This window comes from Arthrobacter silviterrae, from assembly GCF_011045165.1.
GTDB classification, from domain to species: domain Bacteria; phylum Actinomycetota; class Actinomycetes; order Actinomycetales; family Micrococcaceae; genus Specibacter; species Specibacter silviterrae.
This window is the reverse complement of record NZ_JAAKZI010000031.1, coordinates 1-54,085: the sequence shown is the minus strand read 5'-3', so window position 1 is coordinate 54,085 and position 54,085 is coordinate 1. Positions and strand designations below refer to the sequence as shown.

Below are 54,085 nucleotides of genomic sequence, written 5' to 3'. Positions count from 1 at the left end.
GCCCGGGGGGGGGGCCCGCCCCCCCGGCTGAATGGGTGGAGCCACTTGTTTGGCCTCCTTTTAGAGCACCTTGGCCAAAAACGCCTTGGTCCGATCGCGCTGCGGGTTGCCCAGCACAGCGGCTGGGCTGCCGGATTCAACAATGACACCGGCGTCGAAGAAGTGGACGGTGTCCGCCACTTCGCGGGCAAATCCCATCTCATGCGTCACCACCACCATGGTCATCCCCTGGCGAGCCAGCTCCTTCATGGCTTCCAGGACCTCGTCAACAAGTTCCGGGTCCAGGGCGCTCGTGGGCTCGTCGAAGAGCATGATCTCCGGATCCATGGCCAGGGCCCGGGCGATCGCCACGCGCTGCTGCTGGCCGCCGGAGAGCTGGTGCGGTCGCTTGTGCGCATGCTGCGCCAGGCCCACCCGGGCCAGTTCCTCGCGCGCCCTGGCCTTGGCTGCAGACTTGCCCATGCCGCGTACCTGGACCAGGGCGCAGGCCACGTTCTCCTCGGCGCTGAGGTGGCCGAAAAGGTTGAAGCGCTGGAATACCATGCCGATCCTGGACCGGAACCGGGCAAACTGCTTCGTGTTCCATTCGTGGTAGCGGCCGCCCTTGTATTCGTACCCCACATGGCGGTCCTCCACCAGTAGCGTCCCGTCGTCGTAGGACTCCAGGGCATTGAGGCAGCGCAGGAACGTGGACTTGCCGGAGCCGGAGGGCCCCACGATGCAGCTGACCTCCCCGGCCCGGACTGTGAAGTCCACACCGGCCAGCACCAGGTGGTCGCCGTAGGACTTGGTCACCCCGCGCGCTTCTACGTGTAATTTTTCGCTCATGACAGGTCCTTCCCGGCCTTGATGGAATCGTCTGCCGTCAGCGTGGCGGGCACGGGGCCCGCCGCAGGCGACGCGGATCGTTTGAGCAGGGCCCGCTGCACCAGTCCGGGCCGCCGCACAAGGCGCACCGCCTCGGCACCATAACGGGCCTCCAGCTTGGACTGGAAGAACGTGGCAATGGCCGTCATGGCCATGTACCAGAGCGAGGCCACGATCAGCAGTTCCATGATCAAGTTGTTTTGCTTGTAAATCTGGCTCGCATTGGTCATCAGGTCGTTGCCCGCCACCACGTAAACGAGTGAGGTGGTTTTCAGCATGGAAATGAATTCGTTGCCCGTGGGCGGGATGATGATGCGCATGGCCTGGGGCAGGACGATGACCCGCATGCGCTTCACCGGAGTCATGCCCAAGGCGTAGGCTGCTTCCGTCTGGCCCTTGTCCACAGCCTGGATGCCGGCCCGGACCGTCTCGGCAAAGTAGGCGGCAAGGTTTAGGCCAAGGCCCAGCAGAGCGGAGTTGAAACCCGTCATCACATCATTGGTGTTCCACCACATGCCAATGTTCGTGAAGGGAATCTGGAGGACCAGCCGGGGAAACAGGAACGCCAGATTGTACCAAAAGATGAGCTGGACCAGCACCGGAGTGCCCCTGAAGAACCAAATGTAAAGCGTGGACAGCCAGTTCAGCACCGGGTTGAGGGAGAGCTTCATGATGGCCAGCACGATTCCCAGCACCAGGCCCAGGATGGTGGCCAGTACGGAGACGGTGAGTGTGATCCAGATGCCGTCGATGATCTTCGGAAAGAAGAGATACTCGGCCACCTTGTCCCAGCGGATGTTGGGGTTGGTGGCGAGTGTGGACAGAAGCCAGGCGAACACGGCAAGGGCCAGGGCCCCGACAATCCAGCGGTCTCGATGTTTGAGTGCGACGACGGGCACCGGGGTCCCCTCTGGTCCGCTCAGTTGCCTGGGCCGGGTGGGCTTAGCCACGGGAGTGCCTATTTGCCGTCATTGACGGCGGCCGTGCCAACCGTCATCTTGGAGACGTTCCAGGCATCGAGGATCTTGGCATAGCTGCCGTCGTCGATCAATGCCTGCAGCGCCTTGTGGACCGTATCAACCAGTTCCTTGTTTTCCGGTTTCATGGCAATGCCCCACGGGCTTTCGCCGCCCTTGATGGACACGGCATCAAGCGCACCGCCGGATGTCTGCGCGCGGTAGGCGGCCACGGGGTAGTCGTTGATACCTGCGTCGGCGCGGCCGTTGCGGACCTGGAGGATGGCTTCCTGGTCGCCGGCGAACTTCAGGATGTTCACGCCCTTGCTGCCTGCGGCCTTGCAGGCAGCGTCGAAGGATTCGGCCAGGCTCAGGGAGGAGCCGTTGTCCACGACGGCGATCGACTTGCCGCAGGCGGTGGACGGGTCGCCCATGCCTGCGGGGTTGCCGGCCTTGACCACCCAGCCGTTGCCTGAGCGGACGTAGTCCACGAATGTCACTGTCTTGCGGCGTTCGGCGTTGTCCGTCATGGACGACATGATCCAGTCATAGCGTCCCGTGGTGATGCCGGGGATTTGTGAATTGAAGTCCTCGTTGTTGATGGACAGGGGCACGCCCAATTTGTTGGCGATGGCCCGGCCGATCGAGGGATCCACGCCAATGAGTGTTTTACCATCGGTGGCGAACATTTCCATGGGCGGGTAGCCCTCGGATGTTGTCATCTTGATGCCCGCGCCCTGGATGGCTGCCGGCAGGGCGGCCGTCAGCTTGGGATCGGCCTTGATCCCGTCGATCACGCTTTTGGCCAGGTCCTCGGACGGCGCCGGAGTGGCAGCGAAAGTAGCGCCGGCACTGTGTGCTGTCGGGCCGGCGTCGGCGAGGCTCTGACCGCCGCAGCCGGTCATGGCCAGGACGGCCAGCAGTGCGGTTGAGGCCAGCGCGCCGGTGCGCAGGCCCTTGGCGGGGATGCCGGACATGAATGTTTTCATGGTTGTTCTCCTTTGTGGTTGGGGCAGGGAATGGGTTGGGGCAGGAATGGGATGGGGAAATTTGTGCCTCGGGGGGCTTTTGCCTACAGCGTGCGGCGGTAGCGCACCACGCCGCCCACCGTGGTGGACTGCACGGGAATGTCGCGAAGCCCGGAGGTGGGCGCGGTGAAGGGATCTTCGACCAGGGCGGTGAAGTCAGCCAGCATGCCAGGGCGCAGCCGCCCCTTGTGTGCTTCCTCGCCGGACGCGTAGGCGGCACCGGCTGTAAAGGCACCCACGGCCTCGGCCACCGTGACGCATTCGCCCGGCTGCCAGCCGCCGTCGGGCTGGTGGTTTCCGTTTTGCCGGGTGACGGCGGCATGGATGCCGAACATCGGGTCGGGATGCTCCACCGGCGCATCGGAACCAAACGCGGGGACGGCGCCGGCGTCAAGCAGCGAACGCCAGGCGTAGGAGGCCAGGTCACGCCCAGCCAGGAGAGTCGAGGCCAGCGGGATGTCCGTGGTGCAGTGGGTGGGCTGCATGGAGGGGACCACGCCGAGCCGGGCCATGCGGCCGATGTCGCCCGGGCGCAGGTGCTGGGCGTGTTCGATCCGGTGCCGCAGCCTGGAGGCGGGGCGCGTCAGGCTGGCCGGGGGGTCCAGGGGATGGCGTGCCAGATCGGCATAGGCGTCCAGCACCAGCTCGTTGGCACGGTCGCCGATCGCATGGGTGGCGACGGCAATGCCGGCCCCCGCCGCGCGGCGCACCAGTTCACGCAGCTCCCCGTAGGGGATCACCTCGATCCCCCTGTTGCCGTCCTCGCCGGGGAACGGGGCGGTCATGTGGCAGCTGTGGGAGCCCAGGGCACCGTCGGAGAACAGCTTGACGGGGCCGGTGCGGAGCCATGCGTCGCCGTCGCCCGTGGCCCTGCCCTCGTCGATCGCCTGGTCCAGGGCCGTCATCGGGATCGCCTTGTGCACGCGGATTTGCAGCTGCCCGGACTCGCGCATGTCGGCATAGGCGGCGCGAGCATCCTCGCCGTCGAAGTCGTGGACGCCCGTCAGGCCCGCTGCCAGGAGGCGGTGCTGTGCGGTCAGCAGCTGGGCCCGAAGGTCTCCGGCTTCGGCACTGTGCATGATGTCCGCCAGCTTGTCCCCGGCCGCTTCGCGCAGGATGCCGGTGGGTTCGCCGTGGGCGTCGCGCACGATCTCCCCGCCCACGGGATCAGGGGTGGAGCGGTCAATGCCGACGGCGGCGAGGGCGGCGGAGTTGGCCCAGATGGTGTGCCCGTCAATGCTGGGAAGGGCTGCCGGACGGCCGGCGGTGACGGCGTCGAGCTCGCGGCGGTTCGGCTGGACCGGAGCGGCCCAGGCGTTGAAGTCCCAGCGCCCGCCGAAGACCCAGGAACCTGCCGGGACCCCGTCGCTGTAAACGCGCACCCGTTCCAGTGCTTCTTCGAGACTGCCGGTGCCGCGCAGGTCCAGGGCCGCGATTTCGCGGGCCAGGTTGGCCGTGTGAATGTGCGCGTCGGTCAGCCCGGGAATGACAGTGGCGCCGTCGAGGTCAACGATTTCCACGGGGCCCGACGCATGGGCGGACAGCTCCTCTCGCCGGCCGAGCGCCACGATCCGCTCGCCGCGGGTCAGCACGGCCTGCACCTGGGGCTCCGGGGCCCAGAGGGTGTGAAACCGTGCGTTGACAAAGAGCCGTTGTTCAAGCATTCCTAATCCTTTGTATTGCAGTGCGAGGTGAACGTGCGGCACAACGGGCGCCTTTGTGGGGTGGGTTGCAGCGACCTAATCAACAGTAAAAGAAAAACGGCCGCATATGATGTGAACCACAAGGACCGTTCACGTGACTCACTTCAAGGAAAACTTATGCTCAATCTGGTTCACCTACGCACGCTCGTTGAAGTCGTCAGGCTCGGCTCCTTCACGGCCGCCGGGAACCGGCTCGGTTACACGGCCTCAGCCGTGTCCCAGCAAATGTCGGCACTGGAGAAGGCAAGCAACGTCCGCTTGTTTGTGCGCAGCGCACGCAGCGTCCACCCGACCCAGGCCGCCCACGCCATGGGCCAGCAGGCGTTGAAGCTGCTCCGCGACGCGGACAACCTGCTGGCAGCCGGCAAGGCGGCGGGCGGCGGCGCCGTGCGCGAATTGCGCGTTGGCGCATTTCCTTCGGTGGCCATGTTTGTGGTGTCACAGATCGTGAAATTGCCGCATTGGCGTGATCCCTGCGTCCAGGTGAACATCTCGATCGGCGAGCCCAGCGCCGTCGTCCCGGGCCTTCGTGTTGGCGGCGAGCTCGACGTCGGAATTGTCTACCATGTCGGGGAGTCCGGGCTGGCCCTGCCGCAGGGCGTGAGCCGGCACTGGCTGGGCGAGGACCCGTACAAGGTGGTGGTGCCGGCCGGCTGGGGCTTCCAGCCGGGCTCGCGCCTGGGCGTGGAAGAACTGTATGACGTCCCGTGGATCCTGCATGTGCGCGGGTCCAGCGACGCGAACATCTTTGACTTCGTCCTGGCCAATGCGGGGCTGCATCCCCGGGTGGTGGCGTCCAGCGACGACTTCAACGTGACGTTGCGCATGGTGGCCGCGGGGCATGGCGTGGCCATGGTGCCAGAGCTGGCCATGGCCGAGTGTCCGGACGGTGCCGTGGTGGTGGAGGTTCCAGAGCTTGCGCTCACCCGCAAGCTCATGGCGCTGTGTGCCGAGGACGCGCCCATGGACCTGGCGGAGGAATTCGTCGAGGCACTGCGAAACGCTGATGAATTCCGCAGGATTGAGGGCGGATCTTGAAATGCCAATTGACTGCCGCATGTCCACCAACGGCGAGGCGGGAAAGCTGCGTAGTTTGAGGAAATCCCGGGGCACGCCAGGCGCAAGCTCTGCCTGAGCGGCCCGCCGGTCACTGTCGGGGCGAACGTGTCGATGGGTGCCGCCGCTGGAAATGACGACGACGGCGGCCGGGAACCCTGGTTGCCCGGCGGAAGTCGGGACCGGGGTCACTTCCGGCCGGGACGCTGCCGGCGGCACGATGGATCCCATCAGAGGGCAAGCTACCCACAAGGGAGAACATCATGGACATCACCGCACCGAGCCCGGCACCGACGGCATCCGCGGGCAGGCGCACTCGTCGCCAGCTCGAATCCGTGGCGGGCAGCTGGCCGATCGGAGTGAAGATCACGGCAAGCGCCGTCGTCATCGGCGCCTTTGCGGCGCAATTGGTCAATCGCTCCCTGCTCGATATGAGCCAGGGGTACGTCAGCGTGTTTCAGGAGGTGCCGAGCAATCCCGGGGCCGCGAATGTGTCAGTCATTGCCGGCATGTTCGCGCCGGCGCTCCTCCTCGGTTCCGTCCTGATTTGGTTCCGGCTGAGCAGGGAACGAAGCCGCGTTGCCGCTTGGATCAGCCTGATCAGCGGCGTGCTGGCGTTCACCTGCCTGCCCCTGATGATGGGCTTCTCGGTGTCGGCATTCGCACTCGCCCAGGCACACCTGGGGACACAGGCAGCTGCAGATGCACTCTCTGGCTACGCCGGCCCGCCTGCCGTACTGCTGTTCATTGTCTTCAACAATGCGTCAATGCTCACCATTTTTGCGGCGGCCTGGGCGTTGTGGCGGTCGCATTCAGTGTCTCGGGCGGCTGTCGTCCTGCTTGCGCTGTTCATGGTGGGCGACATCGTTGGGGTTCTCCCGTTCGATGCGCACTATATTGGCCTGGCGGCGGCCGTCCTGATGGCAGTCTCGTTCTTCACGGCCCCCGCGCCGTTCCGCGCCAAGGGCACCGAGACTATCATCGAGCCATGATGGTCAGGACCTCCCGATGAGGCTTCGGCGCGGCACCCCGGCCGCTGTCGCAACGGCACTCGCCGTTCTGGCAGCGACCGAGGTGGCCCTTTTCGTCGTGCTGGTCGGGGCGGATGGGCGCGAGTGGCTCGCCTTGGCGACCGGGAACGGGCTGACCACCGCCGCCATCGCAATACCGTACGCCGCCGTCGGCGCCATTGTCCTCCGCCGGGATGAACGGCACGCGCTGGGCTGGATCTTCGTAGCGCTGGGCCAGTTGACGGCCGCAGCAACCCTGTCCGGGGTTTGGATGGACCGTGGGCTTGCGCCGCACGGACTGGCTGTCGCCCTCTCGGCATACCTCTGGGTGCCCGCGTTGCTGTTGGAGATCTCCGCCCTAACCCTTTATTTCCCGGATGGCCGGCTGCCGTCGGACCGGTGGCGGCCCGTTGCGTGGGTCGCCTGGTCGGTGGTGGGCGTCGGCAGCGCGGGGAGGGTGCTCATCGGGCCGCCCTTGGAAGAATCGGATGCCGCGGTGCACAATCCGGTGGCCATTTCCAGCATCGACCCGGCACTGTCCCTGTCCATTTTCATTGGGCTGATCATTCTCGCCGTCGCGTGCTTCGTCGCGGGGTTTGTCGGCGTCACCATTCGCACTGTGCGGGGTCCGCGAAGCAGGCGCGCCCCGCTGTGGTGGATGTCCGGCGCATTTGCCGCGACGGTGGTCGGCGGACTGCTGGGCCCAATCCCGAACTTGGTGGGGTCGCTCGCCATCCCCCTCGGCCTGGGCATCGCAACACTGCGGTACGGCCTGTACGACGGCGACCGCTGGCGTGGGCGCACCGCGATCCACGGCATCGCGGCAGTAACCGTCATCGTGGCGGTCGCTGTGCCAATCGGAATCTTTGCCGCCCAACTCGCCGGTGGAACTGCGGGTGCGGTGCTGGCCGCCGTCGTGGTTGGCCTGGGATTCGCACCGGCACAACAATGGTCGCGCAGGGTTGTCGACCGCCTGTTCTACGGCGATCGGATGCAGCCGTATGCGGCACTGTCCAGGCTTGGCCAGCGCCTGGAAAATGCACTGTCTCCGGAGGAGGTGCTGCCCGCGCTGGTGACCACGGTGGGCAGGTCCCTGCATTTGCCGTACGCGGCCCTCACGCTGGCCGGAGACGACGAACCTGCGGCAATGTTTGGACGGCGCGGGGCACACACCGAGTGTCTGGCGCTGGTGCATGGAGGCAAACGCGTGGGTGAGCTGGAAGTCGGTGTCCCGCCCGGGCAGCGTGTCCTCGATGCCGGCGACCAGGCCCTCCTGAGGGACCTGGCGGCACAATCCGGGGCCGCTGTTGGCGCGGTCCTCTTGAACCGCGAACTGGTCAGGTCGCGTGAGCAGCTGGTGATGGCCCGTGAGGAAGAACGGCGGCGCATCCGGCGGGACCTGCACGATGGGCTGGGACCAACGCTCGCCGGGGTGGCACTGGGACTCGACGCGGCGCACCGTGCCGCCGTGCGTTCCGGCCTGGCTGACGGGCTGGGCCTTGACGCCATCCACAGCGACGTGGAGCAGGGGCTCGATGACCTCAAGCGTGTAGTGGCCAGGCTCCGCCCGGCCGCGCTTGACGACATCGGGCTCATTGAATCGCTGCGCGACTACGCGTCGGTCCTGACCGGGTCCGGGCGCATCCTAGTCGCCGTCGACTGCCCGGAATCGCTGCCGGAGCTGCCGGCCGCCGTTGAGGCAGCAGCCTATTTTGTGGCGCGGGAAGCCATGAACAACGCCGCACGGCACTCGCAGGGCAGCCGCTGCCTCGTCAGCGTGGGTTTCGCCGACGGGCTGGACGTTCGGGTCACGGATGACGGCCGCGGAATCGGAGTGGCGGGTTCGGGCGTAGGCGTTGGCGGCCCGGGGGTAGGTCTTGGATCGATGGCGGAGCGGGCGGGTGAGCTGGGCGGCAACTGCACGATTGAACCACTCGCTGCCGGCGGCACCTGCGTGCACGCCCGGATTCCGGTGCACTCATGAGCGGACCAATCCATGTGGTCATTGTGGACGACCATCCGGTTTATCGGAGGGGCCTTGCTGCCGCGCTTGCGGACGACGCCGGCATCGAGCTGGTAGGTGAAGCCGGAACCGGCGAGGAAGCTTGCGAGCTGGTTGACGGGCTGGAGCGTGTGGAGGTGGTGCTCATGGACCTGCACATGGAGGGCATGGGCGGGATAGTTGCGACGGCGGCCCTGCACAAGTCGCATCCGGATGTTGCCGTGCTGGTGCTGACCATGTCATCGTCCGACGAGAGCGTCGACGCCGCGCTGCGGGCCGGTGCGCGTGGTTATCTTGTCAAGGGCGCGAACCAGGAGAGGATCATCTCGGCCGTCCGTTCGGTGGCCGCCGGTGAACTGGTTGTTGGCGCCGATGTTGCCCGCCGGGTCTCATCGACGCTGTCCGCCCTGCCGTTGCATGTTGGGGCATTCCCTGCGCTGACTGGCCGGGAGCGCGAAGTTCTGGAGCTGATGGCGCAGGGCTTCAACAACGACCGCATAGCCAGACACCTGTTCCTCTCGGAAAAGACGGTCCGCAACCACGCCTCGGTGATCTTCACAAAACTGGGAACCGGCAGCCGCGCTGAAGCGGTGGCCCGGGCGAGGGACGAAGGATTCGGGGTCTAACCCCCGATGCGCCGAGCATTTAGGAAGTGTGGTCTGTTCGCGGGCATTACGTCCCAGGCGCCGGCCGTGAGGCTGCTCACCGGTTATTGGAGTCGCCACCAGTTCCACTGCAGTGCGCGTAAATATCAATGAATGCCTGGACTTTATGGGACGCGAATAACGTCGTCAAGCTCTGGCGCAAGGCCCTCGTCACGAGGTCGGTTCTTGCCTCGTTCAGTCCGAACAACACCGTTCACATACGCCAGAAACGAACGAGGAATGATGAAAATGGAGGCCCATTGTGGAGAGTTTGTGGAGAGTTAAGTTGAAATGGCCCCGATTCGGGGCCATTCACACTTCCAAGAACCGCTAGATTCCGGGGTTTTTGGGCCCCCTGTCGGATTCGAACCGACGACCCCCGCTTTATGCTCAGGGGCCCTTTTTGACTTGCCAAAAGTCGGTCTTGTCCTTTGCTAGCGCGAAGGACACGGAACAATGGATGGTACTGAACAGGTGGCAGTTGTCACCCAATTTAATGAGTAATTAATGAGTCGGTTGCATCCATCTACGGTTGGGGACCATTGAGTTCTCTGCCCAAAACATTCGATTTCACATCCGGGACAAGGCGCATCGGGGAATTCACTTTTTCACACGCCACCGCCACCCTGCCTGGCGCTTCCTTCGTCTGACCTGACAAAGTGGAAGATCCTGGCTGCTATACCAAGCGGCCAGGTCTTAGCGTGGTATTTATTCCGCCTTCTGAATCGCCCCCATACCGAAGGATGGATGCTAAGTCATCGCCGTCAAGGATCACTTGAGGCCATTTGCCGTGCGCCGCGACATGGCAATCTGGATCAGATACATCCCTTGGCATGACGAAGACGCGTACCCGGCAAGTGTTACGGGGCATCGGGCGCCCGCGCGAGGGCGCTCCCGACACTCAAGAACTCCCAGCACACGTCATTTCCCGTGCCTGCGGTCAATCTCCTCTGGACGAAGTGGTCCTCTGCGATGGTGCCGAGCTCCCGTTCCAAACGATCGAGAAGCCCCCCAGCCAATTACTGGGAAATCCGACTCCAGAAGTGCGGAAAGCGAGCTGCAGTAATGCTTGTAGGCGCATTTTCGGAAGAGAGGGATTGTCGGGCGAACCGAAGAATTCCGTTCTCACTCGAGGAGCATCAGGTTATCAGCCCGCCCATAGGGGCCGGCTATCGTCCACGGACAGCAGACTTAGCGATTCACGACCGCCAACCCCATGAATGCAAGTTGCCTTGACAATACAACTAGCCGAGCAGCCTGCTACCGCGGCGGGCAGCCCGCCACGGTGTCTGCGAGGATTTCCAGCACGTGCCGGTAGTCTTCACCTGTGGCCCGCGTCATGCCAAGTTCGCATGTGCGGTTGCAGGATGCATGCGCGACGGCGCCCATGGCTGCTACCTCAGCCGCCTGTACCGCCGTGGCTGAGGCGGTCAGCTCCGGGTGCAGCATGCCGCGGTCCCCGGCAAAGCCGCAGCAGCCCCAATTCCCGGGCACCTGCACGGAGTCCGCCGCAGCCTCCGCCACCTGGACCAGGGCAGGGTTGAGCCCCATGCGGACCGAGGAGCACGCGGGGTGCAGCGCCAGCGACGGAACCCGTTCCCAGTCCCCGTCCAGCAGCGGTAGCAGTTTCTCGGCAGTGAACGCCACGGCATCCACCACCTGCAGGGGCCGCTGGCCCGGCGCCAGCACCTCGCTCTCAATCGTGTGCAGCAGCCCCTCGGTGCAGCTGGAGGCATCGCAAATGACCTCGAGTGTCCCGTCCCGTGTGGCCTCGCGCAGCAGCGCCAGCGTGCGGGCGTGCATTTGGGCCAGCCCGGCAGCCATCCCCTTCGAGGACCACGGCGTCCCGCAGCACGCATCGGAGATGCCCTCCGGGACCAGCAGTTCCACCCCGGCCGCGGCACACAGTTGCTCAAAACTCGCCTGCACGCCTGGCGAACCCTCCCCGGCGGGCCCGAACATCACGTTCACGCACGCGGGGAAATACACGGCCGTCGGCTCCCCCAAAGGTGCGGGCCGGCGTCGGGCCTTCCCTCCCGCGGGCAGCTCAGGGGAATAGAGGGGCAGCGTGTCCTCGCCGAGCACCTTGCGTGCCACCCTATTAACAGGAAGCAAGACGCCGGCCGGCACCTTCGCGGCAACGCCCAGTGCCAGCCCGGCCCCCTGGGTGACGGCACCCCAGTGCCTTGCGGCCGTGCCCCACACGGCATTTTCAATCCTGCCGGCATCGCGTTCGCGCAGGTGCTTGACTAGGGTGCCGGTGTTGATGTCCACGGGGCAGGCGGTTTGGCACATGCCGTCCACGGCGCAGGTGTCCACGCCGGCGTAGTCATAGTCCTTGGCGAGCTCCTGCGCCAATGCCGTATTCCCTTCGAGGCGGGCCGCCTCCATGTCCCGCAGCGTCACGATGCGCTGGCGAGGGGTCAGCGTCAGGTTCTTGCTGGGGCACACCGGCTCGCAGTAGCCGCAGGAGACGCAGCGGTCGACGTCCGGATCAACCGCGGGCGGTGCAGCCTTTATATGGCGCAAGTGCGCCAGAGGGTCTTCGTCAAGGATGACGCCCGGGTTCAGCATGCCGGCGGGGTCGCACAACTCCTTGATGCGGCGCATCACCGCGTACAGCTCGTCGCCGTACTGGCGGCGCACAAAGGGTGCCATGACGCGCCCGGTGCCGTGTTCGGCCTTGAGAGAGCCGCCCTCGCCGAGCACAACGTCCACCATGTCCTCGGTGAAGGCCGAATAGCGGTCCAGCTCATCCCTGCTGGCGAACTTGTCTGTCAGCATGAAGTGGATGTTGCCGTCTTTCGCATGCCCAAAAATGACGGAATTGGCATAGCCGTACTTATTAAAGAGCGTGGTCAGCTCCAGGCAGGTCCGGGCCAGTGCGGGGACGGGAACCACCACATCCTCTAGCAGCGCGGTGGTGCCCTGCGGGCGGGCCCCGGCCACCGAGGTGTAGAGCCCCTTGCGCAGGTGCCACAGCCCGGCCCGGACCGTGGCGTCCGAGCTGAACTCGGTAGGCCCGTCCAGGCCCAGTGTGCCGGCAAGCGAAACAGCCCTGTCGGTGACGACTGCCAAGTTGTCCAGGTCATCACTGTGGTATTCCACCAGCAGGGCCGCATGCTGCTCCACGGTCAGTGTGCGCACCACGCCGGGCACCTGCGTGAGCCCCTGCCCCACCTTGAGGGAAAGAGAGTCCATGAGTTCAATGGTTGCGGCTCCGCTGTCGACCAGGGCAGACAGGGCCGTGTTGGCGGCCTCCAGGTTCTTGAACACCAGCAGGCCGGAGGTGGCGTGGGCCAGCCGCGGCACCGTCCGGAACACGGCCTCGGCCACGAACCCCAGGGTGCCTTCGCTGCCGATGACCAGATGGGCCAGGATGTCCACGGGGTCCTCGAAGTCCAGCAGCGAGTTCAGCCCGTAGCCCATGGTGTTCTTCATGGAGAACTGCTGCTCAATCGTGGCACGGGAGGCCGGATTGCTGCGGACCCGCCCGGCCAGCTCACCCAGACCCCTGAAAAGCTCGGGTTCCTGCGTGCGCAACTGCACGGAGGCGTCGGGGGCGCCCGTGTCGATGATGGTCCCGCTAGGCAGCACCAGGGTCAGCGATTCCAGCGTCCGGTACGCGTTGTCGGTGGTTCCGCAGGCCATGCCGGAGGAGTTGTTGGCGACCACCCCGCCAATGGTGCAGGCCGCTTCGCTGGCCGGGTCGGGCCCGAACTTGCGGCCAATGCCCAGCAGCCGCGCATTCAGTTCCCGCACCGTGACCCCCGGCTGCACGCGGACCCGCGCTCCGCCGTCGAGCACGTCAATGGCGCGGAAGTTCTTGCGCACATCCACCAGCAGTCCGTCGCTGACGCCCTGGCCGCTGAGGCTAGTGCCGCCGGAGCGCAGCGTCAGCGGCAGCCCGCGGGCGGCGCTGACGCGCATCAGCGCAGCCACTTCAGCAGCGTTGGCGGGAACGGCGACGGCCTGCGGGATCAGCAGGAAGTGGGAGGCATCATGGGCGTTGGCATGCCGGTCAAGGGCGCCCGTGCGGGTCTGCCCTGGATGTCCCATGGCGGAACGGACGTGGTCCATGACCAATATTGGTTCCTGCACTGACCGGCGGCTCTTCGAAGCCATACCAAGCTCCCTTCCCTTGTGGCGAATATCCATACGCTCACCTCTGCTCCATCAGATGACTTGGGCCCTAATGTGTTGCTGTCTGGGCCCGGCCGGGCTCCTTGGTCGCCGCCGAATCATCCGGTCGGGGAACGCCTGATGAAGCGGCAACCGGAGAATTCCGGCCAGAATGCGTTTAAGAAGGTCACCCGGCACGAATGCCAGATCGACCATGACTGCCGCTTCGATCGAGAGTTTCCGCTTACTCCTTACCCAATGACGCCTGCAACATGAATAGCCGCTGTGCCCGCCGCTGCCGCCGTGGACCATGCCGCAATGGTTGGCAGCCTCCGTCACAGCAGAAATTTCGCCACTGCTCCGGCCACCAGCCCCGTTACCCCCCCGTTATGCGCTCCAAGTAGTCGATATCGGCTTGACCAAAGACTTCAGGGTCGCCGGTAAAGTGGGCGTTGATCACAGGCACCATGCGCTTGGCGCTGAATAACTCGCCGACCTGGATTTGCACTTTCAGAGCCTCAGCTCGGGCGTCCCTAATCAGCTACCCATGCCGAACCTGTCCTTTTACTCTCGTCTAGCCCGCATTATTCATAGTGGTTGGGGTTCTCCAGCGACGGCGAGAATTGATCCTGGCTAAGTCAGCCACCGTCAGCTTCGTGAGGCAAAGCCTCGTAAGAATCGCCCAACAATCGTTAGATGGGTGCCTTGATCCAAGACCAGTATTCCCTCGTTGCCTCCGGATGTTCGGCCAAACCAAGTCCCCTCCAACCAAGCCCCTCCATCAAAAGTGGACTCTTATGCGGCCTGCGTGACAGCCCTTGAAAGGTTCACCCTCAGGTAACGTAAACGGCGCTTCAGGCAGGGGACATCAACGCGTCGCGGTAGGCCACGCAGGCCCAGATCGGATCAGTACATGGCCCAATGCCTCAACCTTTCCCAGCATCATGACGCCAGCAAGCCGTGGGCGCTCGGGATGCTAAACCGCTTCCAGGATGCTGACGTAGTTGGCGATTCCCACTCCACCCATGTTCTGGACGGCGGCGCGCCTGGCCCGGGGCAGCTGCATGTCTCCTGCCGTCCCGGTCAGCTGCATCGCGGCCAGCACGTGCTGGGACACGCCCGTTGCCCCGACGGGATGGCCCTTGGCCTTGAGACCGCCGGAAACGTTGATCGGCAGCTTCCCGTCCCTGAACACCCAGCCCTCATCAACGGCGCGCGCGCCGTGCCCGGGTTCGGCCAGCCCCATGGCCTCGTACATGAGCAGTTCGGCAATCGTGAAGCAGTCATGCACCTCGGCAAAATCCAGTTCGCCAAGGGTCGTTCCGGCCATGGCAAGGGCCCGCTCGAATGATGCCCTGACACCGGCAAAGGCTGTCGGGTCGCGGCGCTCGGCGGGCATGAAGTCATTTGCCTGCCCAAAACCTGCCAGACGAACAGGCCCCGTCACCGAGCCGGTCGGTGCCACAGACAGTACCATGGCGGCCGCGCCGTCGGACACGGGGGAACAATCCGTGCGGCGAAGCGGCGCGGCGACCAAGGGGTTGCGTTCCGAGACGGTGCGGCAGAACTCCTCCCCCAGGTCCTTGCGCAATTGCGCGTACGGATTGTCCACGCCGTTTCGGTGGTTCTTTGCCGCAATGGAACCCAGCACGTCCCCTACGGGTCCATAACGTTGTTCGTAGTGCTTGGCGACGTCGGCAAAAAGACCGGTGAACCCCGTCGTCGAGGATTTGCCTGCCATGTCGTAGTCCGCTCCCAGGAGGGCGCCACCCACCACATCGGCACCGGCATGTGTCATCTTTTCGGCGCCGACGACCAACACCGTCGTGGCCGTACCGGCCAGCAGGGCCTTTGCGCCTTGCTGCATGGCGGCCGATCCCGAGGTGCACGCATTCTCCACCCGTGTGGCGGGTACGTTCGCCAGTTGCTCCGAGACCTGCAGGGCCAGCGAGGAAGGAAATGCCAGGGGCATCATTCCGGCGTTGAACTGTCCGACGTAAATCTCGTCGATCTGCGCCGGTTCTATGCCCGCGTTGTCAATGGCCTCACGGGAGACCTGGACGATCAGGGATTCCAGGGTCTCGTCGCCCAGCTTGCCGAACTGGCTGTGTCCCCAGCCCGTCAAGAGCACATCCTTGCCAAATTGTGAATACAGGCTCATGCAAAATTCGCTTTCTAAATAGGTCTGTTCCGGGGGACGCGGCAGGGCAATCCCGGATACATGGCTGCGACCGCAGCGGGCGCAGCCATGTGTTGGTGCTATCAGACGGACAGCGCCGCCGGTATCTTCAGCTCTGGTTCCGTCGAGGCAATGACGTCCTCGATGTCAACCCCGTCTGCCAGCTCCACGAGCACCAGGCCATCGGGTGTCACGTCAATCACCGCAAGATTGGTGATGATGCGGTCCACCACGCCCTGGCCCGTCAGCGGCAGCGAACAGCTTTTCACGATCTTCGGCGAGCCGTCCTTGGCCGTGTGGTCCATCAGGACAATGACCCGCCCGGCCCCGTGGACCAGGTCCATGGCACCGCCGGGCCCCTTGATCATCTTCCCGGGAATGGTCCAGTTGGCTAGGTCGCCTGCGGCCGAGACCTGCATGGCGCCCAGGATGGCCGCGTCTATCTTGCCCCCGCGAATCATGGCGAAACTGGTGGTCGAGTCAAAGAACGACGCCCCCGGGTTGACCGTCACGGTTTCCTTGCCGGCATTGATCAGGTCCGGGTCCACGTCTTCGTCATAGGGATAAGGTCCGACGCCGAGAATCCCGTTTTCGGATTGCAGCACCACTGTGAGTTCTTCCGGGATGTAATTGGGTACCAGCGTGGGAACTCCGATGCCCAGGTTGACGTAATCGCCGTCGTTGAGTTCAAGGGCGGCCCGGGCGGCCATTTCTTCTCTGGTCAGAGCCATGTCAGTGCCCCTCTCTGGCGGTCACCGTGCGCTTTTCGATGCGCTTTTCAATGTCTTTTCCGACGTGCACAATCCGATGCACATAGACTCCCGGCAAGTGGACCATGTCCGGGTCGATGCTGCCGGCTTCCACGAGTTCCTCCACCTGGGCGATGCAGACCTTCCCGGCCATGGCTGCCGGTGGTGAGAATTGACGTGCCGCCTTGTTGAAGACCAGATTTCCGTGCTTGTCGCCCTTGGCCGCATGAATCAGGGCATAGTCAGTAACGATGGACTCCTCCAGCACGTACTCTGCGTTCTTCCCGCGCGGCGCAAACTCACGCACATCCTTGGCCGCCGATGCCTGCACAACGTTCCCCTCGGCGTCGTACTTCTGCGGCAAACCGCCGGTGGCCACCTGGGTGCCCACGCCGGAGCGGGTGTAGAACGCGGCGATCCCGGACCCGCCCGCCCGCAGCTTCTCGGCCAGGGTTCCCTGAGGGGTAAGTTCCAGTTCCAGTTCGCCGTTGAGGTAGCGCCGGGCGAACTCCTTGTTCTCACCGACGTAGGAGGAGGTCATCTTGCGGATCCGGCCGGCGTCCAGGAGGAGCCCCAGACCCCAGCCGTCAACACCGCAATTGTTGGAAACAACGCTGAGGTCCCCCGCGCCTTGGTCCAGCAATGCCTGGATGAGGGCTATGGGGTTGCCGGAGAGCCCGAACCCGCCCACGGACAGTGACGCCCCATGCGGGATGTCGGCCACGGCGGCGGCCGCGTCGGGATAGCTCTTGTCGATGCCCGCCATTAGAAACCGACCTGGTCCGCACCCTTGAGCTGCAGCATTTCGCGGGCCTCGTCCGGTGTGGCGATGTCAAAGTTCAGCGCTTCCAGGATGGTCCTCACACGGGTGACCTGCTCGGCATTGGACTGCGCCAGCTTGCCGGGCCCAATCCACAGCGAGTCCTCCAGGCCGACGCGGACGTGGGATCCCGTGGCGGCACCGATGGTGGCCAGCGGCATCTGGTTCTTGCCGGCCCCAAGGATGGACCACTCATAGGCGTCGCCGAAGAGACGGTCTGCGGTGCGGCGCATGTGCATGAGATCTTCCGCGTGTGCCCCAATGCCGCCCAACAGGCCGAAGACGGATTGGATGAACAGGGGTCCTCGCGCCAGTCCGCGTGCATGGAAGTGGGCAAGGTTGTTCAGGTGTGAGATGTCGTAGCATTCGAACTCAAACCTGGTGCCGTTCGCATTGCCGGTTTCGAGGATCTTCTGGATGTCGGCGAAGGTGTTCTTGAACACCAGGTCACGGGACTTCTCCAGCCCTTCGCGCTCCCACTCATGCTCAAAGGTGTTGAAGCGGTCCAGCATCGGGTACAGGCCAAAGTTCATCGAGCCCATGTTCAACGAGGCCAGCTCGGGCTTGAACACGGCTGCCGGCTGCATCCTTTCCTCAACGCTCATGTGTGGGGAGCCGCCTGTGGTCAGGTTGATGACGGCGTTGGTGTTTGCCTTCAGCTTGGCCAGGATCGGTTCAAAGTGCTTGGGGTCCTGTGACGGCCGGCCGTCCTTGGGATCCCGGGCGTGCATGTGGACAATGGCGGCACCGGCCTCGGCCGCTCCGATCGCCGCATCGGCGATTTCCTCCGGCGACACCGGCAGGTGGGGCGACATGGACGGGGTGTGGATGGAACCGGTCACCGCGCTTGTGATGATTACTTTTCTCTTGGCCATGGTCAATCGGCTCCTTTGCTTGGAATGTTGTAGTTACTTAATGGCCTGCGGGTTCAGAGGTGCGCCCACGGCGCCCGGGATGACCAGGGGCGGGCCCACGAACAGGAATTCGTAGCGGCCGTCCGCGGCACATTCAGCTGCCAGGGAATCCAGCTCCCAGATCTCCCCCACCAGCAGGCCCATGGAGACGATCAGGATCAGGTGCAGCGGCTGGAAGGAGGCTTCCAGTTCGTTGGGTCGCACTTCTGCACCCCACGTGTCGGTGGCGATGGCGGCCACCTTCTTTTCGTGGAACCAGCTGGCGGTACGCAGTGAGAGGCCGGGTGCATCGCCGCCGGAATAGCCGTCCCACTGGGGCAGGTCGCGGCGTGCAGCCATGTCGCCGGTGCGGATCAAGACGACATCGCCGGGCTCAATCGTGACGTTGTGGAAGGTGCAGGCCTCGTCCAGGTCTTCCGGGGTGATGGCTTCCCCGGGGCTCAGGTGGCTCTTGCCCTTGACGGCGGGAAGGTCCAGCAGGACGCCGCGCGAGACCACGGTGGGCATGTTTTCCACGCCGCCGCGCTTGGCACCCTGGGCCGTAACTTCACTGGCGCTGAAGCCGTTGTACATCTTTCCGTTGCGGAAGACGTGCCCCAGGGCGTCCCATTGGGTGCCTCCCTGCAGGAACATAAAGATGCTGTCGTCGGCAAATCCGAAACCGAGGGAGTCGCCTTCGAAAATCTGGGCACCGTTGACGTGGTCGGTTCCCGTGGCCGTCATTTGGTGGATCGGGTTGACGCGGCCAAGGTTGCCGGTCTGCGGTCCGTCCGCGTCGATCGGCAGCTGCAGTGAGACGGCCTTGCCGCTGCGGACGAGGCTGGCTGCCTTTTGGATGACCTCGGGGGTGATGTAGTTCAGGGTGCCCCGCTGGTCATCGGTTCCCCAGCGGCCCCAGTTGCTGCACGACTCGTAGAGGGACTCGAACAATTCGACGGTGATTTCCCGGCTGGTGGTGCTCTCGGTGGTCATGGGTGTGTCCTTTCAAGAATTGGTATATCGATGATGGAAGTTTGGGCTGCTCAGACGTTGGCGCCGTTGGTCTCGCGGGCTTCCGAGGGCTGAACGACTGTGTCCTCGATCTGGACAAGTGACTTGTTCTTGGTTTCGAAGCCGACAAAGACAAACATGGCGGCGCAGAGCAGGTACCACGCGGCAAAGTAGGCGAATCCGGGAACCAGGTTGGTTTCGGTGAGTGCCGGCTTGACCAGGTTTACCGAGCCAAGCATCAGGCCCAGGCCCAGCGGACCGATGACCTTGCCAATGCCGCCAATGCCGTAGGCGAATCCCATGCCTGTCGTGCGGAGGTGGCTCGGCCAGACCTCAGCAGAGTACGGGCCCACGATTGCGAAGCCGCCTTCACCGAAGAAGTAGATGGCGATGAGCAACACGAAGAAGATGGAAACGCCCATGAAGGTCATGTCGTTGGCCAATGCGGCCACAATCAGGAGAACGGCGGCACCGGTGCCGGCAATCCCGCCGGTTGCGCGGCGTCCGATGCGTTCGGACAGGTACGACAGCACCAGCCGCCCAGCAAGCGCGCCCAGCGTCACCGCAATCATGTACTGGGCGGACTGGGCCGGGCTGATGCCGACGACCAGGATGAGCAGTGTCGGCGTCCACAGGGCCAGACCGTAATAGCCGGTCTGCGCACCGAGGTTCGAGAGAACCGAGGCCCAAAAGCTTCGCGGATACGCAAGCAACTCGCGGAAGCTTGCCTTCTTGTTCTCCAGCAGCTGCTCCGGCACCTCCGGAGAGAGCGTCCCGGGATCCACCTTCAGCGCCCATGCAATGGAGCGCCGGGCACCTTCCACGTCACCTTGGCGGGCACGGAAGACGGGAGATTCCGGAATGGAAATACGCATGAAGAACACGGTGCAACCAAGGGCTGCCGAGACCCAGAGGACGCCACGCCAACCAATGGCACCGGAAAGCGTCCACACCAGGACCGAGCCCAGCAGGAAGCCAAGTGGGACGGCGGAGGTGACAAGCCCGGAGACACGGCCGCGCTTGGACGTGGGCATGAATTCCTGCACGAGCGGAAGGTCCACGACGTAGAGGCCGCCACCGCCGAAGCCCACCACGACGCGGAAGAGGACAAGGTAGGCGTAGCCAATGGTGGGGCTCGCCGGCGTCAGCGCAAGGGCCGCTGTGGCAAGGGTGAAGACCGCGATGGTTATGAGGAACACCTTTCGGCGTCCCAATTTGTCTGCGGGTCGGCCAAAGTAGATGGCACCGAATATGGCGCCCAGTCCGGACGACAGCAGGATGACCGACGACTGGACCATGGTCAGATGCCAGGGACCGGCGACAAACGTCAGGATGAATCCGATGAGAAAGAAGTCCAGGAATTCCAGGCAGATCGCCCAGGCCGCGACAACGGCAAGCCGGATCTGATGTCCGGTAAGCCGGGTCTGCTGGTCAAGAACGTCGAACATTGATGCACCACCTTCAAGTTTCAATGGCTCTGGCGTCCTTGCCTCGGCACTTATGCAAAGCTATCGTGGAACGCAGCGCCATCTCGCCCTCCAATTGGAGAAATTTTAACCGAAGCTCTTCGTCAATTGAATGAAGACGAGCACGTTTGTCGAACGCACCATCGCCGGTGCCACAGCAGAAAGGACGGTGCAGCCAATGGACGCTGGTGTCCATATTTCCGAATTGCCCAATATCTTGGATCCGGACATCTTCTCGGTCGAATTGATTCCCAGCGGAACCGCCCAACGGGTGGAGTCCGTAGGACTGCTGGAGCTCGAAGGCGCCGGCTCCAACGATGTTGTGCTGCTGGTGGTGCCCGGCAGCCTAGGCGACTTGCTGCCATTGCTGGCAATCGCAGCCGACCAGGGCGCCAAGCTGGTCATTACGGATCCAGTTCCGGACGAGGACCGGACACAGCTGCTCCAATCTGCCCGAACCCACGGCCTGGCCGTCGTCTGGCGCCGCCCTGGAATTCCCTGGCTGGCGGTTGCCGATATTCTGCGGAACGTTTTTCGAGACGCAGAAGTCGACAACGTCATCGAGTCCTCCGGAGTCTCAGCCGGTGACCTGACCAGCCTGGCCGAGGCCCTCTCGATCATGATCGGCGGACCCGTGATCATGGAAGACGCAAAGCTCCAGCTGCTTTCGTACTCAACTTCCACAGGCGGTAGCGACCGCTGGCGGGACCTGGCCATTCTTAGCCGCAAGATCCCCGACGCGTGGCTTGAACATCTCGAAACCAAGGGCCTGCTGGACACCCTGCTCACCACCGACACCGTACTGACGGTTGACGGCGGCCCTTTCGAAGCGACCAGGCGTTTTCTTTGCGCCATCCGTTCCGAACGCTTCTTTCTTGGCGTCTTGTGGGTTGCCGAAGGAGACTCGCCACTGCCCGATGATGTGGAGTTCCGCATGGCACAAGCAGCGCGGATTGCAGCTCCCCACCTAGTTCGCCACCATGAGGACACCTATTCTCACCGCACCAGCCAACACCGCATGTTGCGGCGCTTGCTTGAATCCGGCGAGCTGGCGAGGGCCCAGGCTGAGGAACTCGGCATCCAGCCGGCCGAGAGCTACACGGTCTTTGCCCTCCGTGCCGCCGGCGAGGGATCCTTGGGCCCGACCGAACGCACCCGCGCCCTTGAGTCCGTGTCCATCTACTGCCAGTCATATAGGTGGAAGGCCGCCTCATGCGCCATTGGTAACACGATCTACTGCGTTCTGGCCCATGACTTCGACCGCGCAAGCATTCGCCTTCCAAAGTTGGCAGCCTCGATGCTCGACGCCGTGCGCAAGTCATTGCTGGGCAATCCCATGACCCTTGCCCTCAGCCAAACAACAACGGCGCTGAGTGAGACCGCAACGCTTCGGGTGCAGGTGGACCAAACCCTGGAGGCAGTGGCACTTTGGCCACAGGGCGATGGCACTGGCGTCGTCTCCTTCGACCAAGCAGCCGCCCGCATCACCCTGCTTCGCGTCATGGACGAGGCGAGCCTCCAGGAGCGGCGTTTTTGCCGTCTCGAAATTCTGCGTACTGAAGACGCACAACACGGTTCCGACTACATCCAAACCCTCAGCGTATACTTGGCAAACTTTGGCGATGTTCGGGCAGCCGCGGCGCAACTGCAGCTCCATGCCACGTCGCTGAGATACCGACTGAAACGAATTGCCGAACTCAGCGGCATCAATTTGGCAGAACCAATAGAACGGCTACTGTGCGAATTGTTACTGACCTCCGAACAGCTCACTGAGCGTCGGACTCATCTTCTGAGCCCCACGTCAGTCGAACTCTGAGGAGCAGGACGATTGGCTAGAAGTCTCCTCCCACTTGGGCAGCCGCTTCGCAAACTAAGACCGAATGGCACGCCGACTGCAAATAGTCGCGGCTTACACAACTGTCGCTTGCCAGCGGAATGGGATAGCTGTCACCGCGAAAACTCTTCAGACTTGTCCAGCCTTCGAAGCGGTGTTACCCGTCGCGTTATTTGACGATGGCGGCGTCACTGGTATTGACGATGGGATTGGCGGGTTTGGTTGTCATGGTGACGTGGTGGTCGGCATCGGTGCCGGGCATGTGGCTGCGGTCATGAGCGTCGTCGTCATGGTGACGTTTGTTTCTGAGCATAGCAGGGCACGGTCTGGTCTCTATTTCAGGTGCGCAGCGGCAGGCTCAGGAGGTTACCTCGCGTGAAGTGGCCGATCACGGTCCAAGGTGGCAGCTCGGGGTCTACCCGGCGGCAGTAGGCCAGGGCCGCGCCGGCCAAGGTATTCAAGCCATGGCCGAGTAGGGTCGGCCAGGGTTTGGGGCGGACCAGGATGTCGGGGTTGAGGCGGAAAGCGTGCTGCACGACCTGCTCGTATAGCCACTGGGTGTGGGTTTTCGGTACGCGTCTCAGCCAGCGGCGCACCGTCGAGAGGGGCCGGCCCAGCAGGGTGGCGATCCGACGATGCCCGCTGCCGGCGGCCTTGGCCGCCAGTGCGGTCCCGATGACCTCGAGGGCGTCGGCCCGGCGCAGGGACAACGCGGCTGGCAGCAGGACCTGGGTGCGGCCGCAACCGGGGCAGCGGGCGCGCCGCGGCCGCACGGTCAACCGTGCGTCGCCCAAGCCGCGCACGGTGCGGGTGCGGGCGTGCCCGTGGGGGGCGCAGCCGGCCCGAACAGCCCGGGCAGGGTATTTCCCCTGCCCGTAACGCCGCCTCGTCCGGCTGGGGGCTGTTCACGATCATCATCGTGCCTGCTCCTGCTCGTCTGCCAAACACTCATGCCGATGACTCTTGTCTACCATGGCCGCCGGCGGGAAGGGGGTTGATCAAGCTTCGCCGCTACCGCTGCAGCGAATGCGGCCACGTGTGGCGGCAAGACACCACGAAAGCAGCTGAGCCGCGGGCGAAGCTCTCCCGCCGCGGACTGGCCTGGGCGCTGGAAGGCATCGTGTGCCAACACCTCACCGTCGCCCGTGTCGCCGAGGGACTCGGCGTCTCATGGAATACCGCCAACAATGCCGTCCTGGCGGAAGGCAAGCGGGTGCTCATCGATGACCCGAGGCGTTTTGACGGGGTGAAGGTCATTGGTGTTGACGAGCATGTTTGGCGGCACACCCGCCATGGGGACAAATATGTCACCGTCATCATTGACCTGACCCCGATCCGTGACAAAACAGGGCCGTCCCGCCTCCTGGACATGGTCGAAGGCCGCTCGAAGCAGGTCTTCGCCACCTGGCTGCAGGCACGCCCCCAAGCATGGCGGGACGGGATAGAAGTCGTAGCCATGGACGGGTTCTCCGGCTTCAAAAGCGCTTCCACCGAAGAGCTGCCAGAGGCCGTCCCGGTCATGGATCCCTTCCATGTCATCCGCCTGGCAGGGGATGCCCTGGATGTCTGCCGGCGCCGGGTGCAGCAAGCAACGTGCGGGCACCGCGGACGGGCCGGCGATCCGCTCTACAAAGCCAGACGAACCCTGCACACCGGAGCTGGGCTGCTCACCGAGAAACAACAAAAGCGATTGGAAGACCTCTTTGCAACCGATACGCATGTAGAAGTGGAAGCCGCGTGGGGCATCTACCAGCGCATGATCACCGCCTACCGGGAACCCGACCGCACCGAGGGAAGGAAGCTGATGCAGGCCGTGGTTGACTCACTCGGTACCGGCATCCCGGCCGCGCTCACCGAACTCAAAACCCTGGGACGGACTCTCAAAAGAAGGGCGGCGGACGTGCTCGCCTACTTCGACAGACCCGGCACCTCCAACGGCCCAACCGAGGCAATCAACGGGAGACTGGAACACCTCCGCGGCTCAGCGCTCGGTTTCCGCAACCTCACCAACTACGTCGCGAGATCATTGCTCGAATCCGGCGGATTCAGACCGAAACTACACCCTCAAATCTGAAGAGCCGGTTATGTGCTGAATATATTCATGTGGACAATCCCCAAACGACCGGCATGGCTGCCGGAGCGGAGCGTTATAGCAAGGGGGCAGCACGCGTGAATGAAGCAGAGTTGCTGCCGTTTGCCCGTTTTTTTACACGGTGGCCAGCTAGGCCGGGCCCGCTACCTAGAAGCTGCCTTGAATTTGGTCGGTCAGATTGCGAAAATTGACAAAAAGTGGTAGGGCTTAAGTTATGTATCTGCTGGGGGTACTAATTATTCTTAGGGTGTTGTCATGCGGACAGCGTTCCGTGAGCGCCTTGCTTCTGCGGAGGTCTCTAAACGGCAGTGGTTGATGTCGTTTTACTATGGGTCTTCCGCCGTCGGCATTTGGCCGATCGTACCTGCTTTACTCGCAAATGGTCCAGCAATGCCCATGGCTGACCGCTTGGAAAATGAGATGCGTTCTATGCGCCTTTGAGATACTCCTCCGCCAATTGGGTGACAGTAAGATCGCCGCACTGGCGCAGCGAGGTCAAGGCAAGTGACGCTTGCTGCAGGCTGCCATTCCGCAGGGATGCGATCACTTCCGCGCTGCTCTTCTCCAGTTGTTCTGCGCCTACCATATGGCTTGATGTGGACAGGCTCAGTGCCGCTTCTATTGCGTCGTCCAGGTCCTCTGCCACAATGGCCATGGACAATCTTTGGAATCGACCAGTCCACATGTCCACATAGTTACTGACAAAAGCTCTGGACATCGAGGTTTCTCCTCCCAAGGAATCCTCCAGGGATTTCAACTGGGCAATGTTCACCAACGGGAGGCGTCGTTGTGGCATGATTTGCATCCTCCTCCCGCCGCGTGCCGACACTACAGTCCAACTGTAGTTCCTGGTAAAGACCGAACCTTCGTACTCCGGCCGAATTGCCCATCTTCTACCGGAATCTTACGGATATTTCAGGGCCGTGAGAATCGAGCAAGTCTTTCACCCTGCTTCCCTGACCATTTTCCAAGTCTTGATGGCTTGTCCCATGAGCGCGTGTCGGATGAAAACTGTCTGGGGCTGTTAGAGAGAGGCCTCTCACGGCTTTCGTTCAGGCGCACACTCCGGGCAGCGCTGCGAACCCCGCCAACCATATGGCTTTTTCCGTTGAGTGAGAAAGGAATGCCTGCGCCAGATTCAATGGCGAGATATTCCACGAAGTGCCCCTTTTGCCAACCTGCGGGCAACGCGCCAACCCCGCGTCGTCAAGCCCGAGAAGTCAGGCTGGCAACTCAATCGAATAGCCAAGCCGCGCAAATAAGAAGTAGAGAATCAGGCCGAATTCAGGCCCGGCTCAATACTGGCCGCGGGAAATCAGCATCGTGGTCATTGTGGGATGGTGTTCCGGCGTTGTCGTGAATGGCGCTAGTATTAGCGGCGATGGGACTATTCAGGTTGGGCGTCAAGCACGAACATCGATCTGACGGCGTGACACGAAGTCTTTCATCGTTTTTTTCCGTAACGAGCCACCGCGGTGCTGTGGGTGTTTGGAACACCTTGGCCGTTGAAACAGTGGCTGTGCTCGTTGCGCTGACGCTCGCCGTAGTGGCTGTCTGGCATATGGCATTCTCCTCACGGTCCTGGATGCTGTATTACGATACGGAGACCGTCCTTCCGGCCATGATTTGGGGTTCGGGAACGGTGCAGCACTGGGCGTTGTCGGCGGTGTTGTTCCTTCCTGAAATGGCGTTGTACGGTCTGATCGCCCTCATGGGCATGAGTGTCAAAGCGACATTGACCGCGTTCGCTGTGGCCGACTTTTTCTTCGCTTACCTTGCACTGCGAATGACGGCTGGCCTCGTTGCGAAAGTCTCACGCCCGATGCGTGTGTTCGGAGCGTTGCTGGCGTTCACCGCAATCGTGGTGTTTGCATTTTTGGATGATTCACCACGCTGGGACACGTTTGAACTGGTGTCTTTGCTGTCGACTGCCACATACTACGGTGCAACGGTCATAGCACTGATTGCGACGATCGGGATCGCGGCAGCGCTTACAGCCCAGGCGCTTTCCCGCGGATGCCAAATCCGTTTAGCGTGCGGTCTCACGGCGGTTGCTTTCATTTCCACTGCCTCGAATCCCCTTTACCTTGGCTGGGTGTGCATCCCGCTGGTGGCAACATTGCTTGTATTGGCGTGGTCGCGGTTGCTGAGATTCCGAACGACCGCCAGTATCTCGTGTATCCTCGCGGCTTCGGCGGCAGCCGGGCTCGTGGCGAGGCTCCCGTTCGCCGGACTTATTACCAAGAGCGCGTCAGCGTACGCCGTACCCGGACGGGCACTGTCTACGGCCATTTATTATGTTCGCATGTTGACTGAACGTGCATCATCACTTTCCGGCTTCGCCTCGCTCGTTATGATGTTCATATTGATCATCTCAAGCGTCATCCTTTCCCGGCACTTCATCAGGCAGAAATCCTCGGCCGCCGCCCTCGTGGTCACCATGGGGTGGATGAGCCCGTTGATAACGATGTGCGGGGCCGTGGCCCTTGGGGCAGTGGGGACGCGCTATCTCCAACCCCTGTTCTATGCCCCCGCAATCACGCTTGTCTTGGTTCCCGTCCTCGTGCGGGCAAGATGGCCAGCAGCAAGGTCGCGACCCCGGTTGTGGCGGGTGCGAAAGCCGGCCGTGATGATGTCGCTAGCAATGGTAGTCGTGCTGTGCTGCGGCTTGTTTGGGGTTGCGCTCTTTAGAAAGTCAGCGGACATTGACAGCAGCATCCGCTGTGTGGACGGATGGATCTCAGCTCAAAATCGGGTGGGTGCGGGCCGCTATTGGACCATACGCGGGCCCAAGGCCTACCTCGCCAACCAATCCCTTCTCATCCAGGTGGATGACCACTTTAATGCCTATCCCTGGCTCGTTGACCGCACGGACTTCAACACCCGTTACGTCTCGTTCGTGATCCATGACACAACACACCCGGCGCCGCGACTTCCGCGAGCCGTTGGCCCCACGCACACCAGTGTGGTGCGTTGCGGGCGCTATACGATCGAAGACTTCCGAACCGCCGTGCTCCCTGTAGGTTCCGCGATCAGCACGCCTGTACCCTAGCCCGGATGGTGCCCGCAACGGCGGTGGTGAAGTCCTGGCTAAGCTGCTGCGACCTGGCAATGCCGGGGCCAACAGTGCCTTATGCCGATATCGGCATAAGGCGCGGAGGACCACATCAAGATCTTCACCGCCGCGATCGCCTGGCTGCCCGACGCGTTCTACGACGAGGACGGCAGGTTGATCGGGGAGAAGATCCCGGTGCGCACTGACAGTGCCGGGGCCTCACGCAAATTCCTGCACCATCTGGCGTCCCTGGGCGTGCAGTTCAGCGTCTCCTACCCGGTGCCCGTGATGAAGGCGCCCATGGTGGCCCGGATCAATGACAAGCACTACTGGCAGCCGGCCCTGAACCAGGGCGGGAACGAACGCGAGGACGCCTGGGTCGTCAACGCCACAGACGTCCTCGGACTGGAAGACTGCCCCGAGGGCACGAACCTGTACCTGCGCGCCGAGCCCCTCCACCCCGGCGCGCAGGCAACCCTATTGGATGCGGACGGGCACCGGTTGACGGCTTTCTTGACGAACTCCCCGCGCTGGCACGGACCCACCCTCGATGCCCGCCACCGCGCCCGGGTCGCTGCGAGAACCGGATCAAGACGTTGAAGAACACCGGGCTGGGCAAGCTGCCGTTCTTTGACTTTCATGCCAACCAGGCCTGGGCAAACATCGCGACCCTGGCCATGAATCTCATCTCCTGGCTGCAGCTGGCCATCCTATCCAACGGCAACACCGCCCAAAGTTGGGGCGTGAAACGGTGGCGCTACCGGCTCTTCGCGACCGCCGGGAAACTCATCACCCGCGCCCGCCGCACCTGGCTCCTCATCTCCGAGATGTCCCCTGAAACATCCACGGTCGCCACGCTCCTGGCCGGCATCGCCCAGCTCAAGCACCGCCGAAAAGCCTGCCCGCGCCAGCCTGAAAACCCAGGCCCGGCCCCTCCAACCACGAGAACACCCCCCCAGGGACCAGTGGAAACCGACGCCCACCCAGCGACAACAGGCCCACCAAATACGCCCAAAAACAAGAAAACGACCCGACCGGAAAACAAATCCCAGCCAGGCCGGCCACCCAACCACCATAAAAAATCCGGGCTAGTGGCCGCCTGTCACTTTCAAGGTCAAGTCCCATTAGGTGGTGCAATTCGTCGGGACTGTGAGGGTCAGCTGAATTGATTATGCGGCAATGGGTTCGGCAGGCCATGACGGACGGTTGGGTCCAATCCCCATGCACGTGATTGCCGTCCGTAAGTGTCCACGAGAACGCATAGGAATACGTTGGAGCACGCGGGTGTCCGCGGGCAGGTTCGCCAGAGACATCCGATATTATTATGTGTTTGGGTTTCTCGGGCCGGGGCGATCCGGAGCTGTTCTCCAGGAACCGTTGTCCGCAGCCGCTCCGCGAACGATCGTGCGCGTGCCCACTACACAAGACGTTGAGGAATCCTTGAACCGCACCGTATTGCAGGCCAGTCTGGCAGCTTCCCTCCTCGTCCTGTCCCTGATGGCGTCCGCCGTCGGGCCGGCCAGCGCAGCTGGGCCGACACCGGCCACCACGTCGGGCCCGACAGCCAGTGAGGCGGCGTCCAGCCTGACGCCTCTACCGGCTAACGTCGCATCGGAGAGCCCGCCCACCGCCCCGGCCACGGTCGCCCCCACTCCTCCTGCCCCGGGGACGGGGGTGCCGCCGTCGAAGATCGCGCACAGGAATGTGGCGGCCCAGCTGGCCGGGCACCGGCACTCTCCGGTCTGCGGGGCCCCGGCCAGGGATCATGCGGCGTGCGCGGCGGTCCTGGATGATAATGTGCACTCCGCCTTGGGCACCCAGGCCACGACACCGTCAGGGTATGCGCCGGCCGAGCTGCAGTCCGCTTACCGGCTGCCTTCTGCCACGGCGGGCAAGGGCATGACGGTCGCGGTCATTGACGCCTTTGACGACCCGACAGCGGCCGCTGACCTGGCGGTGTACCGCGCCCAGTATGGTTTACCGGCCTGCGGGACCGGATGTTTCACCAAGGTCGGCCAGGACGGGACGACTTCCGATTTACCTGCCGTGAATACCGCCTGGGCACAGGAAATCTCCTTGGATCTGGACATGGTCTCGGCCGCCTGCCCGAATTGCAGCATCCTGTTGGTGGAAGCTAACTCCACATTGCTCAGTGACCTGGGCACGGCCGTGAACGCGGCGGTGAACCTGGGCGCGAATACCGTGTCCAACAGTTACGCCGCCACCGATGACTCCTCCTCGCCTACCTACGATCGCCTTTACTACGACCACCCCGGAGTGGCGGTGGTGGCGGCCGGGGGGGATGCCGGATATCAAACCAACTATCCGGCCTCCTCCCCGGACGTGGTAGGGGTGGGTGGGACAAGCCTGTACCAGAGCACGAACGCACGCGGGTGGAGCGAAAACGCGTGGAGCGGGACGGGTTCCGGCTGCTCCTTGCATGAGGGGAAACCGGCCTTCCAAACCGATACCGGCTGCGCGGGACGCACCGTGACCGACGTCTCCGCGGTGTCCGACCCCGGCACCGGGGTCGCCGCTTATGACTCCACCCCAAACGGGGCCAGCGTGGGCTGGCAAGTATTCGGCGGGACCAGTGCCGCCTCCCCGATCATCGCCAGCACGTACGCCCTGGCAGGGCGCCCGGCCCCGGGAACCAATCCGGTCTCCTACCCTTATGGCCATCCGGCCCAGCTGAACGACGTTCTCGCCGGCAGCAACGGCACCTGCAGTCCCAGCTACCTTTGCATAGCAGGCCCCGGATACGACGGACCCACCGGGCTGGGTACACCCGATGGGACCAGTGCATTCGCCCCCTCGAGCGCGAACTCTATCAGCAGCGTCAATGACGTGCTCAGCGTCACTTCAGCCGGCCAACTCATGGATTCCCAGAACACGGGAACAGGCACCTTCGCCACGCCCACGGTGATTGGGACCGGCTGGACCGGGGTGAAAGGCCTGTTCGTCACCGACTGGAACAATGACGGTGTACCCGATCTTCTCATCCAGCACTCCAACGGGCAGCTGAGCGTCAGCGAGGGAATCCCCGGCGGCGGATTTAGTTCCCCGCTAATCCTGGGAAAAAGCGGATGGGACCAACTGGACCTGACCGTCGGGCACTGGTCCACTGCCAGCACATACCCCGGTATCGTGGGCGTGGGCCAGCATGGAACGCTTCAATACTGGCCTGCAACCTCCACCGGGGCCTTGGGCCAGGGAACTATCCTGGCGACCGGCCTGACCCGCAATTCCATCACCATGCTCGACTGGAACAGCGACGGGAAGATGGACATCATTTCCCGGAATTACCGGGGCGAGCTGTATGTCAGTTATGGGGGGAACGGTGGCACGCTTAGCGGGGTGAGGAAGCAGATCGGCCAAGGGTGGAATGGCTTCAACCAGATCGTCCCAGCCCATCGCCTGACCGGATCTGCCAGCCAGGGCCTGATCGGGGTCACCCCCGCCGGCGCCGCTATCTATTATCCGATCAATAGCACCGGCGGGTGGGCCAGTCCCTACAGCCTGGGTACCCAGTGGGCCGCCACCGTGCTTTCCGGTGGACAAGTCCTGGTCCCGCTGCCGCCCATCATGCACAACGGGGATCATATCTCCGCCGATACGACCGGCGCCCTCTGGGACGCCCCGGCCAGCGGGACCGGCAGTTTTGACCGGCCCTACCAGATCGGCATCGGCTTCTATGGTGTCGAGAACACATTCATTACCGACTGGAACGGCGACGGCCGCCTTGACCTGGTCGTCCAGTGGAACAGCGGCCGGCTCAACGTCTACCTGGGTGAGAACGGTGGCCTGACCGGGGGCCCGCTCCTGGCCTCCTCCGGCTGGGGTGGCATGGTGATGACTGTGGGGTATTGGAACATCCATACCTCCCACCCAGGCATCGTCGGATACGGCCACCTGGGCAACCTTTATTTCTGGCCGAATCCCCAAGGACAGACTCTGGGCAGTCCCACACAGATCGGCAACGGCTGGGGCGGGCTGGGTTTGACCATGGTGGACTTCGACGGGGACGGTCATAACGACATCCTGGCCAAATCCCCCAACGGACAGCTGCGCCTGTACCGGGGCAACGGCTGGGGTGGCTTCATCTCCGAAACCCGAAAGACAGTTGGTACCGGCTGGAACGGCATGCGCGGGATCACCCCAGCAAACAATTTCACCGGCCCCGGCATCGGCATCATCGCGCAGAACACGACCAGCGGCACCTACTATTACTACCCCATCCACACCGGATCCTTCGGCACTAAAAGCACGGTGCCCTTCAACTAACCACCACCGCCGGGCCCGGCACGGAAGACCGTGCGAAGACTTCTCCCGCACCCTCCCGGGTTAGAGGAGCTGGTCAACCCCCGATCGCGGCTCCAGTGACGTGCCGGCTCAGCACACTGGGTGTCCCCCACGTGCGGGGTGCCGTTATCGGATAAAAACGAACGGTCCCATCCCAGGAATACGCCAGAACTCCAGTGCTACCGGGGCCGGCGAAGCCGGTGACGCCGGTAAATTGCCGGAAGGACGCCCAGCCTGAACCCACCACCGGCCGGGCTTCGGGGATAAAGCTGCCTTTTCCGGTGGACCGGTAAAGGCGCATCGCACCCTGCCCGTCCACAGCCAGCACGTCCTGGCTGCCATCCTGATCGAAGTCGACCATGATGATGCGCAGAGAACCCCAGCCGTTGCCGATCTGGCTTCCGGCCGAAAGCGCCGCGCCGGAATTGTTGGCCCAGTAAAACAGGTTTCCCGTCGCGGTGATTCCCAGCACGCCCGGATACGGCTGGCCCGAGACCCACCTGCCGGTCGTGATGCGGATGTTCGCCCACCCGCCGGATCCCACCGTGATCGGGGACATGAAGTTCCCGCCCTTCACACCCCTATACACTGTCAATATGCCGGAGGACCATTGAGCCAAAATATCCGGGATACCGTCCTGGTTCCAGTCCAGGACATGCAGGCTCTTCAATCCGGTCCATCCCACCCCGATCGGGTAGGGTGCCTGCAATTGTCCGTTGCCCGTGGCGGCCGAGTTCCACAGAATACCGTTGGCGTCGGCAGAAATAACATCGTTCACGCCCATCAGTGCCTGCCGAGCCGACAACGTCTGGCTCCCGGCAACGATTGTTCCCGCCCACCCCGACGCGATCGAGGATGCGGCGCCAAAACGGGACGCGGACGTCGGATAATAGAGGAGCGCCCCGGTTGCGGTCTTGGCCAACAAGCCTGTGGATCCGGCTGCCGTGTAGCCGTTGGCGGGGCCCAGACTGGTCATGGTGTTCCACCCGGACCCGATAATGGGGCGGGTCTCGGAAATCAGGGAGCCCTTGCCGTCGGAACGGTAAAGTATCAGGCGGCCGATATTGTCGATCGCGGTGATGTCAGCATTGCCATCGCCGTCGAAGTCGGTCATAACAGGGTGCATGCGCGTCATGCCCTGGGCCAGGGTGGTTCCTGCCGTTAGCGACGTTCCGTTGGTGGTGGTGAAGGACGTGAGGGAACCGCCGGGCGCCTGGGCCACGATGGACGGGTACTTACCACCACGGATCCACTGTCCAACGGTGAGGTCGTAGCCGGCCCAGCCGGAGGCAGCCAACGTCACCGGCGTACTGAAACCGCCCGCCGCTGCCCCGGGGTAAAGCACCAGCTGGCCGTTGGTGCGCTGTACCAAAAGGTCCAATGTGCCGTCGGCGTTCCAGTCGGTGACGTGCACCGACTTGATGCCCGTAAATCCGGAACCAATCTGGGTGCCAGCGCCCAGCATGGCGTTCACCACGGGATAGCGCCAGAGTATGCCGGCGCCGTCCACGCTCACGACATCCGAGACTGATTTGATCGAGGGGTTCGGGGTAGGAACGATAGTCGGCGGCGGCGACGCTGGGAGGCTTGTGTTGATGTTCTCCCCGCCAGCAATCAAGTAAGGATTCCAGCCGGAGCCGACCACTGAGGGTGCCCCGAACGTTGAATTACCGGGGACAGGCAGATACCTGAGTGCGCCTGAGGTATCTCGTTGGAGCAGGCCGGTGGAACCAGGGGCGGCGAATCCGCTGGAGACCGTGTTGCTGGTATAGGCATTCCAGCCGGTGGCAACGGTTTTCCGGGCCTCCGCCATGAACCCGCCAGCCCCGTTCGAGCGGTAGAGGCGCACCGTGCCCGAAGCATCCTGGGCAAGCAAATCCTGGTTTCCGTCACCATCGAAATCAACCATGGCCAAGTTCAAGGCCCCCCAACCGTTGCCGATCTGGGTTCCGGCATCGATCCCGCTGCCCGACGCGTTCTTCCACAGCCTCAGCTCGCCCGAGTCGGAGCGTGTCAGTATTTGCGGGTACTGGGCCGAGTTGGCCCAATAGCCAACGGTCAACTGGTAGCCGGACCAGCCCGAGGAAGCCAACGTCTGGGGCGCGGTAAATCCGCCCCCCAACAGGCCCCGGTAAAGGGACAACGAACCGCCACTCCACTGGGCCAGCAGGTCCAGGACACCGTCGGAATTCCAGTCAATCACCGTGATGGAACGCAGGCCTGTCCAACCCTGTCCGATTTGTTTCCGCACACCCAGGCCGCCGGCTCCGTTGGCTGGGTAGTCCCAGAGCACGCCGGTGCTGTCGGCTGCGACCACATCTGCAGTGGAGGGTATGGATGGATTGCTGGCTGGCGGCGCATTCGTCGAGAGGGAATCGGCCTTGGTGGCGAAAGTGCTCAGGCTGGCCTGCGTACCGTTCCAGGTGTTCGAGTCGCCGGCAAAGGGGCCCGTGGAGCTGTACTGCCACACACTGTAATTAGCCCAGCCGCCGGGCATCCACGGACTACTCGTTCCATAGGCAGCTATGTGAAGGGGTTGGTGGGTGAACGCCGTGGAGTTCCCGGTGCAGTCCTGCCACCAGTAATAGTTCGTGTAAATCATGGGCAGGCGGCCCGTGCGTGCCTGGACCTGCTGGGAAAAGGAACTGATCCAGGCCACCATCTGCGACGCGCTCAGCCCGTAGCATTCGGCCCCATAAGGGTTGTTTTCGATGTCCAGCAGCGGCGGCATCGTTTTCCCGTCGGCACTCCAACCACCCCCGTTGCTGGCGAAGAAGTTGGCCTGGGTGGCGCCGTCGGACTGATCGGGCCGGGCAAAATGATAGCCACCGCGCAACATCCCCACACTGGAGGCGCCCGTGTACTGGGAGGAAAAAGACGCGTCACGGAAGGAAGTGCCCTCGGTGGCCTTGATATACACAAAACGGGCCCCCAGCCTCCACTGCGCCACCCAGTCGACATCACTCACGGAATGGGCAGCGTCGGATGTCTGCCACCCGCTAACGTCCATCCCCAACACACCCGCGGGTGCCACCGTCGAGAGGGGTTGGGCAAGCGAGGGCGACAACAGCGACTGGGCCGTGGCCCCGACCGGCAGCTTCTGCTGGGTCGGGCCCTGCTTGGCCAAACCTATCCCCATGTAAGCGCCGAATTTACCAACCTCGGAAGCTGAAGGAGCAGACGTGGGCGTCGGGGACGGGGACGGTACTGGGGTAGGTGAAGCTGTCGTGGTGGGCCCGGCAGGCACGGCCCCCGGGAGAAGTTGGGGTGCTGCCGTCGGCCCATCGGTGGCCCGGCTCGAAACCACAGTTGCCGGCGTGGGAGCAGAGGTGGAAGAAAGCGCAGGAACTGGATCCCCGGTGGCGGCACTGGCAGGGACAGTTCCCATCGCAACGACCAGGGACGCAGCGAGCAGCCCCGCACCCACAACACGAGTGGCACCACCAGGCAGTGACCGGGACGAAACATGGGTCAGCCTGATCCAAGGTGCAATCATGAAATCTTCTCCGGTTCGATGGACCAAAAGATTTGGCCCGAAAACAGCGAAGCGCAGGATAAGAACCCCAAACACGCCCCCAGGCTAACGTCGCACTCATCCTACCCCGGCGATACTGGAGTGAACAATGATTCGCATGTTTCCAATGACACCGGCGGCAGCCCCCAGCCCACCCCCGCAGGGGGGAGTATCGACACCGCCATGGGCTCCCGGCACTTGATGACCACTAGCGTGGCACCCTTCCGATTTTTCAAACACCCCCGCCGTCAAAGAGTTGAACAACACGTCGCAACCGTCATACCCGGACAAACGCAGGCCGACTGAAAATTTTTGTCCGGCGGGCGTAACTTTTCCACTCCCCCCGGCGATTACATAACTGGAGGGCTGGGGCTCTCAGCCGGTCACGGCTACCACTTTCTTGGCCTTGGAGGTCTCATGTCATTCTTCACCGCGCTGATCACCAGCAAAATCGCAGCAGCCGCACTGGCCGCCGGAACCCTGGCCGTCGGCGGAACCGCTGCCGCCGCATACACGGGAACCCTGCCCACACCACTGCAGCAAAGCGCCCACACCATCCTCGGCGCCCCCGCACCGGTTCCTTCCACCGCCCTGGCAGCTTCCACCGCCACAACCACCACCGAAGCCACGGCCGCTACCGAAGCCACAGAGAAGGCAACTGCCGGCGCTACAGAGGAAGCAACTGCCACGGAAAGCCCGTCGGCCCTACCGGCCGGCCCGGACGCGACGGGACCGGCAGCTTACGGCCTCTGCCAGTCCTTCACCCACGGCGGCCTCGACACTTCCTCCACCGCCTACAAATCCCTGGCCGCCGCAGCCAGCGGCACAACGGACATCACCACCTACTGCGCCACGGTCCCCTCACCGGGCAAGTCCGCAAGCCACCGCCCGGCTGAAACCGGCACCGCTGCTGCCACTGCCCACAAACCCGCCGTCCCGCAGCAGGCTGCCACTGCCCACAAACCCGCCGTCCCGCAGCAGGCTGCCACTGCCCACAAACCCGCCGTGCCGCAGCAGGCTGCCACCGGCCCCGCCCACAAACCCGTTACCGGGCGGCGTTAGTACCAGCCAGCTGGCCTGCTGCCATCCGGGAAATGATCTGAGGGATTTTTCCGGACGGCAGCAGCACGCGAAGCCACGGTGAGGACTGCTCAGCAGCTTGGTCTCCATGATCGGATAATGTGGCTATCAGGGGTGATCTTTGAAGGCATCGGTGACAGGGAACGCTTCGGTCTTCAATGACGCCTTCCGGGAGTACTCACCGGGGGTCTGTGCTTATTTACGAACCCGAGGAGTAGAAGATCCCGAGGCGGTGACCCAGGACGTATTCCTCGCTCTCTATCCGCGGCTCAGTGACCTCCGGGGCGGACCGGCCGGACTGCGGACCCTCATTTTCACGATCGCGCACGCCCGCGCCGTTGATTCCCACCGCAGGCGGGCCCGGACACCGATCTCCATCGAATACGACCCCTCCCAGGATTGCCGCCTTACGCCATCGGCTGAAGACCAGGTGCTCGATAACATGAGGGGTGGCCACGCACTGCTGGAAAACCTGCCCGAAGACTACCGCGACGTTCTCGCGCTGCGCATCATCGCCGAACTGTCACTGGAGAACACGGCCCGGATCATGAAGAAATCCCCGGGAGCCATCAAGCAACTCCAGCGCCGCGCGCTGGCCCGCTTGAAAGAATCCCAACAGGTACCAAAAGGCCAAGGTAGATTGTGAACACCAGTAATTTCCATAGCCCCGAAGACCTCCACGACAAGCAGATCGTCGAGAACCTGCTGGCCACAACCGGAATGAACAACTCCGAAGACGCAGAACTGCTCACACCGGCCCTGATGCACGTCCGCGCTCTCGCACACGGCCCGCAGCCAACCCCCCACGGTGAGCTCGCCGCGCTGCTAATAACCCCGCGCAAAGCCCAAACAATGGACATGGATACCGTCTCAAGCCTGGAAGCTTACCGCAGTAAACGACACACCCGGCTGGTCATCGCGGCCACCGCGCTCTCCCTCTCACTAGGAGCCAGCGCAGCTGCGGCCGCTGCCAACCCCGATTTCCGCGAAACTATCAAAAAAACCGTGACCACCCTCGTCAACACCCTCACATCCGCCCCGAACGAACGGCCACCAAGCAGCCCGCCACCCGTCTACACCCCAGGATCTGCCATCCCGGCGCCCGTACAGCCGACTCTTTCCGGTAACACCGTACCCAGCGGACCGGCCGCGACACCGCCGGCGGCCTCCGAACCGCAACAGCACAAAAGCACGCCAAGCCCTCAACCCAACATTGGCTCCAACAGATCCCTGTCCACCAGACACCCAGCGCCACCGGCAGCGGTCATACCCCAGCCGGCGGGCCCGGTCCAACCCACACAACCGGGCACCGGCTCGACCCTCCCCCGCCAACCCGTAGCTGTGCCTCCGCAACCCACCCACACCCCCGCCGGCGCCCGTCCCACCACGCCTCACCCGCCCCGACCTTAAAACGGACCGGACTTGGGCCACGGTGTCACGCGTCGCAAGGGTTCGTGGAGGGTGGTCACCTTCCATGCCGATAAACCCAGGACCGGATGGTTTCTTCGGGAGGGACGTGACCGCTATTAGTTGGCGACGGCAGGCTGATGACAGGCATGAAACCAAAAATTGACACTAAATCAAAGGAAAGAACCATGAACGCGAACGATATATCCGCAAGACTCTGGTACGCACGTAAAATATTCGACTATTGATTCTTAAACTCGAAGAAGAACTGCCGCCTTCAACGCAGTCCCGGTGACAGCTCCACGCCGAGTCTCATGTCCTGAATACGGTGGCACAGCCTGCCAGGGAACCCCTGCCCGGTACGAATTGGGGATCCGTCAAGTCGTCGCCGCCAGCCCTTGAACGAGCAGTCGTAAGGCCGGGTGAATTAGGTGAGCAGACCACGTACGCCGGGCTATGAGTCGTGCCCTAGGGCACGCCGGGTTCATTCGGGTGCGCAGTGCGTTTGTGGCTGCCAGTGGCGGTGGCGGAAGAGCCGACTTGGGCGAGGGCTGCCCGTGCGCGTCGTATGAACTTCACACCGCGCCAGATGGCGTAGACGGTGGCTGCGATCAGGATAATGGCTATGGCAAGGAGGAGCCAGGGGGCGTAGAGAATGTTTGTCGATGCGAGGCCGGTGCCGGCCTCGGAGGTAATGGCTGCTTCTGCGTGTCCCGTCATGGCCACTGGCGCATGCTGAAGGCGGGAATGCAGATTGATGCTGGCGCCGGGGAGCAGGTTCTCCGGGGCGTCGAATCGTAGGCGGGTGCCGGATTCGGGCCAACCCGTAAGGCTGAGGTCGGCGCGGGGGTGAAGGATGGTGTTGCCTGTGTTGGTGACGGGCAGGGTGAAATTCAGGTTTCCGTCATTATGAGTCCAGGCCAACTTACCGTGACTCATGGATTTTATGGCGGTGCCCGCGACTTTCAGGTAGATGCGCACGCCTTGGCGTTGGACGATGTTGAGGCGGACGGCCGTGCCGCCTTCGAGGGTGGTTGTCTTTCCCTGAACCATTGGTGCCTGAATGATCAACCCGCCGGAGTAGTCACCGGGCGGGGTGCCGGGAGGGACTGTGAGCCGGAAAGGAACTTTCGAATCGGTGTTGGCAGGAATGGTGACCTGGCCGTTTTTAAGCTGTACCCATGCGCCGATACCTTTGCGCGGGTCTGACCGGGAGGCAAATGCGAAGCTGCCCTGCGGGGTTGTTTGGCCGTCCACCGGGTATGTGAGTAGCGTGACCGGTTGCGCGGTGTGGTTGGAAACGACCGCGGTAGCGTCGGCGGCGGCCCCGGGGAAGAGCGCCAGGTGGAAGAAATCCGATTCAGTCGAGGGACGGATACCCAACGCTCCATTGTCCACAGCCGCTGCCGGTACGGTGGCGGAGAAAACGGCAAGGATGAGCAGCATTAGGGTCAGCAGGCTCCGCAGGGCCGGGCGCGGCATTGGGGATCGCCTGGGCATGGTGGTCAAAAAATATTCAGTCCTTGAAGAAGGCGCAGCCGTGGAGGGCTGTCACCGGGTCGCAGCGGGTTCAGAGACGACGCCGTCAACCGCTCCACGGTAGATGGGCGCCTGCCTAGAATGGCGGATCGTCCGGCAGTCTTTGCAGGTGCCGGGCGATCCGTCTTTCATGGGTGATGTCAGCCGATGGTGTACGTCATGGTGGCCGTGTAGGGGTTCAGGGCCGAGGAGCCGACTACGCCGGAGTAGTTGGAGCGGAAGGCGTTGGCCGGAATCGCGATACTAAACGAGGGGGACACATTGTAGGTTCCCTTATTGGGTCCGGTTGCAGAGATCAGGGCCTGGTTGGTGGTGGACAGTGCCAACACCGGAGCGGTGATGCTGGCGGCCGAGTCAGCTCCGCTGCCAGCGGTGATCGTACCGGGTGTGACGGTCAGTGCCGTGGCCGGGATAGTCCGGGCGACCGTCTCAGCCGTGCCTGCTGCACTGGTGAAAACAGTGGTGCTGGCCGATACGGTCCAAGCGGCCCCAGTGCCGCGGGCATCAGTGATGGTCCACGGCGCGGACGTGCCGGTGGAAGTCTGGGTGTTGCTACCGTTGAGCGTCACGGCGGACAGTGTCGGTGCGGCGGTGGTCACAGTGAGTGAACCCCCGGAAACCGTGGAGTTGATCGTGTCTGCTGAGGCGGGGGAAAGCCCGGTGGCAACGGCGATTGCCGCAACGGCCAGGACGGCTGAGAACTTGGTGATACTACGCATATTTTTCTCCTGTGTCTGAAAATACCGGATGGGTGGTGAAACAACCGCGCCGCGGCAGAACGATGCCGAAGCGTGGGGCTATTGGGCGTGGGCGTTGCCTGTATCGCCTCGCGGGGCAAAGTTCCGATCGGATGAACGGGGGCTGATTCTTGACATTGTGGGGACGCTCGTGGTCAGCAGTGTTGTCCGTGAGAATAGTTTTTCGGCAGTGCTCCGCGGGATTTCCGTTCGAGGGCTCGCACGGTTCATCTGTTCCGGGGTCAAATGCCCGGGAGCAGCGGCGAAGGCGTTGGCGCCGGAGACGGCACTGTGGCTTCGTCCTGCCTCCTTGTTGATGGGATACCCGACGCGTTGGGCTAAAAGACCCGGACACCGAAGCGGTACAGCATACGCGCTGGAAAGCACCCGTCATCCGGATTTTTAGGGAACCGGCGTCCCATGTGATTCCGCGGGGAGGCTTCGACATTTCTGGGACCGCCGATAGCTCCGGAAGAAGGAGACAAGCCGGGCAGGTGCAGGGCTGATATAACGGTTTTCATGGAATGCCTTGAGTACAATTTAATGATAATTGGGGTGGTGGAGCCGCCCGACAGCCCTCCGCGTTGATGGGGCCAGATTTGTTCTGTGGCCATGAACTGCCCTTGATGACCGGAGGGAGCAGTACAGTTCCAGGCTGAGCTTCCCCCATGGCAGCGGCATGGGTGCGTGCCCGTGCCACCTCCTGTGCTGAAACAGTGCATAGGCTGCCGGTCTTGGTCGTCCGCTGGTGCTGGGGCCGTTTCCGGCGGGAACCGTTCTTCGGTGGTGATCACGTCATCGGTAACCTGTGAGGTAGCGTGCTGTTAGGCATTGTTTCAGGGTCAGATAATAATCCCGGGTCGTTTCGGCGGGCAAAACTGAACCAGGTGGTCCACGTTTGGTTCGGTGGAGGGCTTTTGCGATAATTCACTGTCCCTCGGTTCTGCTGGTCCGCAGTAGTCCTGGGGTTCTTCTCGGCTTGGCTCTCTGGTGACTGTGCTGCCAGGATTGCGGCTTCGAGCGAATGGTTAAGTTCGGCAAGGAACTTTTCTGATCTTTCGACGCCTTGTTCTGCCAGGCGCGATACTACGTCAAGCACCGCATCCTCGAACTTCTCGTACAGCCATTCCATGGCATGCAGGCCAGCGGGAGTGAGGGAAATCAGCAGGCCCCGGCGGTCTTCGGGATTTGGGTCGCGCTTGAGAAATCCATTCTTTTCCACGCGGTCCAACAGCCCCGTCATGGTCCCGGACGTTACACCCATCAGGATCCGAAGTTCCTTTGGCGCCATGGATCCCTCACTGTACAAAAGGTCCAATGCGGTCAGGTCGCTGTTACCCAAGCCAAGTTCCCGGCCCCGTTCAGCCCTCAGGCGTTGTCCGTTGGTAGCCAGGGCATGCAGCTCCTTTGCCAGGGACTTCATCCCATCCCTTGCCCCTGCGCTGGTTACTTCATCCAATACGCGTGTCACTCCTTCGATAATCAACTCGCATTCCAAGCTACTTAGCAATCATCATACTTGAGTATTTGCCGGTCAGATCGGCATCGTCCATGATCCTACAGTGTCGGTTCCTCGAAATTTACCGACTCTAGGCCTGTGCAACAAGTAAACCACGCAACATTCCGTTGGGCTAGAGAGTATGGCCGGCTGGGCGACGCCATTCGCAGCGAAACCAGTGGTTAACTTGAGATCCAAGTCTCTTGACCTTCTTGGTAAACCTACCTAGTCTTAGGTTGTCGCCCAAGTTATAGCTGCTACTGCATGGGGCGGCAGGTCTCCCCTTTAGCTCAGTGAATAGGAATGTTATGTTGCCTCTTTTTCTCACCCTTCAGTCCTTCCTGACTGCGACCAAGCGCCGCCTCAACCGTGAGGAGTCGGGCGCCACCGCTGTTGAATACGGCCTGCTCGTTGGTCTTATCGCCGTTGCGATCGTGGCCGCACTGGTGCTCCTGGGCCCCAAGCTCGCGACTCTGTTCACGAACGTCACTGCCGCCATCCCGGCCGGCTAAGCCGAAGCAACGTGTGGGGCGGGCGGGCCCAGACTGGGGGCTGCCCGCCCCCCGTTACGTCCAGGAGGGATCGGATGTCTCGCACTCGGTCTGAAGACGGCGCGGCCGCAGTGGAATTTGCTCTCCTGTTGCCGATTCTTATCATGCTCATACTTGGAATATTGGAATTCGGGCTGGCGTACAACGCGCAGATCACCGTCACGAATGCTGCGCGCGAAGGTGTACGGACCATGGTGATCCAAAACAGTCCCGGCGCGGCAAAAGCAGCTGTTGAAACGGTCTCATCGACGCTGGCACCGGCCATTACAGACTCGGAAATCACCATCACTGTCTCCAACGGGACCGCGACGTGCACCGGCGGGTCCACGGCCACTGTCAACATCCAATACCCGTTCCAATTTCTTACCGGGTTCTTCGGCACCGGTTACACAATGACTGGCAAGGCGGCCATGCGATGCGGCGGTTAATTGCACCGGGGCTCCGGAACGAGCATGGGGCTGTCGCTGTTATCGTCGCCCTGTGTATGGTTGCCTTGCTGGGTGCGGTGGCCTTCAGCATCGATGTCGGGGCAATGTATTCCGAACGCGCACAGCTTCAAAACGGTGCTGATGCGGCCGCCATTGCCATTGCCCAGAGCTGTGCGGCCGGATCTTGCGGAGACGTCAATGCCATCGCTCAAAGCCTGGCCAACGTCAATGCCAATGATGGTGCCAGCAATATCGGTGCCGTCGATTTCCCGTCGTCAAATAGTGTGCACGTCATGACGACGACGAAGGACGCATCCACGGGTGCCGGTTCCTTGGCGCTTTCCTTCGCCCCGGTCCTTGGTACCAAGACCAAGACCGTGGCGGCGGATGCGACCGCCGGCTGGGGTTATCCCGCCAGCGGGCCGGACAAGTTGGCCTTGGCATTCGCCCCGTGCGTCTTCAAACTCAATGGGGCCATTCAAGTTATTAGCCTCAGCGGCAGCGGTGGAAGTTCGTGCTCGAGCACCAGCCCCTCCGGACAGGTCCTGCCGGGCGGTTTCGGCTGGCTCAACGATCCGGCCGGGACGTGCAACGCCAATGTGAGCATCAGCAGCAATGCCGCCGTGAGCGGCAACACCGGTGTGAGCATCTCCGCACCGTGCGCGGCCGCGCTTTCCAATCTGGCAAACAAGACCGTCCTGTTGCCTGTCTACAGTGATATTGGCGGGACGGGTTCCGGTGGCTGGTATGTCATCCAGGGTTGGGCGGCTTTCAAGGTGCTGGGCTGGAACTTCACCGGGCCCACCACAAACTACAACAACAACACCTACCCCGGAGCCACCTGCCAGAACACGTGCAAAGGACTCATCGGCCAGTTCATTAGCTTCGTGTCGCTCGATACCAGCTTCACCACAGGGGGGCCGAACCTCGGCGCCGCCGTGGTTACCTTGACGAAATAGAGAACAGTGAAAGTCCGACTGCTTAGTATCCTGGCCGCCCTTGTCCTCGCCATAATCGGTGCCGGCCTGATTGCCTCCTATGTCCAGGGCGCCGACCAGCGCGCCTATGCCGGAGCCGTCACCCGTAAAGTGCTTGTCGTTGACAAGCCGATTGCGGCCGGAACGTCCGTGAAAGTGCTTGTGGGATCCCTGCGAGTCCAATCCATTCCGGACGCAGCGGTGGCCGATGGAGCGATGAGCGCTCTAGATGCCACCACGGACTTGGTCACAGCCGTCAACCTGGTGCCAGGAGAACAACTGCTGCGCTCCCGCCTTGTCAGCCCGGCTTCCCTGCAGGCTGCCGGCACCGTCGCGGTACCCAGGGGCATGCAGGAAGTCAGCGTGCAACTTAGCCCTGACCGGGTGGCCGGCGGACGGATTGCCGCCGGGGACACCGTCGGGATTTTCGTTTCGTTCCCAGCATCGGCAAGCGGACCGGCCATGACACGCCTTGTCTTCCACAAGGTCCTTGTAACGGCGGTCCAGGGCGCCCCAGCCGACACCGGCAAACCGGGCTCCACCGCCGCCGGCGCCCCCACCGGCAGTGAACTTGTTACATTTGCTCTATCCACAGCAGACGCCACAAAGGTTGTTTACTCGGCCCAGTACGGATCCATCTGGCTCTCCAAGGAACCGCCCAGCGCAGATGAAACCGGCACGGGCAATGTAACCCAAGGCAATGTGTTCCATTGAGCCGGTTTATCCTGATCACAGACAACCACGATTTCGAACAACGCGTTCGGAAGGCAATTTCCGGGGGCCTCGCCGGTGAACTGCAAACGTTAGCCGATGTTGCCATTCCCGAAACGCCGCAGGACCTGCTTTCCGGCGAAGGGGAGGAAAGTACCGAGGTCATCCTGTTGGGTCCGGGCGTCGCGCCCGAGGATGCGCTGCACCTTGCTGCGGTCTTCGACGTCCAACGTCCCACGGTCAGCGTTGTCCTTGTCGCCGTCCCCGACCAGGACCTTGCATTGGCTGCCATGCGGTTGGGGATCCGCGACATCCTGGATCCGGAAGCTGAGGAGAGAACGATACGTGTCCTGCTCGAGAGGGCTGGCCGGTCGGCTGCGACCCGGCACCGCGCCCTGGACGCGTCTTCCCCAAAGCCCGCCGACGCTGGACGCACCATCGTAGTCGCGTCTTCCAAGGGCGGTGTCGGCAAAACCACGCTGGCTACAAACATCGCGGTTGCCTTGGGCCGCATCGCTCCGATGTCCACTGTACTTGTGGACCTGGACGCACAATTCGGTGACGTATCCATTGCCCTTCAACTAGATCCTGAACATACACTTCTGGACGCGGTGACGGGGGCGGCAAAGCAGGATCCCATGGTCCTGAAAGCTTTTCTGAGCGTGCATGACAGTTCGATCTACGTCTTGTGCGCCCCGAAGCTTCCCGCCCACGCGGACCGGATCACCGGCCAGGACGTCGTGCATCTGATTGAACAACTTGCCGGAGAGTTCCGCTACGTGGTGATCGACACCGCGCCCGGCCTGGGAGAACAGGCCCTCGCTGCCCTGGAACACGCTACCGATGCGGTGATGGTGTGCACCATGGATGTTCCCAGCGTCCGCGGCCTGCGTAAGGAACTTGACGTCTTTGACCAACTCGGTCTGGTTGCCCCGCATCGCCGAAAGGTTGTCGTGAATATGGCAGAACGGTCCAGCCCCCTCTCGATCCGGGACATCGAAGCAACCCTCCGAGGACCTGTGGAATCCATCGTTCCCCGGGCGAAGGAGATCGCCTTTTCCACAAACAAAGGCGTCCCGCTGCTGCACTACAGCTCCCGCGGGCCGGCCGTCAAAGCCCTCAACCGGCTCGGCGATAGTTTCCGTCCTGACTCGAAGCCCCGCAAAGGCATGCACAAACGAGCGGAATTGGCATGACCCTTACCGAACGACTTGCCGCGCTCGGCGTGGGCGAGCCCACCAGTGCTCCCCGGCCCGTCCCAGCTTCGGCGCCCGCAGCACCCCCGCCTGAGGCGTCGTCCCCCCTGGACGCCTTGCTAACATTGAAAGCACGGGTCGGGGCCGCCCTGTTCGAACGACTGGGCAGCCGTCTAAACGATCCGAACTTGGCCGAGGACGACCTCGTGACCTTTGCCCGGGATGCCCTGGCTGAGATCGTCGAAGCTGAACAGCTCCCCTTGAGCAGCACAGAGCGTCAACGGCTCGTGAGGCAGATCAGCGACGATGTGCTCGGGTACGGTCCACTGCAGCCGTTGTTGGACGATCCCAACCTTACGGAAATCATGGTCAATGGCCCCGACCAAGTCTTTGTCGAACGCAACGGGCTGCTCACGCTTACGGCTTCACGGTTCCGGTCCGAAGAGCAGCTGCGGCGGGTTATCGAGAAGATCGTGTCCCGCGTCGGTCGGCGCATCGATGAATCCTCTCCGCTCGTGGATGCCCGCCTGGACGATGGATCCCGAGTCAACGCGGTAATCCCTCCGCTTGCGGTGAACGGGTCATCGTTGACTATTCGAAAGTTCGCAGCCGACCCGCTTAAAGTTCAAGACCTGATCTCTTACGGATCCATGTCCCACGAAATGGCTGAACTGCTCGATGCCTGCGTACGGGCGCACCTGAACATCATCGTCTCCGGAGGAACCGGGACAGGCAAAACAACACTGCTTAATGTCCTCTCCTCCTTCATCCCGACCGGCGAACGAATCATCACCATCGAGGACGCAGTTGAGCTCCAACTTCAGCAGCAACATGTCGTGCGGTTGGAAAGCCGCCCGTCCAATATCGAAGGGAAAGGCGAAATAACCATCCGAGACCTGCTCAGAAATTCCCTTCGCATGCGACCGGACCGGATCGTTGTCGGTGAGTGCCGTGGCGGGGAAGCCCTTGACATGTTGCAGGCCATGAACACCGGTCACGATGGATCCCTTTCCACCGTCCACTCCAACTCTCCGCGGGATGCGATCGCCCGGATGGAAACCTTGGTACTCATGGCCGGAATGGACCTTCCCCTGAGGGCCATCCGCGAGCAAATCGCTTCGGCGGTCAACCTGATTGTTCAGCTGACGAGAATGCGTGACGGCAGCCGCCGAATAACCCACATAACTGAGGTGCAGGGGATGGAAGGAGACATTGTGACGCTGCAGGATGTATTCGTTTTCGACCACTCGGCCGGGGTCGACAGTTCAGGACGAATACTCGGCAAAACGGTATTCACCGGGGTGCGTCCAAGGTTCACTGACCGGTTCGCCGATTTTGGGATCAATATCTCCCCCCAGGTATTCGCCATGCAGGAAAGCCGGTCACGCTGATGCTTTTTGGTGCTGTCGTTTTGCTGTTTCTTGCAGCTGCCGTGGTTATCTTCGGAGTCTTCAAGCCCGGTGAGGGATCTCTCCCCGTCGAGAGGCGGCGCCCGGCAGACGCAACCTCCGAGAGCGGACTAAGCAGGATGACCGGCTCGGCTGCCGGTATCATCTCAGCCGCCCTCCAGCGCCTGGGCTGGTCCCGGGCCCTGGCCGCAGGGCTGGAACGGGCAGGACTAAAGCTGGCACCGGCCGAATTCCTTATTCTGGTCTTCTCCGGCATGCTTACCGTCCTGTTATTTGGCTACCTGCTCAGTGGAATCGGATTGGGTCTGTTGCTAGCCCTGCTCGTACCTCTCGGGGCCAAGCTGCTGCTGGGCCTTAAAGAATCCAAAAGACGGACAGCATTCGCAAACCAGCTGGACGACACCCTCCAACTCCTATCAGGCGGACTCAGGGCAGGACACAGCCTACTGCGCGCAATAGACGCGGTCTCCCATGAAGCGGAATCTCCCACCAATGAGGAATTCGCCAGAATCGTCAATGAGACACGCCTGGGCCGTGACCTCAACGAAGCGCTCGAGCAATCAGCCGAACGCATGCACAGCGATGACTTCGGCTGGGCGGCGCAGGCGATCGGCATCCACCGCGAAGTAGGCGGAGACCTGGCCAGTGTCCTGGACCAGGTAGGCCACACTATCCGCGAACGCAACCAGATCCGGCGCCAAGTAGCCGGGCTGAGTGCCGAGGGCAAAATGTCTGCCTATATACTCTTCGCCATCCCCTTTGCCGTCATTGGCATCCTCACGCTCACCAGCCCGTCCTACATCGCCAAGTTCATACAGTCACCAATCGGATTCGCCATGATCGGGGCCAGCATCGTCATGTTGACCATCGGCGGACTATGGATGAAAAAAGTAGTCAGCTTCAAATTCTGACCGAAACTTGGGCGGCGCTTCTGACCCTCCGGACCTGTACTGCCAGTTACCGCCCCTGAAAAGGAGAAAAATGCCCGCCACGGTAATCATCGCCATCATTTTGGCAACCGGCTTTTTACCGTTCGCCATCTGGTGCCTGATGCCGGCAGACGCCGCATCACGCAGCGAAATCCGCAAAAACCTCTCCCGCGGAATGGAAGTAGCCGACCCAACACAGGATTCACTCATGCCTTCCCTTATGGCTCTGGGCGACCGTCTGGTTCTACCCGCCAACCGTCGACTGATCGATAAACTGCTGGGCCTGGCCGGAAGACCACAGGCCTGGCCCCTCGCCCGCCTCGTAGTGGCCAAGCCACTGCTCGCCGTCATCGCAGCAAGTCTGGGACTTCTTCTCCTCAGTGCCGGCCCGTCCGGCCCCTTATTGGCCTTAGTCATTCTCCTGGTAGTCGTCGCCTACTTCATTCCAGACCTGCTACTTTACAGCCGCGGCATCGAACGCCAAGCTGCCATCGGCCTGGAACTGCCTGACACCCTGGATCAAATGCTCATCGCCGTCGAAGCCGGCCTCGGATTCGAAGCGTCAATGTCCCGTGCCGGACAAAACGGCAAAGGCCCGCTGGCCGAAGAGCTGGTTCGAACCCTGCAAGACATGCGGGTAGGCATGTCTCGCCGGGAAGCCTACCAACTACTGGCCGAACGCACCGCCGTGCCCGACCTTCGGGCATTTATCAGGGCCGTCGTTCAAGCAGATATGTATGGTATTTCCATCAGTGCAGTGCTACGCGCCCAAGCGAAGGAGATGCGCACGAAACGACGCCAAAGAGCGGAAGAAAAAGCCATGAAAATACCGGTAAAAGTGCTCTTCCCCCTGATGCTCTTCATTCTTCCCGTCCTGTTCATCGCAGTCCTCGGACCGACAGTGATCACAATCGTCAGCACCTTCCTCTAGCGCCATCATGGCCCCCGATTCCCCGACACCGGAGAACTCAGCCTCCATCCAAGGCGAGAGAACCCCGCCCAAGACCACCATGCGCAAACTGCACATCACCCGCCGTTTCACGTGTCAAAAAGGACCACCCCCCGGGCACGCAACCGTTTCCGTGCCGACTCCTGCCGAAATCCTGGCGACCAGATCCGAGATGCCGGGACGCCGCAATCCTCACGTGCCAAACACGTTCCGGCAATGGCCCTATCGCCCGCCGCATTCCAGGCTGACATATTGCCACATGAGACCAGCTATGCAGGCCCCATCTCAAACGTACCTACCTTCCAATGCGTCCTGTCATCCGGATTGGACCCGGATACCTGAAAAGAATCGGCTCCCGCCCCATGTCCGGTTCACACAAGCTCTCAATCCATCACGCGGCAAACCCGGAACGAATAGCAAACTCGAAACCGCTGGGAATCAAGGCCTTTTCAGTGGTTCTGCCCCCGTCCACGCAAAACCGCCCAATGGCGGTTCTCCCGCTGCGCTGACAACCAACGGCAGGGATATTCGTGTGTCGTCCGGGACATGGGTGAAACGATGGCGCTTGGCATGATCCAACGGGTTCAGCAAGTCCCCCAGCGACGAAAGAAAGAAAACGCTTGGTAAATCATCTTCCATGGCTCATGGCCGCCTGTTGTGCGATAGGAGCATTCACCGGATGGTTCGGCGAAGAAACAGCACTGAGGTGGACCCCCCATATAAAGTACCGGCCATCGCGGCGGGCAAGGTGGGTGACCAGCCTCCTGAGCATTGTGTTGTTTCTGGCCCTGGCCCTGAGGTTCGGCTTCACGGAAACACTACCGGGCTATCTCTTTCTGGCCGCCAGCGGGACCATCTTGTCCCGCATCGACCTGAAAACGAAGCTCCTGCCCAACCGGATTGTATGGTCGGCCTTCTGGATAGGGGCCGGGTTATTGACCCTTGCCAGCGGAACCGCCCACTCCTGGCCGAACCTTGCCAGAGCTGGACTGGGTGCCCTCATTCTGTTTTCCCTGTATCTTTTTTTGGCCCTGATTTCCCCGGCAGGGCTAGGCATGGGCGATGTGAAACTGGCCGCCGTTCTGGGCATGTACTCCGCTTATATCAGCTGGGGCACGCTCTTTGTCACCGGGTTCCTGGGGTTCCTCCTGGGGGCAATCGTTGCCCTCATCGTTGCTGTATTGGGGCAGGGCCGACGCCACACAACGTTCCCATTCGGACCGTCCATGTTCGGGGGTGCAATGATATCCATCCTCGGATCCGCGAAGATCGTCCCCTTCCTGTTCCCTCTGCTGCCAACCGGATACTAGCTGCAATCATATTCACGGGCTATCGATTCACCTAGAAATTCAACCAAGGACGTGCCGCAGAAAATTGACAAAAGTCTCCTATAGGTTTTCGAGAACAGGCGCGACCTCACGCCGCACTAACCCTCAGATCATGGCGTCTGGAATGCCATTATTACCTGCCCTCTATATATGTGATCAGTTATGTGGTATTGGTTATGAGAAAACTAATTAAAAAGATGTACTAATTGTTAGGACGGCGGCCAGGGTCTGATTGACCGTCCGGTTCCTAGTACTGGGTTGTCTTGCGCGTCTGGCTATCCGCTAATTTTCCTCAATACCTGGCATGTCCATCTCTGTGCATGCCTTCGAGCCACGGATAAGTGGCCCGCCAAGCAACAAGTTAGGAGGACAGACTATGCCAGATGTATCGGAATTTCTTGACAGGTTCCCCTGCCATCCAGGCACCCGGACGCCGGACCAACACGAATCCGAACCATGTCCCCTGGGCGCCCCCGACCCTCAGGCCCGCCACCGATGGACAGAGGAAAGCGGCACCTACAGCCTGGCAAGTCAGCGGAACAATAATCCGCTGGCTGAAATTCAGGCGGTGATCGCCGATCTGAACTATCGCCTTGCCTACTACGTCCGTGGCCAGGACATGGTTGGTGGTTCTGTCCCAAAAAAGGATCGCCAAGCCCTCGCCTGGATGTGCACAACACTGGAGGATATTTCCGCCACGGTCATTGGCATATCCCACGCCCGAAGGCGTCGACCGTGCACCTTTGCTCGTTCCACTACCCAAAGGGAAGCCGGCACTACTGCAGACCCAACCCTGTCAGAGAGCCTGTTGACCGCAGACCACCAGACCGTCGATGACCCGCCCCGACCCGACGGCCGAATAACGCCGGAGAGCGGTCGGAGCCGGCCTTCTTGGGAATCTGAACTAGACGAGGTGCAGGACACCTGGCACCTCGGTAGGACATCTCTGAATCAACCGGTTGATTCCCTTGCAGGACCAACCGACCTGCTACAGCACGATTTTGCCGCAACAGCCGAAAGTCAATCAGAGCGGGGCGTTCGACGCGAATCACCACAGCGATACCGAATACACGGCGCCGATCAGTCAGGGCCATGTCCCGCGGGACAAGGAACAAGCACCGATCACACCGGGCGCTGTCAAGGATACGGAGGACGAGAGATGTTGATGGCAGAATACAATCAGGGATGGCGGAGTGATTCGATAAGTCTTCTCGAGGCCATCGATGACCCCCAGATTTTCAGGGATCGGCTTCCGGCAGCACATCCCTTAGAGCGGGTATGGATTCTGGGTATGCTCGGCCGGTTGGAGGAGGCAGCCCACGAAGGGGAAGCAATCCTCGCTGTAGCCTCCAACCGGTTCCGTCCCCTCCTCATCCTGGCACAGATATATCAGCGGCAGTACCGTTGGCACGAAGCCGCAAAATTGCAAGAAGAAGCCCTGCAAGGTGCTCGGATACTGGCCCGAGAAGCACTTGTCCGTGAACAAATCGGAGGACGCCTCCTAGCTGAAGGACACTACCGTGCAGCGGCAGCGGAGCTAGAATGGGCAATGGATCTTTACCGAACCGTCGGCCGATCAGAGTCACAGACCAAAGCATGCGCACTCGCCCTGGGCAGGGCCCACGATGCAACCTTCAAACAGAATCAGTGCGCCCGTCAAGTTTGTGAGACAGTTTGATTGATTTTTCTTCTTACGCTGCTATTTGTTCGGTTTGATTTTGGTATTCGGCCATGGCCCGCGCTGGTGGCAGGCCCTGGTTGTTTGCATGGGGCCGGCGCCGGTTGTACCAGGACTCGATGTACTCCATCACGGCGGTCCTTGCCGCCATATGATTGGCGAAATCGTGGTGGTGGTACATCTCGGTTTTCAGGTGGGAGAAGAACGACTCGGCGACCGCATTGTCCCAACAGACGCCGACCTCGCCCATGGACTGTGTGACGTTGTTGCCGGCGCACCAGCCCTGGAACGCCCCGGAGGTATATTGACTGCCCCTGTCGCTGTTAAGCCGAATTCGGCTTAACAGCGATTATGCCAAAAAATCGTTATGCCGAGGCTGGTGTGCTTGCCCTTGTGATTCGGGGTTCTCTGGCCTGTTCCTCGGCTTAACGTTTCCTTCTAGCCTGTTTTGTATCCATGCTCCCAATGGAAGGACAAGACAATGGATACGACAGTTACGGCACTTGGAGATGCCGTTGTGGCAGCGTTGGAAGACGCCGGCTACATGAACTCCACGATCGAGCAGGTTCGCAAGTCGATCAAGTGGCTGGGTGTGCTGGCCGAGAAGCAAGATGGCCTTTATACAACCGGATTGGGGGCGGAGTTTGCCTCCATGACGATGAGCCCGCGCACCGGGCGGTACAGTGCACAGCGGCACACCGATTACGGTCGGTTGGTGTGGTTGTTCGACTCGCTCGTGCTCACCGGGGCGGTGGATCTGTCCATGCGGCCCGGCGGGCAACACAGGAAGCAACCTGATAGTGCTGAATTCTCCGGGCTTCTGGCTTCGTTCTCCCAGGACATGGCGCAGCGTGGTCTCGCGCAGTCGACACAGAACTGCTTCGGCGGACTGGCCCATGAGTATCTGAATTTCTTGGAGTCGAGCCGGATTTTCTCCTGGGATGACGCCGACTGGCGGATAGCCCCGGTTGGTACTGCTGGTCCACGTAGTTGGTGTGTAACCTCGCTACATCGTGGACAGTGAATATCACCTCTTCGTGCACGCCGGGTCTCAAGAGTTTGTACACAGCTACCAGCATCATGGCGCCGGCAGCTGTGCACGTGGTTATCGGGTGGCCATCACGTCGGGTTGTTCTTCTAGGCGTTTGGCAAATTGGTCCTCGTAGTGTTCTCGTTTGCGGTCCCACTGTTTCGTCGCGTACTCCGCCTGCACGCCTTGAACGGAGTATGAGGCAATGTAGCGACCGCGGACATTCAGGGCAACCATCGGCAGCGGGAAGGAGAAGACGATCTCACCGGTGGCTGGGTCGGTGAGCATGAAGGCATCGTCGGTGATGGTCCGGTAGAACAGGCGGTCGGCGTAGGTCGTGGGCAAGGAGACGTGGAAGCCCTGGTAATAGACTTGCCGGTTCGCGCGGGTGACTTCCACGATTGACTGGTCCGCGGCCCTGCCCTGGGCATTGTCATCGGCGAGGATGGCCCCGGACTTGGTTATCGTCAGGCCCGCCCTGTCGAGGTCTCCCTGACGGCGTGTACGGACTTGCATGTAATACGAGGCTTTCGCTTCCAAGACCGGCAAGGGAATCGGCTCCGTTGCCGGTGTGTGCTCGAGTAATTCCCATGCTGTGCGCGGTGTGGCATGGTCCAGGGATTGGTGCGGACGGCGGTTGTTGTAGTGGTCCCGAAACCGGCCAATCCTGCCCTGGAGCTGCTCGAGGCTGGCGGGGCGGTGCGCATCGAGGAACCGCAGCAGGGTTTGATGAGAGCGCTCGTTCTTGCCCTGTGTGGTGGGTTTCCCCGGCAGGCCGCTGATGGGCATGGTGCCTTTCGAGGCGAGGAAGATTTCGACGGAACCGATCCGGCCGGCCCGCAGCTGGTTGAACGCCGAGGAGTTGTCCGAAAGCAGCTCCCTGGGTGCGCCATAAGCCATGATGGCTCGTTCAAGTACGTCCTTGGCATCGGCACTGTTCTCGGCACGGGAATACGCTGCCGTGCCCACATCGAAGCGCGAAGCGTCATCGAGCAGCTGGTACACGGTGACAACTTGTCCGCCGGTGAGTCGGTACTCGAAAGCATCCAGCTGCCACAACGACATCACGGTGGCACGCACAAACGGGATGTACGAGGACTTCGGGCGTTTCCTGGGGGCTGCATCCCTACGTGTCAGGGTTGGGTAAGGCCAGCACCTCATAGCAACTTCGTCTAATTCGTAGGGCGAGAATCAGGATCACCACTAATGTCTGTCTCCACAATTTCCCCGCCGCGGGAGAATGGGTCCATGAGTAATATTGGCCCCAGGTCCGGTGGCCCGACCCCTCGCAGGTCGTTCACGCCGGCACAGAAATTGGCGTACTTGGCTGCGTAT

39 protein-coding genes and 3 pseudogenes are annotated in these 54,085 nt (G+C 62.2%); 21 read left to right on the top strand and 21 right to left on the bottom strand.

Annotation, left to right across the window (positions count from 1 at the left end; genetic code table 11):
• Positions 1 to 60: 60 nt before the first annotated feature.
• From G6N77_RS15615 to G6N77_RS15600, 4 genes are all read right to left on the bottom strand, one after another.
• The gene (locus G6N77_RS15615; protein WP_165183094.1) at positions 61 to 828 is read right to left on the bottom strand and encodes an amino acid ABC transporter ATP-binding protein; all 768 of its coding nucleotides are present in this window, start codon (positions 826 to 828) and stop codon (positions 61 to 63) included.
• On the bottom strand, positions 825 to 1,817 hold the full coding sequence (locus G6N77_RS15610) for an amino acid ABC transporter permease (protein WP_262455455.1): 993 nt from the start codon (positions 1,815 to 1,817) through the stop codon (positions 825 to 827). The genes G6N77_RS15615 and G6N77_RS15610 overlap by 4 nt, the downstream gene beginning before the upstream one ends.
• An 8-nt stretch (positions 1,818 to 1,825) precedes the next feature.
• A complete protein-coding gene (locus G6N77_RS15605; RefSeq protein WP_240902280.1) occupies positions 1,826 to 2,812 on the bottom strand; it encodes an ABC transporter substrate-binding protein in 987 nt (328 codons plus the stop codon).
• Between the two features lie 83 nt (positions 2,813 to 2,895).
• Positions 2,896 to 4,515 (bottom strand): amidohydrolase, encoded by a 1,620-nt coding sequence (locus G6N77_RS15600; protein ID WP_165183093.1) that lies wholly within the window; start codon positions 4,513 to 4,515, stop codon positions 2,896 to 2,898.
• A 156-nt stretch (positions 4,516 to 4,671) separates the two neighbouring features.
• On the opposite strand from G6N77_RS15600, the gene G6N77_RS15595 reads away from it, so the two are divergent.
• The 4 genes from G6N77_RS15595 to G6N77_RS15580 all read left to right on the top strand — a co-directional run bounded on the left by G6N77_RS15595 (position 4,672) and on the right by G6N77_RS15580 (position 9,248).
• Positions 4,672 to 5,592, top strand: a complete 921-nt coding sequence (locus tag G6N77_RS15595; RefSeq protein WP_165183092.1) for a LysR family transcriptional regulator — start codon at positions 4,672 to 4,674, stop codon at positions 5,590 to 5,592.
• Between the two features lie 281 nt (positions 5,593 to 5,873).
• A complete protein-coding gene (locus G6N77_RS15590) occupies positions 5,874 to 6,602 on the top strand; it encodes a hypothetical protein (RefSeq protein ID WP_165183091.1) in 729 nt (242 codons plus the stop codon).
• 16 nt (positions 6,603 to 6,618) lie between these two features.
• Positions 6,619 to 8,604: a sensor histidine kinase gene (locus G6N77_RS15585; protein ID WP_165183090.1), complete on the top strand. Its 1,986-nt coding sequence runs from the start codon at positions 6,619 to 6,621 to the stop codon at positions 8,602 to 8,604.
• The gene (locus tag G6N77_RS15580; RefSeq protein ID WP_165183089.1) at positions 8,601 to 9,248 is read left to right on the top strand and encodes a response regulator; all 648 of its coding nucleotides are present in this window, start codon (positions 8,601 to 8,603) and stop codon (positions 9,246 to 9,248) included. The genes G6N77_RS15585 and G6N77_RS15580 overlap by 4 nt, the downstream gene beginning before the upstream one ends.
• 1,278 nt (positions 9,249 to 10,526) lie before the next feature.
• Here G6N77_RS15580 and G6N77_RS15575 read toward each other — a convergent pair.
• The 8 genes from G6N77_RS15575 to G6N77_RS15545 form a co-directional block, all read right to left on the bottom strand.
• Positions 10,527 to 13,391, bottom strand: a complete 2,865-nt coding sequence (locus G6N77_RS15575; protein ID WP_370875237.1) for an FAD-binding and (Fe-S)-binding domain-containing protein — start codon at positions 13,389 to 13,391, stop codon at positions 10,527 to 10,529.
• A 373-nt stretch (positions 13,392 to 13,764) separates the two neighbouring features.
• Positions 13,765 to 13,896: a hypothetical protein gene (locus G6N77_RS20180; RefSeq protein WP_276609819.1), complete on the bottom strand. Its 132-nt coding sequence runs from the start codon at positions 13,894 to 13,896 to the stop codon at positions 13,765 to 13,767.
• A 468-nt stretch (positions 13,897 to 14,364) separates the two neighbouring features.
• Positions 14,365 to 15,549 (bottom strand): acetyl-CoA acetyltransferase, encoded by a 1,185-nt coding sequence (locus G6N77_RS15570; RefSeq protein WP_165183088.1) that lies wholly within the window; start codon positions 15,547 to 15,549, stop codon positions 14,365 to 14,367.
• Between the two features lie 101 nt (positions 15,550 to 15,650).
• A complete protein-coding gene (locus G6N77_RS15565) occupies positions 15,651 to 16,298 on the bottom strand; it encodes a CoA transferase subunit B (protein WP_205678331.1) in 648 nt (215 codons plus the stop codon).
• 1 nt (position 16,299) lies between these two features.
• A complete protein-coding gene (locus G6N77_RS15560; protein WP_165183087.1) occupies positions 16,300 to 17,082 on the bottom strand; it encodes a CoA transferase subunit A in 783 nt (260 codons plus the stop codon).
• Positions 17,082 to 18,011 (bottom strand): 3,5-dioxohexanoate:acetyl-CoA acetone transferase, encoded by a 930-nt coding sequence (gene kce / locus G6N77_RS15555; protein WP_165183086.1) that lies wholly within the window; start codon positions 18,009 to 18,011, stop codon positions 17,082 to 17,084. Before kce ends, G6N77_RS15560 begins: the two co-directional genes overlap by 1 nt.
• Before the next feature lie 33 nt (positions 18,012 to 18,044).
• Positions 18,045 to 19,022 (bottom strand): cyclase family protein, encoded by a 978-nt coding sequence (locus tag G6N77_RS15550; protein ID WP_165183085.1) that lies wholly within the window; start codon positions 19,020 to 19,022, stop codon positions 18,045 to 18,047.
• Between the two features lie 50 nt (positions 19,023 to 19,072).
• Positions 19,073 to 20,488: an MFS transporter gene (locus G6N77_RS15545; RefSeq protein WP_165183084.1), complete on the bottom strand. Its 1,416-nt coding sequence runs from the start codon at positions 20,486 to 20,488 to the stop codon at positions 19,073 to 19,075.
• 223 nt (positions 20,489 to 20,711) lie between these two features.
• Between G6N77_RS15545 and G6N77_RS15540 the strand changes: the two genes are divergently transcribed.
• Complete coding sequence (locus G6N77_RS15540; protein WP_165183083.1) at positions 20,712 to 22,322, top strand: PucR family transcriptional regulator; 1,611 nt, start codon at positions 20,712 to 20,714, stop codon at positions 22,320 to 22,322.
• Positions 22,323 to 22,509: 187 nt separating this feature from the next.
• Here G6N77_RS15540 and G6N77_RS15535 read toward each other — a convergent pair whose 3' ends face one another.
• Both G6N77_RS15535 and G6N77_RS15530 read right to left on the bottom strand, forming a co-directional pair.
• Complete coding sequence (locus G6N77_RS15535; protein WP_165183082.1) at positions 22,510 to 22,653, bottom strand: hypothetical protein; 144 nt, start codon at positions 22,651 to 22,653, stop codon at positions 22,510 to 22,512.
• 25 nt (positions 22,654 to 22,678) lie between these two features.
• The gene (locus tag G6N77_RS15530) at positions 22,679 to 23,134 is read right to left on the bottom strand and encodes a helix-turn-helix domain-containing protein (RefSeq protein WP_205678330.1); all 456 of its coding nucleotides are present in this window, start codon (positions 23,132 to 23,134) and stop codon (positions 22,679 to 22,681) included.
• Between the two features lie 200 nt (positions 23,135 to 23,334).
• On the opposite strand from G6N77_RS15530, the pseudogene G6N77_RS15525 reads away from it, so the two are divergent.
• Positions 23,335 to 24,414: pseudogene (locus G6N77_RS15525) on the top strand (ISL3 family transposase); the annotation flags it as partial.
• Between the two features lie 445 nt (positions 24,415 to 24,859).
• On the opposite strand, the gene G6N77_RS15520 reads toward G6N77_RS15525, so the two are convergent.
• Positions 24,860 to 25,228 (bottom strand): hypothetical protein, encoded by a 369-nt coding sequence (locus tag G6N77_RS15520; RefSeq protein WP_165183081.1) that lies wholly within the window; start codon positions 25,226 to 25,228, stop codon positions 24,860 to 24,862.
• A 585-nt stretch (positions 25,229 to 25,813) separates the two neighbouring features.
• Between G6N77_RS15520 and G6N77_RS15515 the strand changes: the two genes are divergently transcribed.
• The 3 genes and pseudogenes from G6N77_RS15515 (at position 25,814) to G6N77_RS19665 (ending at position 31,771) form a co-directional block, all read left to right on the top strand.
• Positions 25,814 to 27,484, top strand: a complete 1,671-nt coding sequence (locus G6N77_RS15515) for a hypothetical protein (protein WP_165183080.1) — start codon at positions 25,814 to 25,816, stop codon at positions 27,482 to 27,484.
• A gap of 7 nt (positions 27,485 to 27,491) precedes the next feature.
• Positions 27,492 to 28,359, top strand: a pseudogene (locus tag G6N77_RS15510) (transposase); the annotation flags it as partial.
• A 538-nt stretch (positions 28,360 to 28,897) separates the two neighbouring features.
• Positions 28,898 to 31,771 carry an FG-GAP-like repeat-containing protein gene (locus tag G6N77_RS19665; protein WP_205678329.1) on the top strand — a complete coding sequence of 958 codons (2,874 nt, stop codon included), beginning with the start codon at positions 28,898 to 28,900 and terminating at the stop codon, positions 31,769 to 31,771.
• A gap of 73 nt (positions 31,772 to 31,844) precedes the next feature.
• Here the strand turns inward: G6N77_RS19665 and G6N77_RS15500 are convergent, their stop codons facing one another.
• Positions 31,845 to 34,799, bottom strand: coding sequence for a GH25 family lysozyme (locus G6N77_RS15500; protein ID WP_240902282.1), 2,955 nt, complete (start codon positions 34,797 to 34,799; stop codon positions 31,845 to 31,847).
• Between the two features lie 921 nt (positions 34,800 to 35,720).
• Here G6N77_RS15500 and G6N77_RS15495 point away from each other — a divergent pair.
• Together G6N77_RS15495 and G6N77_RS15490 are read left to right on the top strand one after the other, a co-directional pair.
• A complete protein-coding gene (locus G6N77_RS15495) occupies positions 35,721 to 36,365 on the top strand; it encodes a protein tyrosine phosphatase (RefSeq protein WP_165183078.1) in 645 nt (214 codons plus the stop codon).
• A gap of 139 nt (positions 36,366 to 36,504) precedes the next feature.
• Positions 36,505 to 37,029, top strand: coding sequence for an RNA polymerase sigma factor (locus tag G6N77_RS15490; protein ID WP_165183077.1), 525 nt, complete (start codon positions 36,505 to 36,507; stop codon positions 37,027 to 37,029).
• A gap of 1,229 nt (positions 37,030 to 38,258) precedes the next feature.
• On the opposite strand, the gene G6N77_RS15485 is transcribed toward G6N77_RS15490, so the two are convergent.
• The 3 genes from G6N77_RS15485 to G6N77_RS15475 form a co-directional block, all read right to left on the bottom strand.
• The gene (locus G6N77_RS15485; RefSeq protein WP_165183076.1) at positions 38,259 to 39,236 is read right to left on the bottom strand and encodes a WxL protein peptidoglycan domain-containing protein; all 978 of its coding nucleotides are present in this window, start codon (positions 39,234 to 39,236) and stop codon (positions 38,259 to 38,261) included.
• Positions 39,237 to 39,469: 233 nt separating this feature from the next.
• Complete coding sequence (locus tag G6N77_RS15480; RefSeq protein WP_165183075.1) at positions 39,470 to 40,048, bottom strand: WxL domain-containing protein; 579 nt, start codon at positions 40,046 to 40,048, stop codon at positions 39,470 to 39,472.
• Positions 40,049 to 40,856: 808 nt separating this feature from the next.
• Entirely contained in the window at positions 40,857 to 41,525 is a 669-nt protein-coding gene (locus G6N77_RS15475; RefSeq protein WP_165183074.1) for a MarR family winged helix-turn-helix transcriptional regulator, read from the bottom strand.
• Between the two features lie 347 nt (positions 41,526 to 41,872).
• On the opposite strand from G6N77_RS15475, the gene G6N77_RS15470 reads away from it, so the two are divergent.
• From G6N77_RS15470 to G6N77_RS15430, 9 genes are all read left to right on the top strand, one after another.
• Positions 41,873 to 42,076, top strand: coding sequence for a Flp family type IVb pilin (locus G6N77_RS15470; RefSeq protein ID WP_165183073.1), 204 nt, complete (start codon positions 41,873 to 41,875; stop codon positions 42,074 to 42,076).
• Between the two features lie 110 nt (positions 42,077 to 42,186).
• Complete coding sequence (locus tag G6N77_RS15465; RefSeq protein ID WP_306987303.1) at positions 42,187 to 42,543, top strand: TadE/TadG family type IV pilus assembly protein; 357 nt, start codon at positions 42,187 to 42,189, stop codon at positions 42,541 to 42,543.
• Positions 42,531 to 43,502 carry a TadE/TadG family type IV pilus assembly protein gene (locus G6N77_RS15460; protein ID WP_165183071.1) on the top strand — a complete coding sequence of 324 codons (972 nt, stop codon included), beginning with the start codon at positions 42,531 to 42,533 and terminating at the stop codon, positions 43,500 to 43,502. Before G6N77_RS15465 ends, G6N77_RS15460 begins: the two co-directional genes overlap by 13 nt.
• A gap of 6 nt (positions 43,503 to 43,508) precedes the next feature.
• Positions 43,509 to 44,234: a Flp pilus assembly protein CpaB gene (gene cpaB / locus G6N77_RS15455; protein WP_165183070.1), complete on the top strand. Its 726-nt coding sequence runs from the start codon at positions 43,509 to 43,511 to the stop codon at positions 44,232 to 44,234.
• Entirely contained in the window at positions 44,231 to 45,427 is a 1,197-nt protein-coding gene (locus G6N77_RS15450; protein WP_165183069.1) for a CpaE/TadZ family protein, read from the top strand. The genes cpaB and G6N77_RS15450 overlap by 4 nt, the downstream gene beginning before the upstream one ends.
• Positions 45,424 to 46,818: a TadA family conjugal transfer-associated ATPase gene (locus tag G6N77_RS15445; protein WP_165183068.1), complete on the top strand. Its 1,395-nt coding sequence runs from the start codon at positions 45,424 to 45,426 to the stop codon at positions 46,816 to 46,818. Before G6N77_RS15450 ends, G6N77_RS15445 begins: the two co-directional genes overlap by 4 nt.
• A 137-nt stretch (positions 46,819 to 46,955) precedes the next feature.
• On the top strand, positions 46,956 to 47,747 hold the full coding sequence (locus G6N77_RS15440; RefSeq protein ID WP_240902275.1) for a type II secretion system F family protein: 792 nt from the start codon (positions 46,956 to 46,958) through the stop codon (positions 47,745 to 47,747).
• 70 nt (positions 47,748 to 47,817) lie between these two features.
• Positions 47,818 to 48,696 (top strand): type II secretion system F family protein, encoded by an 879-nt coding sequence (locus G6N77_RS15435; RefSeq protein ID WP_165183066.1) that lies wholly within the window; start codon positions 47,818 to 47,820, stop codon positions 48,694 to 48,696.
• A 638-nt stretch (positions 48,697 to 49,334) separates the two neighbouring features.
• Positions 49,335 to 50,024, top strand: coding sequence for a prepilin peptidase (locus G6N77_RS15430; RefSeq protein WP_165183065.1), 690 nt, complete (start codon positions 49,335 to 49,337; stop codon positions 50,022 to 50,024).
• A 1,709-nt stretch (positions 50,025 to 51,733) separates the two neighbouring features.
• Here G6N77_RS15430 and G6N77_RS15425 read toward each other — a convergent pair.
• Positions 51,734 to 52,045: pseudogene (locus G6N77_RS15425) on the bottom strand (integrase core domain-containing protein); the annotation flags it as partial.
• Between the two features lie 156 nt (positions 52,046 to 52,201).
• On the opposite strand from G6N77_RS15425, the gene G6N77_RS15420 reads away from it, so the two are divergent.
• Positions 52,202 to 52,744, top strand: a complete 543-nt coding sequence (locus tag G6N77_RS15420; RefSeq protein ID WP_205678328.1) for a hypothetical protein — start codon at positions 52,202 to 52,204, stop codon at positions 52,742 to 52,744.
• A gap of 81 nt (positions 52,745 to 52,825) precedes the next feature.
• Here G6N77_RS15420 and G6N77_RS15415 read toward each other — a convergent pair whose 3' ends face one another.
• A complete protein-coding gene (locus tag G6N77_RS15415; protein WP_165183064.1) occupies positions 52,826 to 53,830 on the bottom strand; it encodes an integrase core domain-containing protein in 1,005 nt (334 codons plus the stop codon).
• Positions 53,831 to 54,085 lie beyond the last annotated feature (255 nt).

Excerpts from the sequence above, each read along its gene's own strand:
- G6N77_RS15485 (WP_165183076.1), bottom strand. The coding sequence starts at position 39,236 with ATGCTGCTCATCCTTGCCGTTTTCTCCGCCACCGTACCGGCAGCGGCT.
- G6N77_RS15515 (WP_165183080.1), top strand. The coding sequence starts at position 25,814 with ATGGGACTATTCAGGTTGGGCGTCAAGCACGAACATCGATCTGACGGC.
- kce (WP_165183086.1), bottom strand. The coding sequence starts at position 18,011 with ATGGCCAAGAGAAAAGTAATCATCACAAGCGCGGTGACCGGTTCCATC.
- G6N77_RS15435 (WP_165183066.1), top strand. The coding sequence starts at position 47,818 with ATGCCCGCCACGGTAATCATCGCCATCATTTTGGCAACCGGCTTTTTA.
- G6N77_RS15480 (WP_165183075.1), bottom strand. The coding sequence starts at position 40,048 with ATGCGTAGTATCACCAAGTTCTCAGCCGTCCTGGCCGTTGCGGCAATC.
- G6N77_RS15445 (WP_165183068.1), top strand. The coding sequence starts at position 45,424 with ATGACCCTTACCGAACGACTTGCCGCGCTCGGCGTGGGCGAGCCCACC.
- G6N77_RS15605 (WP_240902280.1), bottom strand. The coding sequence starts at position 2,812 with ATGAAAACATTCATGTCCGGCATCCCCGCCAAGGGCCTGCGCACCGGC.
- G6N77_RS15560 (WP_165183087.1), bottom strand. The coding sequence starts at position 17,082 with ATGGCGGGCATCGACAAGAGCTATCCCGACGCGGCCGCCGCCGTGGCC.
- G6N77_RS15470 (WP_165183073.1), top strand. The coding sequence starts at position 41,873 with ATGTTGCCTCTTTTTCTCACCCTTCAGTCCTTCCTGACTGCGACCAAG.
- G6N77_RS15590 (WP_165183091.1), top strand. The coding sequence starts at position 5,874 with ATGGACATCACCGCACCGAGCCCGGCACCGACGGCATCCGCGGGCAGG.
- G6N77_RS15595 (WP_165183092.1), top strand. The coding sequence starts at position 4,672 with ATGCTCAATCTGGTTCACCTACGCACGCTCGTTGAAGTCGTCAGGCTC.
- G6N77_RS15460 (WP_165183071.1), top strand. The coding sequence starts at position 42,531 with ATGCGGCGGTTAATTGCACCGGGGCTCCGGAACGAGCATGGGGCTGTC.
- G6N77_RS15575 (WP_370875237.1), bottom strand. The coding sequence starts at position 13,391 with ATGGCTTCGAAGAGCCGCCGGTCAGTGCAGGAACCAATATTGGTCATG.
- G6N77_RS15600 (WP_165183093.1), bottom strand. The coding sequence starts at position 4,515 with ATGCTTGAACAACGGCTCTTTGTCAACGCACGGTTTCACACCCTCTGG.
- G6N77_RS15535 (WP_165183082.1), bottom strand. The coding sequence starts at position 22,653 with ATGCTCAGAAACAAACGTCACCATGACGACGACGCTCATGACCGCAGC.
- G6N77_RS15500 (WP_240902282.1), bottom strand. The coding sequence starts at position 34,799 with ATGGACGTTAGCGGGTGGCAGACATCCGACGCTGCCCATTCCGTGAGT.
- G6N77_RS15570 (WP_165183088.1), bottom strand. The coding sequence starts at position 15,549 with ATGAGCCTGTATTCACAATTTGGCAAGGATGTGCTCTTGACGGGCTGG.
- G6N77_RS15495 (WP_165183078.1), top strand. The coding sequence starts at position 35,721 with ATGTCATTCTTCACCGCGCTGATCACCAGCAAAATCGCAGCAGCCGCA.
- G6N77_RS15565 (WP_205678331.1), bottom strand. The coding sequence starts at position 16,298 with ATGGCTCTGACCAGAGAAGAAATGGCCGCCCGGGCCGCCCTTGAACTC.
- G6N77_RS15580 (WP_165183089.1), top strand. The coding sequence starts at position 8,601 with ATGAGCGGACCAATCCATGTGGTCATTGTGGACGACCATCCGGTTTAT.
- G6N77_RS15545 (WP_165183084.1), bottom strand. The coding sequence starts at position 20,488 with ATGTTCGACGTTCTTGACCAGCAGACCCGGCTTACCGGACATCAGATC.
- G6N77_RS15520 (WP_165183081.1), bottom strand. The coding sequence starts at position 25,228 with ATGCCACAACGACGCCTCCCGTTGGTGAACATTGCCCAGTTGAAATCC.
- G6N77_RS15440 (WP_240902275.1), top strand. The coding sequence starts at position 46,956 with ATGACCGGCTCGGCTGCCGGTATCATCTCAGCCGCCCTCCAGCGCCTG.
- G6N77_RS15585 (WP_165183090.1), top strand. The coding sequence starts at position 6,619 with ATGAGGCTTCGGCGCGGCACCCCGGCCGCTGTCGCAACGGCACTCGCC.
- G6N77_RS15550 (WP_165183085.1), bottom strand. The coding sequence starts at position 19,022 with ATGACCACCGAGAGCACCACCAGCCGGGAAATCACCGTCGAATTGTTC.
- G6N77_RS15615 (WP_165183094.1), bottom strand. The coding sequence starts at position 828 with ATGAGCGAAAAATTACACGTAGAAGCGCGCGGGGTGACCAAGTCCTAC.
- G6N77_RS15420 (WP_205678328.1), top strand. The coding sequence starts at position 52,202 with ATGGATACGACAGTTACGGCACTTGGAGATGCCGTTGTGGCAGCGTTG.